The following is a 56,553-nucleotide window of genomic DNA, read 5'->3' as shown; positions in this document are numbered from 1 at the left end:
TGGCGACCAGGCTGGACAGTGCCACCACGATCAGCAGGCTGTATCCGTACTTGGCGCCGCCGGCGATGGCCGTGGCCCAGTTGCCGGGGTCCATGTAGCCCACGGCCACCAGCGCGCCGGCACCCAGGAAGGCAAGACGTGACCGACGTGCTGGCGGCGCGGCGGGCAGGGCGGCGGATTCGGTCGGCGGCGGCATGGTGTCGTCCATGAATGGCATAGGGTCGAGTGACCCTGATGCTGCATTCTATGACGTTGTTGAGAATTATTCCCAATTGGCTTTGGCTAATAGGGGCATTGCCATTGCCAGGCGCTCGCCGCCGAGGACGGGGGAAACTACCGGCTCCAGCCCCCGCCGCTGGCGCGTCCCGCCAGCTTGACGGGCCCGCAGCAGGCGCAGGATGCGCCGTGGCTGGCGCTGCCGCTATCGTTGGTGCCGCCACCCAGACCAGGTGCGGCGACAAGTGCACGCGAGGCCGGGCTGCCGCAGCCGGGACAGACGGCCGGCTCATCGCGGCGCGCGATGGGTCGCAGTTCGGAAAAATCTCCGCAGGTTGTGCATCGATAGTCGTAGGTCGGCATTGCCGCTCCAGGGACAGGGCCAGGTTGGCGACCAGCTTAGCTCAATCCATCGCGGCGTGGGCAAGGTTGTCGTCATCGGAATGCTTCTTGCCGGGCCGGATCAGTGCGATCAGCGGCACGACGACCAGCGTGGCAATGAACATCGCCTTGAAATCGTTGAGATAGGCAATCATGGCTGCCTGCTGGTTGATGGTCTGGTTCAGCAGCGCCAGATCCACGCGCGAACCATGCGCCAGCATCGATTGCAGCGCCGGGTTGTATGGACTGACGTGAGCGACGAGGTCGCTGTGCGCCACCTGCGTGTTGCGCGTCATCAGCGTCTGGATCAGTGAAATGCCGATGCTGCTGCCGATATTGCGCATCAGGCTGTAGGTGGCCGTGCCATCGGCCCGCAGGTGTGGGGCCAGCGTCGAGAACGTCAGCGCGGACAGTGGCACGAAGACGAGCCCCAGGCCAAAGCCCTGGATCACACCGGGCCAGACGATATCGGACACCGACAGCACGATCGTATAGCCCATCATCTGCCAGAGCGCGAACGCCGAGATCAGGAAGCCGGACAGCAACAGCAGGCGAGCGTCCACGCGCCGCAGCAGGCGACCCGCCAGCATCATCGCCACCATCGTGCCAATGCCCGAGGGCGCCGTCACCAGCCCGGTGGTGGCCACGGGATAGCCCATCAGGTTTTGCAGCATGGGCGGCAGTAGCGCGCGCGTGGCATACATCACGGCCCCGATCACGAAGATGAAACACGCCCCGGTAACGAAGTTGCGGTCCTTGAGCAGCGTCGACCGGAAGAACGACCGTTCCCCGGCCGTAGCCGTATGCACGATGAAGTAGGCGAACGCGATCACGCACAGCAGCGCCTCGATACGGATTTCGAGCGAACTGAACCAGTCGAGCTGCTCGCCACGATCGAGCATTGCCTGCAGGGCGCCGATGGCCAGGCTCAGCGTGGCAAAGCCGAACGCGTCAAAGCGCATGCTGCGGGCGGGCGCCCGATTGGGCAACGTGGACAGGACGCCGAACAGCGCAAACGCGCCAATCGGCACGTTGATGAAGAATACCCAGCGCCAGTTGTAGCTGTCGGTCAGCCAGCCGCCCAGCGTGGGGCCGAGGATCGGCCCCACCATCACGCCCATGCCCCAGACGGCCATCGCCTGGCCCTGGCGCGAGGGCGGATTGATATCGAGCAGGATCGATTGCGAGAGCGGCACCAGCGCGGCGCCGAAGATCCCTTGCAGCAAACGCGCCGCCACGATCTGCGTCAGCGAATCGGCCATGCCGCACAGTGCGGATGCCACCGTGAAGCCACCGATCGAAATCGCCAGCAGTTTCTTCACGCCGAGCTGGTCGGACAGCCAGCCGGTCAACGGCGTGGCAATCGCCGCCGCCACGATGTAGGAGGTCAGTACCCAGGTGATCTCGTCCTGCGAGGCCGACAGCGTGCCCTGCATATGGGGCAACGCCACATTGGCGATGGTGCTGTCGAGCGTCTGGATCAGGGTGGCCAGCATGATCGACAACGTGATCATCGGCCGATTGATCGGCGGACCGGTGTGCGCGGCAGGCGCGGGAACCACGGAGGACATGGGGGCTGGTTCGTGAAATTAATAAGCGTGCTTATTATAGTGTCACGGCAATTCCCATGAATCAGGGTTTTTGTCAGGAAAAGGAACCCTGCAACTCCCTATAATCGCGCGCATGGAAAAGAATCTCGAAAAGCGCTTCGGCTTTCTTGTGGCGGACGTGGGCCGGTTGTCCGGCAAGCGGTTCGACGACCTGTCGCGCTCCACCCTCGACCTCACGCGCGCCCAGTACCGCGCGATGGCCTACCTGTCGTTTCACGGTGAAATGAACCAGGCCGCGCTGGCGGACCTGATGGAAGTGGCGCCAATCTCGGCCGGCCGGCTGCTCGACCGCATGGAAGAGGGCGGCTGGATCGTACGGCGTCCCAACCCCGACGACCGCCGCGAACGCATGGTGCGCATGACGGATAAAGCCGACCAGGCGCTGGACGCCGCGCAGCACGTAGGCGACGTGGTGACGGCGCAAGCCCTCGGCGGCTTCAGCGAGGCCGAAATCGAGCAGTTCCTGGAATTCCTCCAGCGCGCTCGGGGCAATCTCTCCCGCCCGCAGCAAGGCTGAAACGGCAATGTCGGCAGCGCTGTCATATCGCGCCCATGCGCCGCTGATCGATTCGTTGCTGCAGGAGATCGGGCTGTCAGGTTCGTCGCTGAGCGGACTCGTGCCCGGTGCGGCGCAGGCCGCATCGCATGGTGAGAATGGAGCGAATGGCGCTCATGGCGCCAACGGTGCGGACGGTGTCGCGGCATTGCCGTCGGCCGCTTCGCGCGGCGAGCGGCGCGACGCCTGATCCAGGCAACTCCGGCCGGGCTGGTCCGTGCCGGCCGGAAATGCGACTTCCACGGTCAGGCCACCGCCGCGGGTCTCGTTGAGAGCGACGGTGGCGCCATGAATCCGCGCAATTTCGCGGACGATGGACAGGCCCAGCCCGCTGCCGTCTCGGCTGGTGCTGGCCGCGCCGCGATAGAAGCGCTTGAACACCGATTCGCGCTCGAACGGCGCCACGCCGGGGCCGTTGTCTTCGACGAGCAGACGATGCCCGTCCACACGCACCGTTACCATACTGCCGGCGCCCGCGTAGCGAATGGCATTGTCGATCAGGTTGCCCAGCAGTTCCTGCAACAGTTCGGGCTGCCCGTCGATTTCGTGCGCATCGTCGCCTTCGTCACCTTCGTAGCCGAGGTCGACGTCATGCTGCCGCGCCAGCGGTGCCCAGTCGAGCGCCACCTGCTGCGCAAACTGACCCAGGCATATTGGCTTGAGCGTGGGCGCGTAGCCGCTATCAGGCTCCAGCCGCGACAGTGACAGCAGTTGCGCCACTTCCTTCGCCGCCTGCCTGACCGAGCCATTCAGGCGCTCGACGTGCACGCGCACGCTGGCCAGATCCGTTTCACGCAGCGCCAGTTCCGATTCCGCCTGGATGATGGCGAGCGGCGTCTTCAACTGATGCGCGGCATCGGCAAAGAAGCGCTTGCGACCCTGCACCATGCGATGCAGGCGCGCCACGTACTGGTTAACCGCGGATACCAGCGGCCGTGTTTCCAGGGGCAGCGAGGTATCGCCGATCGGATCGAGATCGTCGGGGCCGCGCGTTGCCACGGCATCCGATAGCCGATGCAGAGGCTGCAAGCCACGGCGCACACCAAACCATACGATCACCAGTGCCAGGCTGACCAGCATCAGTTCCTGCAGCAGCGAGCCGACGAGGATCTCGTTGGCCAGATGCTCGCGGGGTTCGGTGGACTCGGCCACCAGCACCCACACCAGTTGCGTGCGCGCGGATCGTACATCGTGCAAGGGCAGCGCCATTGCGGCCATCCGCACCGGCGTGCCGCGAAAGTCCGCATCGTAGAACTGGGTGCGATAGAGCGAGCGCACCGGGCCGGGCGGCATCGGCAAGTCGTCGTAGCCCGTGATGGTGGCGCCGTGATCGTCACGAATCCGGTAATAAACGCGCGAGCCGGCTTCCGCGTCGAAGACTTCCAGGGCCAGGTAGGGGACTTCGACTTCCACGCGGCCATCGCGCAGCTTGATGCCCTCGCGCATGGCTTTCAGCGAGGCGGCCAGCGTGCGGTCGAATGCCTGATGGGCGGCAGACATGGCGCGGCGGTCGGTCAGCCACATGTCCAGCGCCAGCAGCAGCACCAGTGGCAACAGCAGCCAGAGCGTCAGTTGCAGCCGTAGGCTGCCTGCCTTCATGACCCCGTGCCCGCTTCGGCGGTGCCGCGCGCCTCCAGCAGGTAGCCCAGGCCGCGCAGCGTGACGATGCTGACGCCGGTGCCTTCCAGCTTCTTGCGCAAGCGGTAGACGTAGATCTCGATGGCGTCGGCGTTGACCGACTCGTCGATGCCGAAAATCTTCTCGGACAAGGCGGACTTGTTCACCGCCCGGCCATCGCGCAGCAGCAGGATCTCCAGCACGGCCCGCTCGCGTCCGGTGAGCTGCAGCAGCTCACCGTTCAGCGTAAAGGCCCGGCTCACACTGTCGTAGTGCAACGGGCCGCAGGCCAGCCCGGTGCGGTCGTGGCCATGACTGCGCCGTATCAGTGCCCGCGCGCGTGCTTCCAGCTCGGTCAGCGCAAACGGTTTGGCCAGGTAGTCGTCGGCGCCCAGGTCCAGCCCGCGCACGCGGTCTTCCACCGAGCCGTGGGCGGTCAGGATGAGCACCGGCAGGGGATTGCGACGCGCGCGCAGGCGGCGCAGCACTTCCAGGCCGTCAAGGCGCGGCATGCCAATGTCGAGGATGGCCAGTGCGTAATCTTGCGTCGTCAACAAGTGATCCGCGCTGGCCCCGTCATGCATGCAGTCGACTGTGAAGCCGCTCTGGCTCAGCGATTCCACGAGGGAGTTGGCCAGTTTCAGGTTGTCTTCGGCAAGCAGGATACGCATGGGGATACAGCGGGCAGGGGTCTACAAGAGTCGCGCTGGAGTGATACCTGTAACCGTCCCGCATGCCTAGATGGGGAAACTCCCAATCGTGGTGCATTTTCCACGGCCAAAATCGCAAGGTCTTCGAAAGCGAACTGAAAGTGAGCCCCCCATACCATCCGCTCCATTCACGAAGTACTAGAAAAAAGGAGACTGAGGATGAAACGGAAGGCAGTGGCCCTGGCCGCGTTGGGTTGCGTGGTATCGGGCGGCGCAGCGGCGCAATCGAGCGTGACGCTGTACGGTCTGGTGGACTCGGGCATCGAATACGTGAATCACGCCGCCGCCAACGGCAGCTCGACCGTCAAACTGGTTTCGGGTGGCAAGAACACCTCCCGCTGGGGTCTGCGCGGTTCGGAAGACCTCGGTGGTGGCCTGAAGGCCATCTTCACGCTGGAATCGGGCATCGCCATCGACACCGGCAAGCTCGACACCGACAACACGCTGTTCGATCGCCGCGCGTGGGTGGGTCTGCAGGACAAGACGCTGGGTAGCGTCCGTCTGGGCCGCGACTTCACCACGACCTATGACTTCATGTTGCCGTTCGACCCGATGGGTTACGCGCCGAACTATTCGTGGGCCACGTCGTCGACGGCCACGGGCGGCCGCAAGGACGGCATGTTCTCGCGCTCGGCCAACATCGTGCGCTATGACGGCCAGTTCGGGCCGGTGAAGGTGGGCGGCACGATGTCGTTCGGAGAAGTGCCGGGCAGCTTCAAGAGTTCCTCGAAGTACGATCTGGGCCTGGGCTACAACGCCGGCAATTTCGCCGCCGCCGTGACCTGGGACCGCCAGATGGGCGCGGGCACCAGCACCACGCCGGCAGACAGCACGGACTACATCCAGGGCATTCACGCTGGCGCCAGCTATGACTTTGGCCCGCTGTCGGTGTACGCCGGGTATCGCAACTACCGCAAGACGTTCACCACGACGGCTGCCAAGCAGTTGAGCGATATGTACTGGGTGGGCGCGGCGTACGACTTCACGCCGGCATTCACGCTGTACGGCGCGGTCTACAAGCAGAACATCAAGGGCGACACGAACGGAGATCCGATCTTGATCTCGATGCGTGCCCAATACAATCTTTCCAAACGCACCTCAGCGTACCTGTCCGCAGCGTACGCCAAGGCGCGCAATGGTCAGAACGTGAGTGTCTCGCGTGATTTCGTTGGCTATGCCAACAATCAGGTCGGTGTGACGGCGGGCCTGCAGCACCGCTTCTGATCGTTGTTTCAAGGCTGCCGTGGTGGGTGGCCTTCCGGCGGCGCGAGGGGCTCGCGCCGCCGGTTTTTCGTTTGATGTCTCCCGTCAGCCTGACGCCGCTCCGGAATCAATTGGCACCGCTCACACGCCATACGCGGTTGCCCACGTCGTCGGCCACCAGCAGGCCACCGCGCTTGTCGACCGCCACGCCAACCGGACGCCCTTACGCGTTGCCTTCGGCGTCGAGAAATCCGCTGAGCACGACGGGCGGTGCACCGGCCGGAGGCTGTCCGACTAGGACAGCAGGCCATGCCGCTCGTGCCATTCCCGCAGCGATTCCTCGGGCCAGGTGCCAACGCGGAGGTGGCCCTTGCCGCGTGGCACATCGACCCACGGCGGGGCGTAGTCCATGCCGGCTTCCACAACGTCGGGCGGCTTGGGTAGCAGGGTATCGATGGCGCCGGCATAGGGATGGACGAGGTCGGGCCAGCGCGGGTCCCACATCCAGAGTGGACTGCCGCACAGCTTGCAGAAATGGCGGTATCCCTTCGAACGCACCGGCCGCTTGCCCGGCTCGCGCATCACCGCATGAAAGTGGGCGACGTTCTTCTGGCCGCTCACGCGCAGCGTGTGGGCGTCGCCGCCGAGATTGATGCCATAGCCGCCGCTGCCGCCGGTTTTACGGCAGATCGAGCAATGGCATCGCATGTACGGGTAAGGTGAATCGGATTCGAGGCTGAACTGCACGGCACCGCATTGGCACGAACCTTCGAGATGCATGGCCACTCCCTCGCGTCGCATGTTCGATGCGGTTCAGTGTGGGCGACACAAGCACGGCAGGCAAGCGCCGCAAACCGCAAATATCGCCAAAAACTGTGGTGTTGTCAGACGCTGTCTGTCAGCGCCCGCGAGTTTTTGTAAGGAGATATGTGAATGCGGCACGTGGGGCACCATGTGACTTCTAAACTGGTGACGCGGTGGGAAACAACGTACCCGTCGTTTTCGAAGACAACCACCTGAGAGGTCTCAAATGTCCAAGCAACGAACCATTCGCACCATTCGTACCACTTCGCTGATTGGGGCCCTGGCGGCCGGCATGATCTCTGTCACCGCCTTTGCACAGACCACGACCGCACCGGCCGATACTTCGACCGCGGTGCCGCCGGGTTCGGTCCAGATTCAGCCGCCGAAGGACCCGCTCGTGGAACGCCGCGAGGCACGCAAGGCCGCCAACGATCAGTACAAGGCCGAGAAGAAGGCCGCCAAGAGCGACTACAAGCAGGACATGAATGCCGCCAAGACGGAGCGCAAGGACGCCAAGAAGTCTGCCGACGAGGCCGCCAAGGCCGAGTTGCAAAGCGGTACGACGAAACAGTAAGGCTTGATGCCTGCGATGTCCGCCGCCCCTCGCTCATGCATGGGCGAGGGGCGCGCCTGAAAGAGGGCGCTCAACTCAACGCTCAACTCAAACCAGCCGCGCCCCCGGCCACGCCCCCGACATCACGATATTGCGCACGGACTGCCTGACCGTCTGCATGATGTCCCATAGTTCGGGCACCACCGGCCGATTGCGCGCCGTGGTCATCGCCACCTGGCGCGTCACGACAGGATCGATCAGCCGCGCCGAATGTAGCCGGCCCTGGGCCACGCGATCGGCCACGGCGGCAAACGGCAACAGCGTTGCGCCGCAGCCATCCTCCACGAGCCGCATCGCCACCGTATTCGAAGCATCGCATTCCATTGCCATGTTCAGCGTGGTGCCGACGCGCGCCGCCAGGGACTCGGCCAGCACGCGCAGGCCATGCGACGTGCTGGGCAGGATCAACGGCACTTCACCCAGGCGCCGCGCCTGGAACGTGGGGCCAAGATGGCTCCACGACGTGGGCGCCACCAGCGTCAGGTCTTCTTCCAGCAGCACGTCCACCTTGAGCGCGCCTTGCTGCTCCGGCAGGTAGAGCAGGGCCACGTCGATGTCGCCGGCCGCCAGCCACGCCAGCACCGGATTCGCCAACCCTTCCACAAAGCGCAGCTTCGTCGCCGGAAAACGCTGCTTCAGTGCCGTGCCGATGGCCGCGAACGCGGTATTAGCAATGGTCGGCTGCGCGGCGATCACGAGTTGTGAAGGTCCTTGCGCCGTCGAGGCCCGTACCGCGGCGCGCGCTTCGGTCAGTGTGGCCGCCACCTGCCGGGCGTAGCCCAGCAAGGTGTTGCCCGCTTCAGTCAGCACCACGCCACGGCCGCTGCGATGAAACAGCCGCGTGTCGAGCGCCGCCTCAAGCCGGGCAATCTGGCGGCTTACCGTCGACTGGTCCGCACCCAGCTCAAGCGCGGCACGCGAGATGCTCTGCGTGTTGGCCACGCAGACAAAGCACGCCAGGTCTTCAGAGTTCAGCGCGGACGTCATGGCCGATGTCAGGCCGGCTTCGGCGTGTCGCCGATTGCAAATGACGACATGTGCTCGATCGCCTTGACCAGGCCGGAGTGATCCCAGCCCGCGCCGCCTTGCGCCACGCAGACGTTGAACAACTGCTGCGTCGAAGCCGTATTGGGCAGGCCCAGTCCCAGATGCTTGGCCGTGGACAGGGCCAGGCTCAGGTCTTTCTGGTGCAGTTCGATGCGGAAGCCGGGGTTGAATGTCCGCTTGATCATGCGTTCGCCGTGCACTTCCAGGATCTTCGAGCTGGCAAAGCCGCCCATCAGCGCCTGGCGCACGCGCGCCGGATCGGCGCCGGCCTTGGCGGCCAGCACCAGCGCCTCGCTGACGGCCTCGATGGTCAGGGCCACGATCACCTGGTTGGCCACCTTGGCTACCTGGCCGTCGCCGGCGTTGCCGACCAGCGTGATGTTCTTGCCCATCAACTGCAGCAGCGGCAGCACCTTGTCGAAGACGTCCTGCTTGCCGCCGGCCATGATCGACAGCGTGGCTGCCTTGGCGCCGACTTCGCCGCCCGACACCGGGGCATCGACATATTCGCAGCCGAGTTTTTCGATTTTCGCGGCGAACTCGCGCGTCTCGATTGGCGAGATCGAGCTCATGTCCACCACGATCTTGCCCTTGCTCAAACCCTCGGCAACACCGTTTTCGCCAAACAGCACGCGCGCCACGTCGGGCGTGTCGGGCAGCATCAGAAAGACGATGTCTGCCTGCCGTGCCACTTCGGTGGCGCTGGCGCACGCCTGTACGCCCTTGTCCTGCAGGTCCTTGGGCACGCCGCTGCGCGTGTGCGCATAGACGGTATGGCCGCCTGCCTGAAGGTGTTCCGACATGGGCTTGCCCATGACGCCGAGTCCGATAAATCCGAGCTTGCTCATGTTTCTATCCGGTTGAAATGGTTTCAGGACGCAAAGCGTTCGCGCAGCGCGCGCGCCGCATCGCGCAACAAGACGTGGTCAAGGCCGACGGCCACGAAATGCGCACCCATGTCCAGGTAGCGGCGGGCGTCGGCTTCCACCGGTGTCAGCGTGCCGATGGCCTTGCCGGCTTTGTTGGCCGCGTCGTAGATCCGCTGCACGGCCGCTTGCACGTCGGGATGGTTCGGGTTGCCCAGGTGGCCGTAGGCGGCGGCCAGGTCGTTCGGGCCGATAAAGATGCCGTCGACGCCCGGCTCCGCGCAGATCTCGTCGATGGCTTCCACGCCCTTGCGGCTTTCCACCTGCACCAGCACGCAGATATTGTCGTTGATGGTCTTGAAGAAGTCGGGCAGGGTGCCATAGCGGTTCTGCCGCTGCACGCCCGAGACGCCGCGAATGCCATCGGGCGGGTAGCGCGTCGCACGTACCGCGCGGCGGGCTTCCTCGGCCGATTCCACGAACGGAATCAGGAAGTTGTAGAAGCCGATATCGAGCAGCCGCTTGATCATCACCGGGTCGTTCCACGGCGGCCGCACCACGGGCGCGCTGACACTGTCTTTCAGCGCCATCAGTTGCGGCGCAAAGGTCAGCACGTCATTGGGCGAATGCTCGCCATCGAGCAGCAGCCAGTCGAAGCCGGCCAGGCCAACGATCTCGCTGGTCACGGGCTGGCCCAGCGAACTCCACAGGCCGATCAGGCGTTTGCGCGCGAGCACGTCCGCACGGAATTTGTTGGGCAGCGGTTGGATCTGCGGCAGGTGAGGGGTGTTGGTCATCCTGTAACTCCTGTTCAATCGGCCGCCAGCGCGGAGAGCGGGCCGGGCGATTTGCCGCGCGCCTGCAGCACGCGCGCGGCCGCATCGTCAAGCTGGGCCAGCGTGCTGCTGTCCACGGGAATGTATTCGGCACGCGCGCGGCGCCATGCGCGCTCGGGATCTCCGGGCAAGCGGATCGAATCGGTGCCGGGCTGCAGGCGCGACGCCTTCATCCATTCGACAAACGCCTCGACCTCATGGCCAAACGTGGTGCTGCTGCCAAGCCGCGCGGGATCGAAGATGATGGCCAGCATGTTGTTCCACACCGCATGCTCGTGCGTGAGCGTTTCAGGGCGGATCGTATGACCGCCCGTCACGGCGGCGCCCAGCAGTTCGCACATGACGGCGAGCACGTAGCCCTTGTGCTCGCCGAACGTGCGCAGCGCGCCCTGCGGCGCGCCTGGATGCGGGAACATGACAGCGGGATCGTCGGTGGGATTCCCGTGCGGGTCCATCAGGCATCCCGGCGGCACCGGCACGCCCTTGTTGTGGGCCACGCGCACCTTGCCCAGCGCAATGGCGCTGGTGGCAAAGTCCAGAACCAGCGGCGGCTGCCCGGCCACCGGCACGCCGATCGTGAACGGATTGGTGCCGAAGCGCGGATCGTAGCCGCCATGCGGTGCCACGATCGGCTTGGATAGCACGTTGACGAAGTGGATCGAGATCATGCCGGCGGACGTGGCCTGTTCGGCCCAGTGCCCCACGCGGCCAAGATGGTGCGACCTGCGCAACCCCAGCACGCACACGCCATGCTCTCTGGCGCGCTCGATCCCAAGACTCATGGCCTGCTCGGTCACTGCCTGGCCCATGCCGCGATTGCCATCCAGGCTCAGGATGCCGCCCGACTCATGGACCACGCTCACCTGCTGGTTCAGTTGCAGCTGATCGGCCTGCCACGACAACACGTACTTCGGAATCATGCCCACGCCGTGCGAGTCGTGACCGGACAGGTTGGCACCCACCAGGTGATCGGCGGTCAGCGTCGCCTCGCGGGCATCGGAGCCGGCCGCCAGCCACAGGTCCACAACCCATCGATGCAGGCCGGCGGTCGGAATACGGTGATCACTCATGCTTACTCCAGGTGAATGTTGGCGACCTTGATCAGGTTTGCCCATTTGGCGACTTCGCTTTTCTGGAAACTGCCCAGCTCGGCAGGGCCGGCGCCCGACGGCTCCACGCCCATCGAAGCGAGCTTGGCGCGCACGTCGGGCTGGCGGATGATCTTGCCGATCTCGGTCGACAGTTTGTCGACGACGGGCTTGGGCGTGCCTGCCGGCGCAAAGATGGCTTGCCAGGACACGATCTCGTAACCCTTGAGGCCCGATTCATCCATTGTCGGCACATCGGGCAATTCCCCGGCGCGCTTGCTGCCAGTGGTGGCCAGTGCGCGGAACTTGCCGGATTGAATCATCGGGATGGCGGCCAGGCTGTTCTCGAAGACCAGGTCCACCTGGTTGCCCAGCAGCGCCTGCACGGCCTGGCTGCTGCCCTTGTACGGCACGTGGGTCATGCGCAGGCCGGCCATGTTGGCGAACAGTTCGGCGGCCAGATGCTGCGACGTGCCGTTACCGGATGACCCGAAATTGACCGCGCCCGGCTTGGCCTTGGCAGCGGCGATCACGTCCTGCACGCTTTTCCACGGGCTGCTGCTGTTGACCACCAGCACGTTCGGCAGCGTGCCGATCAGCGTGATCGGCTGGAAGTTCTTGACCGGGTCATACGGCATCTTCGGATACAGGCTCACGTTGATGGCGTGCGAGCTGATCGTGCCGCCCAGGATCGTGTAGCCATCGGGCGTGGCCTTGGACACGTAGTCCGAGCCGATATTGCCGCCCGCGCCGGCGCGGTTTTCCACGACGACGGATTGCCCCAGTGCCACTGACAGTTTCTGGCCGATCAGGCGACCCAGCAAATCGGTCGTGCCGCCGGCGGCAAACGGCACCACATAAGTGATCGGCTTGCTCGGATAGTGGTCGGCCGTCTGTGCACCGGCCTGCGAGGCGACGGCCATGCATCCGGTACAAAGCACGGCCAGCACCGGCCGCATGAGTCGATTGGGGAAAATCATGCTGTGTCTCCTGATTGCGCGAACGTTTGGTTGCGGCATTCCAGCGTCGTTTATGGTTCCGCCTGGCGGGACGGGAAGAACCCGTGGGCGGACCGGGGCGTTTCGTGCTGCGCCCCGCCAGCAAATTTACATGGACACTTACCCGGCCGACTTGCAGAATTTGCATAACAGAAATGCACGATAGGCCGCGCAGCGCCGCGCGTCAAACGGAACAATCGCAGACATTCGCCTGACCGGACATCGCCATGACTTCCACTCCTGCTCAAACGGCCCGCACTGGCGGCCGCGTTCTCGTTGACCAGCTTCGTATCCACGGTACCGAGCGCATCTTCTGCGTGCCGGGCGAGAGTTTTCTCGATGTTCTGGATGCCCTGCACGACCAGCCCGCCATCGATCTGGTGGTCTGCAAGCACGAGGGTGCGGCGGCCAATATGGCCGAGGCCGACGGCAAGCTGACCGGCCGCCCGGGCATCTGCTTCGTGACGCGCGGACCGGGCGCCACGCATGGCAGCATCGGCGTGCATATCGCCCAGCAGGACTCGACGCCGATGATCCTGTTCGTCGGCCAGATCGCGCGTGAGCACAAGGGCAGGGAAGCGTTCCAGGAGGTGGACTACGCAGCGGTGTTCGGGTCGATGGCCAAGTGGGCGGCGGAAATCGACGATCCCGCGCGGATTCCCGAGATGGTGGCGCGGGCCTTTCAGGTGGCCACGTCGGGCCGGCCCGGCCCGGTGGTACTGGCGTTGCCCGAAGACGTGCTCGATGGCTTGGTCGATGTTGCCGATGCCACGCCATTCCGTCCGGTGAGCGCCGCGCCGCGCGCCGAGGATGTCCAGGCGTTGGCAGCGGCATTGCGGGCGGCGCAACGTCCGCTGGTCATTGCCGGCGGCGCGAACTGGTCGGACAAAGCCGCAGGGGACTTTGCCGCTTTCGTGAAGGCGTGGGATCTTCCCGTGGCCTGCGCGTTCCGGCGCCAGGACGTGATCGACAACCGCGATCCTCACTACATCGGCCACCTGAGCCTGGGCGTCAGCCCGAAGCTGGCCGAGCGGGTGAAGACGGCCGACCTCATCGTGGCGTTCGGCACGCGGCTTGGCGATATCGCCACCGATAGCTATACGCTGCTGGAAGTACCGCTGCCGAAGCAGAAGCTCGTGCATATCCACGCGGACAGCGCCGAGCTGGGCCGCGTCTACCAGGCCGCGTTGCCGATTCATGCCGGTGTGGAAGCGGGCGCCGCGATGCTGGCGTCCCTGGCCGCGCCCGCCGCGCTGCCGTGGAAGGACTGGACGGCCGGCGCGCGCGCCGATCACGAGGCATTTGTCACGCCGCCGAAGCCGCATGCGGAACTGACCGGCGTGGACATGGCTGCCGCCATGACGCACCTGAACCGGGTATTGCCCGAGGATGCAATGCTGTCGAACGGCGCCGGCAACTACACGGTGTGGCTGCACCGCTTCTATGCTTACAAGCGCCCGCGCACGGAACTCGCACCGACCTGCGGCGCGATGGGTTACGGGCTGCCGGCGGCCATCGCCGCCAAGCTGCGCCACCCGGAAAAGACCGTCGTGTGCTTTGCCGGCGATGGCTGCTTCCTGATGTATCCGCAAGAGATCGCCACGGCCGCCGCGCATGGCGCGAACCTGATCGTGATCGTCGTGAACAACCGCATGTACGGCACGATCCGTATGCACCAGGAGCGCCGTTATCCGGGCCGGCAGAGCGGCACGACCATCGTCAATCCAGACTTTGTGGAAATGGCCAGAGCGTGCGGCGCCTGGGCCGAGCGGGTGGAGCGGACTGAAGACTTCGCGGCGGCCTTCGAGCGGGCACAGCAGGCCGGCAAGCCGGCCGTGCTGGAACTGCTGACCGATCCGCTGCAAATCACGCCGGCCATGCGTGTCACCGAACTGCCGAAGTGATGTATCAGTGGCTGCGAGCGTGAGTTAGTCCGAATTATTGGATTTCAATAATTCGGACTAAAGACCAGCCATTTCCTAGAACAGCGAACCCTGCGGCCGGGCCTCGTGCCCGGCCGTTTGCCGTTGGCCGGACGGTTGGGCAAGGATCTGCCGGATCTGCGCCAGATAGCGCTCGCCTACGGCCCGATGGGTCTTGCGGGCTTCCTCGACAAAGCTGCGCCGCGATGGCGGGCGGATGTTGAGCAGGCGGCAAATCGTTGAAAGATAAGGCTTTTTGTCGTCCGTCGCGGCGCGGCGCGCGGCCGACATCAACGCCGCGTCACCAATGCGTCCGCGCAGCCAGACCAGGATCTGGCGGTCATATTCATTCTGTACACGGATCAGGTGTTCCATTTTCCAGGGCTCCGAAGGTTCCGATACTGTTCATTCATACAGTACCTGTAAATATATACAGTGAATCGGAAATTTCAAGGCCACGGATGGGACGTCGGTGCCACAATGGGAACCCGCTACAGAACCACGCCATGTCAGCTTCAGCCCACGACCCGACGCAGATTTTCGACCAGCTACGCCCACGTCTGCTGGGTATTGCGTATCGCATGCTCGGTTCGGTGGCCGAGGCCGAGGACGTGGTGCAGGACGCCTGGCTGCGCTGGCACGGCACCGATCGCGCCGTGATCGCCAATGCGGAGGCCTGGCTGGTGTCCGTGACCACGCGCCTGGCCATCGACCAGTTGCGCGCCGCCAAGCTGCAGCGCGAGCACTACGCCGGTATCTGGCTGCCCGAGCCGCTGCTTTCCGACAATCCCGATACACCGGAAGCCATCAGGGAGCGCGCCGACGATGTCTCGGTGGCCTTCCTGTTTCTGCTGGAGCGTCTGTCGCCCAAGGCGCGAGCGGCCTTTCTGCTGCGCGAGGTTTTCGATGCCGACTACGCGGAGGTGGCGGATGTCATCGGCAAGAGCGAAGCGGCCTGCCGCCAACTGGTCAGCCGCGCCAAAGCCCAGTTACGCGAGAGCCGTCCACGTAATCCGGTGCGCACCGACAATCACCTGTCCCTGATACGCCGCTTCGCGCAGGCGCTGGAGCAGGGCAGCTTCGATGCGATTCGCGGTCTGCTGGCTGACGAAGCGACGCTGATTGGCGACGGCGGCGGCAAGGTGCCGAGCTTTCCGAAGCCGCTGGTGGGCGGCGGACGTATCGCTCAGGTCTATTTCGCGGCGAAGCGGCGCGGCCAGACGGTGCAAGTGCGGATGGTGATGCTGAACGGGCAATGGTCGCTGCTGCGGTTTGTCGACGGCCAGCTCGAATCGGCGCAGACCTATGAGACCGATGGCGATCGCATCGTCAGCATTCAGGCGCAGCGTAATCCAGACAAGTTGCAGCGGATTCTGGCTGCCATTTCGCGGTCCTGATCATGCGTCTACCCAGCCTGATCGCGCTCCAGATGCTTGAGTGCGCAGCCCGCCTTGGCAGTTTCACGCGCGCGGCGGCCGAACTGAATGTCACGGAAAGCGCAATTTCCCGGCAGATCCAGTCGCTGGAAGAGCGGCTGGGCGTGCGTTTCTTCGAGCGCGTGAAGCAGCGCGTGGTGCTGACGGCCGATGGCGACCGTTACGTGCGCGAGATTCGATCCGAACTGAAGGCCATCGAGCGCGCCACCAAGGATCTGGCATCGCGTGCCGGCGGCATGGAGGTGCTGGAACTGGCCGTGGTGCCCACCTTCGCCACGCAATGGCTGATTCCACGCCTGGCCAGTTTCCGCGAAGAACAGCCGCGCATCGTCGTCAATATCCATGCGCGTCCGGAACCGTTCCACTTTGCCGATTCGCTGTTCGATGCGGCGATCTATTTCGGCGACCGGCCGTGGGATGGGCACCCATCCGCCACGCTGCTCGATGAAGGGCCGTCGATTGCGGTATGTAGCCCCCGGCTGCTATCGGACAAGCGGCTGCGCAAACGCGAAGACCTTCTGAAACTGCCGCTGCTGCACCTGGCCAGCCGGCCCGATGCATGGCCCGACTGGTTCGATACCGAAGACGAAAACCTCCGGCGCAAGGCAAGGCTCGGACCGCGCTACGACCTGTTCACGATGGTCACGCGCGCAGCCATCAGCGGCCTTGGCATCGCTGTCTTGCCAGAGATGATGGTGCGTTCGGAGATCGACACGGGGCAGCTTGTGGCACTGCCGTTTGCCGACGTGCAGAAAGCCCGCGAGCCGGGCGCGTATTTCGTTACCTGGCGGCAGGGCGGGGCTGACAAGGCGGCATTGTTCGCGGACTGGTTGCGGCGGCAATGCGAGGCATCAATTTGATGCGGAAAGCGCATTAAGTTGGCGATAAATATCGTTTGCCGTGGCGCGCGCGCCACCCCAGACTTGGCGACTTCCTTGTCCCACGCCCCCCAAAAGACGATGTCTGCTTTCACGTCCCCGAGCCGGATTCGTGCTCAGTTCTCGCGCGCGATGTCCGATATGTACCGCGCCGAAGTGCCGCAATACGGCACGCTCATGGAGCTTGTCTCCGATGTAAACAGCGAGGTCCTGGCCAGCATTGGTGCAGCGGCGGCGGGCGCGGCGGGGCAGGAATCGCGTATCGAAGTTGAGCGGCACGGCGCGATTCGCGTGGGCACGCCGGCCGAGCTGGCCACGATCCGCCGGCTGTTTGCCGTGATGGGCATGTTCCCGGTTGGCTACTACGATCTCTCCGTGGCCGGCGTGCCGGTGCACTCCACCGCGTTCCGTCCCAGGGACACCGCTGGACTGGCCGACAATCCATTCCGCGTGTTCACGTCGCTGCTGCGGCTGGACCTGATCCAGGACGCCGCATTGCGCGACGCCGCCGCCGCGGTGCTGGCCACGCGGTCGATCTTCACGCCGGGCTGCCTGGCCCTGATCGAGCGCGCCGAGCAGCAGGGCGGCCTGAACGACGAGGACGCCGCGCGGTTCGTGGCCGAAGCGCTGGAAACGTTCCGCTGGCATGGCAAGTCGACGGTCGACGCGGACCTGTACTGGAAGCTGCGCAAGACGCATCCGCTGATTGCCGACATCGTCTGCTTCCCCGGACCGCACATCAATCACCTGACGCCGCGCACGTTGGATATCGACGTGGTACAGGCGCTGATGCCAGAACGCGGGATTCAGCCGAAGGCCGTGGTGGAAGGCCCGCCCACGCGCCAGTGCCCGATTCTGCTGCGCCAGACCAGCTTCCTGGCGCTGAGCGAGCCGGTCAGCTTCCGCGACGGCGGCGAGGCCGGCACCCATACCGCCCGCTTTGGCGAGATCGAGCAGCGCGGCGTGGCGCTGACCGCGAAGGGCCGCAAGCTGTATGACGAACTGCTGAACGAAGTCCGCAAGGTCATCACGCCCGCGGGCAACGGCTCGAATGCCGACGCCTATCGCAAGACGCTGGACGATGTGTTCCGCGCGTTTCCGGACGATCACGAGTCGCTGCGCCGGCAGGGGCTGGCGTACTACCGCTACAAGGTGGGCAATGCGGCAGCCGACGGCGCCGACGTCGAAGCATTGATGGCTGCCGGCGCGCTGATGGCCGAGCCCATCACCTATGAAGATTTCCTGCCCGTCAGTGCCGCCGGCATCTTCCAGTCGAACCTGGGCGACGAGAATCGCGACGACCTGCAGGCTTCGCCCAATCGCGCCGCATTCGAGCAGGCGCTGGGCGCAACGGTCAGCGACGAATTGGCGCTCTACGCGGCCGAGCAGCAGGCATCGCTGGACGCGGCATTGAAGTCGCTGGGGCTATCCGCAGCCGCGTGAGGCACCGCTGACTGGCTCCCCTCTCCCATGCAATGGGAGAGGGGCTGGGGGAGAGCGCGTGGCGATTCAATTTGCGATATCGCAGCTTGAAGAGCTTGCCCTCTCCCCCGACCCCTCTCCCGCCATGCGGGAGAGGGGAGCAAACCGACTATGAGCAAGCGGCAGTCGAACCGACTGCGAGCAAGCGGTATCGAAGGCACGGCCCTACTCGCCGCCGCGTAAGGCACCGCTGACTGGCTCCCCTCTCCCATGCAATGGGAGAGGGGCTGGGGGAGAGGGCATGGCGATTCAATTTGCGATATCGCAGTTTGAAAAGCTTGCCCTCTCCCCCGACCCCTCTCCCGCAAGGCGGGAGAGGGGAGCAAACCAACGGTGAGCCAGTCAGCGAAAAATAGAAGCAACCTGCCCACCACCAAAAGAAAGAGGCCCGCCAGGTCTGTACCTTTGCGGGCCCATAAAAAGACGAAGGGAAAGTCTTCGCCGTGGAGTCAGGAAGCTCTACTAGATCAGCCGGGGATCAGAAGCGGTGACGCACGCCGATGATCGCGCCGAATTGGCTCTGGCCAGCGCGGACCTGTTCGCTGGTGGCGGTCAGCGTGGTGGCGCTGCCATTCAGCGACGGACCAAAGCCCGACAGGCCCATCGCCGAACCGTTGCGGTTCTGCGCGTAGGCAGTGATCGCATAGAGATCCGTGCGCTTGGACAGCGCGTAGGTGCCCGACAGCACGAAGCTGTACGGGTCGCCATTGCTGTTGCGCACGTCGGTGTAATAGGCCGCGCCGGTCACCGCGATGGCAGGCGTCACCTGGTACGTGGCGCCGACCCAGTACAGGTTCGTGCGCAGCGAGCTGCTGGCGAAATCGCCGTAGTACCAGCGGTAGCCGGCAAACGCACGGCCGCGGCCGAAGTTGTAGCTGGCGCCGATGGTGGCGCGGCGCTCGCGATTGTCGTCAGTGGCAACGGTGCTGCCACGCACCTCGTCATAGACCACGCGGGCCGACACCGGACCAGCATCGTAACCACCGGAGACCGACCAGTTGCGGCCGGCCTTGTAGTCGCCGGGCACTTCACCGCCAGCGCTGCTGTCGTAGCCCGTGCTGTAGAACAGGCCGTAGTAGAACGCGCCGGTCTGGCCCGTGAACTTTAGCGAGTTGTCGGCGCGTCCCGACATCCACTTGTCGTGCATCAGCACCGAATAGCGCGTGGCGATGGCCATCGGGTCATAGGCCAGCGAAAAGTCGTACAGCACGGTCTGATGACGGCCCAGCGACAGCGTGCCGTACTGGTTCTGCAAACCGACAAAAGCCTGGCGGCCAAACAGACGGCCACCCTGGTTCAGACTGCCGGTGTCGAGGTCGAAACCGCTTTCCAGCGTGAAGACCGCCTTCAGTCCACCTCCCAGGTCTTCCGCGCCACGCAGGCCCCAGCGCGACGTCGACAGATTGCCCGCCGACATGCGCACGACGTTGTTGCTGCCGCCAGTGGCGGTGTTCGGCGCGTGGGTCAGGAACTCGACGCCGGCATCGACCACGCCATACAGCGTGATACTCGATTGGGCTTGCGCCACAGCGGGCAGGGCAGGTAAAACGGCCAGCGCGGCCAGGCAGGTGAGATGGGTCTTCATGCTTCGTTATCCTTGTAGTGAGACGCGCGCACGCACGCCTCCATAAGGGCTCAGGCGCGATGCGGCGCCTGAAATGTAACGACTGGTGACGAAGCAAAGAAGCCCGATTCGGCTGACAGTTTGTCTTGAGGTGTGGACAATCGACGGGCTGTGCGGGAGAGGGCCCGGAGGTTCAAATTGCGAGTGGTCGTCGATCGACGTTTCTTGCCCTCCCGCTTGTCATCGCCTTGCGGGAGGGCCGAGAAATACTAGCGGGATGCGACCTCCATCAGCCCATCCACCACCACCGCACCGTCCACGCCGAGCATGACGGGATTCAGGTCGACCGAGCGGATTTCACCGCGCGCCTGATGCACGAGGTCGCCGATCTTTTTGGCGACATCGCACAACGCGGCCACATCCAGCGCTGCATCGCCGCGCACTCCATCCAGCAATGGCGCCATGCGCAGCCCATGTACGGCGCGTTCGATGGCGGCGGGGCTGGCCGGTGCCAGCAGCACCGCCGTATCGCGCACCACTTCCACATACTTGCCGCCATCGCCCACCAGCAGCACGGCGCCAAAGACCGGGTCCCAGTGGGCGCCGACCATGCATTCGCGCTGGCCGCGCGTCATCCGCGCGACGATCACGCCTTCGCAGGGGGCACGCATGGCGGCAAGCGTTTGCGTCTGGCGCGTGAAGGCTTCGACAACGGCTTCGCGCGTATTGCAGTTGAGCGCGACCAGACCATGTTCGCTCTTGTGAGGCACGGCGGGCGAACTGGCCTTGACGGCCACCGGTGCCCCGATGCGCTGCCACGCCGCCACCGCTTCGTCGGGGGTCTGGCACAGGTAGTGTTCGACGACCGGTAATCCGGCCTCCGCCAATCGCGCCAGGCTGGCCGCCTCGCTCAATGTGTGTGACGAGGATGTGCTCGCGCTGCGCGCAACCGGTGGCATGGCCGGTTCGCTGGCCACGTCGCGCAGCAACTGCTGGTGCGCGGTCAGTTGATGGAAGGCGGCCAGGGCGTCTGCCGCGTGAAAGAACGTCGGCACGTTGGCTTTGCGGAATTCACCGGCGACCGACTCCTGCCAGGCCGCCACGGCAATGGGCTTGCCGGCCTGGCCGGCGAACTGCGCCGCATCGCGGGCAAAGCGCGGCACGTCGTAGCCCATGCCGGCGACGGGGATGTCGAGCAGGACCAGGTCGGCCGACGAATCGGCGCCAACCACGGGCAGCACGTCGCCAAACAGGCCGCTGTTGGTCAGCAGCGCCGCCGTGACGTCTACCGGATTGGCGGTCGCCGCGAAGCCCGGCAGACGCTCGGCCAACGCTGCCTGGGTGGTGGTGGATAGCGGAGCCATCGAAATTCCCAGCGCATCGGCCGTATCGGTGGCCATCACGCAGCTTGCGCCCGAGTTGCTGACGACCACGAGCCGTCGGCCCGACGGCTGCCAGTTGCGCAGGTAGAGCGGGGCGCAGCGGGCCAGCGCATGGGCATCGTCCACGCGCCAGATGCCGTGCCGGGCCAGGAAGGCGTCGACCGCTCGGTCCTCGTTGGCCATCGCGCCCGTGTGCGACGCAGCGGCGCGCGCTCCGGCCTGCGAGCGGCCCGATTTCACGGCTACCACCGGTATGCCGCGCGAACGCGCGACGGCGGCGGCCTCGGCCAGAATATCGGGGTCCGACAACGTCTCCAGATAGAGCAGCAACAGGCGGACGTCGGGGTCCTGCGCCACGGCAAGCGCCAGTTCGCTGACCGTGACGTCGGCCTGGTTGCCCGTGGCATGCACGTGCCGCACGCCGATGCCTTGTTGGCGCAACAGCCCATAGACCAGTGCCGCCGTGCCGCCGCTCTGGCTGACCACGGCCACGGGTCCGTCCTGGGGTTCTATCTCGATAAACATCGTCGAGAAGCTGGCGATCGCACCATTGCCGAAGTTGGCCAGCCCCTGGCTGTTGGGGCCGACAATGCGCAGGTTGGCATCGCGCGCAATGCGCACCATTTCGTCCTGCTGGCGCTTGCCCGCTTCGCCTGCCTCGCCAAAGCCCGATGCAATCACGATGGCGGCGCCCACGCCCAGGCGTGCGCAGTCGGCCACGGCCTGCACGGCGGCGTCGCCGCCCACCACGATCACGGCCAGCTCGGGCGTTTCCGGCAACGCATCGAGCGACGGGTAGGAACGCAGGCCCTGCAGCGTTTCGCGCTGCGGATTGACGGGATAGATCGTGCCGGCGTAGCCCATCTTCTGCATGTAGTAGATGGGCCGTCCACCGATCTTGTGGATGTTGTCGGAGGCGCCGACGATGGCGACGGAACGGGGCGAGAGCAGGGCGGAGAGCGTTGAGGACATTGTTCTGGGGGCTGGGAGGAGATTGAGACTCAGGTGCTGGCGTTGCGCGAGCCGTGGGAAAAGCGCAGCAACGGCTGGCCGTCGAACTGGAACACTTCGGCGCGCACGCGATCACCGATGCCGACGCCTGGCTCGGCATGGCCCATCACGCGCGGGCCTTCGTCGAGTGTGGCGAGCACCAGCGTGTAGGGCACCAGCGCCTGAAAGGCTTCGGTGGGCGCGCGGAATATCTCGGTCACGGCGTACACCGTGGCGTGGCCGCTGCTCGCGCGCCAGGCCAGTTGATGACTGCCGCAGGCCCGGCAGGCGTGGCGTTGTAGTGGCTGCCATGCGCCGCAGGATTCGCAGACCTGGTAGCGCACCTCGCCGGCGGCGAGGCCACTGGTATAGGGCGGATGGGATTGGCCGGATGGGTGTGGCGATTCGCTCATGCGGTCTCCAGAATCAGGCTTACGTGCGACGACAGCACACCGCCATCGGCATGAAACAGGGCGCGCCGGCGCGGCGCAATCTGCCGGGCGCCCGCGCGGCCGGCGAGTTGCCGCGCGGCTTCGGCGAGATGCATCAGCCCACCCGCCACACCGGAATGGCCAAACGCCAGCAGCCCGCCATGCGTGTTGAGCGGTAGCGCGCCATCGGTTTCGAAGTCGCCGGCGAGCAATCGCGCCACGGCCTGACCACGCGGCGCGACGCCGATTTCCTCCAGCAGCATCATCAGCGTGATCGTGAACGAGTCGTAGATGGCGAGGTAGTCGACATCGGCCAGCGCGCAGCCCGCTTCGGCAAATGCGCGGCTGGCGGCATCGGCGGCACCGCTCCGCATCACGTCGTCGAGCGCGCCGATATGCTGGTGACGGTGCGCCTGTCCCGCGCCCGCAATACGTACCGGAATACCGCTACCGGGCTGCGCCGACACCACGATCGCCACCGCGCCATCGGAAATGGGACAGCAGTCGGAAAGCCGCAGCGGCGATGCAATCGGGCGTGCCTGGCGTGCCGCATCCACGGTCAGCGGATCACGCAGATGCGCGTCGGGATGCCCGGCGGCGTGCCGTCGCATCAGCGCCGCGAAATCGGACAATGCGTCGGCGCCCAGGCCCACTTCATACAGGTAGCGCGACGCCAGCAGCGCATAGTAGGCCGGTACCGACGCACCGTTCGGCACTTCGATCTCGGGTTCGCCCACCTGGGCCAGCGTCTGCATCGACTGGTCGCGGCTCTGGCCGCTGAGCCGGTTTTCGCCGGCTACGACCAGTACGTTGCGGCAGCGGCCCGCGCGCACGAGGTCGTGCGCGAGCATGGCCATCAGCCCGCCGGTGGCGCCGCCACCCGCCATGCCGTGGGCATAGGCCGGTTGCAGCGACGCGAACTCGCAGAACCGGTCGGCCAGCATCAGGTGCGGCAGTGTGGTGGCGTAGCCGCACAGCACGCCGTCGATGTCGCCACGGGGCATCCGGGCGTCATCGAGCGCGGCGTCGGCCGCCTGGGCCATCAGCGTCAGCGGCGTGCTGCCGGGCAGGCGTCCGAACCGGGTATTGCCGATCCCGCGTATGTAGGTGGTCCCCGTCATTTCTTCAGCAGCGGGCACTGCGATTTCGCGGGTGGCATGAACGCCTGGTCACCGGGCACCGTCGCCAGCAGCTTGTAGTAGTCCCACGGATACTTCGATTCCTCGGGCTTCTTGACCTCGAACAGGTACATGTCGTGGATCATGCGGCCATCCTCGCGGATGCGGCCGTTCTTGGCGAAGAAGTCGTTGATCGGCAGCGTCTTCATCTGCTTCATCACCGCGGCGGTCTCGTCGGTGCCGGCCGCCTGCACGGACTTCAGATAATGCGTGACCGACGAGTAGACGCCGGCCTGGCTCATGTTCGGCATCTTCTTGACCTTGTCGAAGTACTTGCGGGACCACGCGCGCGTGGCGTCGTTCATGTCCCAGTAAAACGCCTCGGTCAGCACCAGCCCCTGGGCCGTTTTCAAGCCGATGGCGTGGATATCGTTGATGTAGAGCAGCAGGCCGGCCATCTTCTGCGTGCCGTTCTTCGTCAGGCCAAACTCTGACGCGGCCTTGATGGCGTTGACGGTGTCGCCGCCCGCATTGGCCAGGCCCACCACCTGGGCCTTGCTGGCCTGTGCCTGCAGCAGGTACGACGCAAAGTCGCTCGTATTGATCGGATGCCGTGCGGCGCCCAGCACCTGGCCACCGGCCTCGGTGACTACCGCGGTGGCCGATTGCTGCAACGTGTGGCCGAATGCGTAGTCGGCGGTCAGGAAGAACCACGTCTTGCCGCCGCGCTGGACCATCGCGCGGGCCGTGGTGTTGGCCAGCGCGTAGGTGTCATAGGCATAGTGGACCGATACGGGCGTGCAGAGGTCATTCGTGATGCGCTCGCTGCCTGGGCCAGAGAACACGACGACCTTGTTCTTCTGCTTGGCAACGTCCAGCACGGCCAGCGCCGGGGCCGATGCGGCCACGTCCAGGATGGCATCGACCTTGTCGGTATCGAACCATTCGCGGGCTTTGTTGGCGGCGATGTCGGCCTTGTTCTGGTGGTCTACCACCACCAGTTCGATCTTTTTGCCAAGCACCTTGCCACCAAAGTCGTCGATCGCCATCTGGGCGGCGGTGGCGCTGCCCCGGCCTGTCACGTCGGCGTAGAGTCCGCTCATGTCGAGCAGCATGCCGACCTTGACCACGTCGTCCGAGATGCCGGCCTTGGGTTGGGCGTGGGCCGTGAGGGAAGCGGCGGCCAGTGCGGCGGACGCGACAAGTTTCAATGCATGGTTCATTGGGTCTCCTCCGTTTTGTTATGTCTCTGGTTTGGCGCGCCTCTCCCGCGACGCGGGGCGGGGCGCCAACATGCAGGGGGTGTTACACCGTCGCAATCGGCGTGGTCGGCGAGCCAACCGCGCCGGGCAGCCGCAGCGGCGGTGCCGTCAGCATGAATCGCGTGCGCTGGTTGGCGCGCAACCAGTCCGCCAGTTCGCGCAGATACCAAAGCTCGCCCAGCGGCAATCCAAGCTTGAACAGGCAGTGGTGGTGCAGCGGCAGCAGCGGATGCGTTTTCGCATCGTCGGGCGGGGGCAGGGCCGGATAGCGTTCGACAGCGTAGTTGTCGGCGATCAGCGCGGAGATGCCGGCGTCGGTAATCCAGTTGAGCAGCCGGTCGTCGCGGCCGTTCAGCGCGCAGCAACTGTGGTGCAGCACGTTCTCGTCGGGATTACGCTGCATCGACAGCACCACCTCGGCAAAACCGGTGCGTAGCAGCAGCATGTCGCCGGCTTCCACTTCCACGCGGTGCGCCTGCATGGCGCGCATCAGGTCGTCGTAACCGACATTGCGGAAGTCCATGCCGAATACGTCGGCCAGATCCACCAGCACACCGCGCCCCTGCATGCCTTTCACGGCGAAGTTCTCGATGCCAAGCGCGTCGGCATGGCTGCCGTGGCCGTGCCCGCAGTCGTGGGCCTCGAAATGGTCGTCTTCGGCGTAATCCACCGGGCCGACGATATCGGCATTGGCCCGGTAGCCGTTGTAATAGACGCGCTCGGGCCGTCCGTCGCCATCGGCATCGAACAGCGCTCCCACGTGGGCGAGCGAATCCCACTGGGTGGAGTATTGCAGGCAGAGCAGCACCTGATCGTCGCTGATCACATCGGTGGCGGCCGGATTGACCTTGGCCAGCGGAAAATTCAGGTAGGGGATGTCGTCGCGGAAGGTCGGACGCAGTTGCGGAGGATGGCGGCGCGGATTGAGTTTGTTGCCGCCGGGATAGTCCAGCGGCATCGACAGGCAGAAGCTGATGCCGGCCTGAATCTCGCGCGCGCCCTTGACGACCTGTTCAGGCCCGATCAGGTTGACGCGGCCGAGTTGATCGTCGGGGCCGAAATCCCCCCAGTTGGAGCCTTCCGGACGTTGCTTCCAGCGCATGCTTCATGCCTCCTGTTGTCGGTGTATCGGGGTGGGATGGCGCCACGTGGCGGCGATGGCCTCGGCTTCGCGCCGCAGCGCGCGGGCCAGCGCCGCTTCGCGGTCGACGATGCGTTCATTGAGCGCGGCAATGCTGATGGCACCGAGCGGATAGCCGTCGGGGCCGGGCAGGGCGATGCCGATGCCGCCCATGCGTTCCACCACGACATCGAGCAGCACGGCGTAGCCGCGTGCGCGCGTGGTTTCCACGTGGCGCCGCAGCATGTCCGCATCGATGCGGGGATAGCGTTTGAGCGAAGGGGCGATGCAATCGAGCACCGTGTCGATCTCGTTGTCGGGCAGCGCGGCCAGCAGCGCCAGGCTGCCGGCGCCCACGCCCAGCGGACGGCGGCTGCCGATATCGAGATAGTTGGCGCGGATCGGGAAGGTGCCGAGACGAAGCTCCAGGCAGACCGATTCCCAGCCGCTGGGCACCGACAGGATGGCCGTGTCCTCGAACGCATTGGCCAGCCGGATCAGCGCGGGCCGCACCAGCGGACGCATATCGAGCCGCCTTTGCGACGCGGCCTGCAGCGTCAGCCATTCGCGCCCTGGCGCAAACGCCTTGGTGGTGGGGTCACGCTCGACCATGCCTTCCGCGACCAGTGTTTCCAGCAACCGTAGCGCCGATGCCTTATCCACTCGGGCCGCGGTGGCCAGATCGGTCAGCCGGGCATTGCGGGTATCCGACAGCGCGCGCAGCAGCCGGCAAGCCTTCTGGAGCGAAGTGCTCGGTACGGTCACGGATGCGTCTCCTCCGGGTCTGGTTTTATGGAATGAAACCCTGGTGCATACGGCAACCGTTGGTTTATAGGAGATAGACGCCACACCGTCATTCTGCGGTGCATCAAAGTTTCGCCGAGTGAAACTACTGGAATGACCCGAATCGGGCGTCTGCCAGCCCCTGCACGCGGCCGAAAGCGGACGCGCCCGATGTGTCGCAATCGCTACGATGGGGTTGAGCCGCGCGCTATGGCACCGAGGCCGATGCCACGCAGGCCGCTGATTCCGGCGCCGATTATTCGCCCAGGAACTCGGCCAGCACCTCCAGGCCGTCGACGTGATCGGCCACGACCTTGGCGATGACAGCCAGCGGAATTGCCAGCAGCATTCCCCAGGTGCCCCACAGCCAGGTGAACAGCAGCAGCGACACAAACACGGCTACCGCGTTCATGCGTGCCATGCGGCCGGTCATCCAGGTGGTCATGCCATTGCCGATCAGCGTGGCAATCACAAGCGAACCGCCCGCCGCCGCGCCCGCCACGGCGAGCGTGCCGTACTGCATGAAGCCAGCCACGCCCAGGCAAACCGCAACCACCAGCGAGCCAAAGTAGGGCACCAGATGCAGCACGCTGGCCACGAGCGCCCACGTGCCCGCGTTATCGATCGACAGGTACTTCAGCAGGATGTAGATGCAGAAGCCCAGCGACGTGTTGGTGGCCAGCAGCATCAGCATGTAGCGCTGAATCTGCCGGTTGATCTCGTCGAGCATATGGACGCTGATTTTCTTCTGGCTGATGGTCTTGCCGGCCATCTTCACGAACTTGCGCTTGAACATGTCCCCCGCAAGCAACAGGAACCAGGTCAGGAACAGCACCACGACGGTCTGGGCGAGCAGTGCGAACGCACTGACCCAGCCGGCCCAGATCATGTTGCTGAAGCCGTCGGTGCCGCGGTCTACCACTACCGGCGCGCCCTTGGGCATCGGCGGCTGTCCCGTGCCGCCCAGGATGGTGGCGGCCCGCCGCACCTTTTGCAGCACCGAATCGTCACCGCTCATCAGCGCCCCCACGGACCGGGATCTCCGGCAACCGGTCGACAATCGATGACACCTGTCCCTGCAACAGATAAGCGCAGCACATGGCCAGCCCAAGCAGGCCCAGCAGCACCAGCGTGGCGCCCACCGCGCGTGGAATGCGCTGACGCTGGAGCAGCGCCACCAGCGGATCGAGCAGATAGGCAATGACGATGGCCAGCACCACCGGCACGACGAACGCGCGGGCGACATGCAGCGTGTACAGGAATGCCAGCGTCGCGAGCACGACCAGCGCAAGGCTGGCGCTCCGCAGCGACCCCGTCCACGCGGGAGGTGTGTAATCCGCCACGGTAACGGGCGCGGCGATGGCGGCAGCGGGTTCCGGTGTATCGGTCGTCAGCGCGACAGGTTCCGGTGGTGGCGTGGACCGCGTGGGGGATGAAGACGGAACGGTCGACATGGCTCGCTTGGCTCTTGTGGGGTGTCTTCCCTGAGCATAGTGGCGGCCAGGCGGGTGGACTGTCGGTGTGCAACGGGTCCGCCTGTAGGACGGATGTACGTGACGGGCGCGGTACTGGTGGCACAAAACAAAAGGTGGCGCAAAACAAAACGCCGGTCTCGTGGACCGGCGTTTCGGGTAAAGCAATGATTCTGGTGCGTGGGATAAGTCGCGTCAGCGAGGCGTATCGTCACGCCGGCCTGAAGAGGTATCCAGGAATTGCTGCTGCTTGAGCAGGGGGTCGTTCTTGATCATCCAGCGAACACCGAAAGCCAGTGCAACGATGCAGGCCAGCATATACGCAACGATCGCAGTGAGAGTCAGCATGTTTCTTCACAGGAGTAGGTTGCGACCGCAGTGCCACGTTGATTCCGGAACGATGCAGGACAGCGTGGCGGGCCGGATGGGAACGGATTGTATGTGACACCAGACGTGATTCCGACCCGATTTCGCCTGAAATTTTCTGTATGCCGATCTAAGCGCAATTAATATCGGCAGAAGATGCGATGTTTAGTTGGATGAACATGCTATGTCCATACATCTGAAAGATTTCGACCGCTCAAACAAGCCTGCAATCAAGCCTGCAATCGACGCGATCAGAAGAAGCAACCCATGCCGTATTGCTCGGCACGCAGCGCATTGACGGTGTCACGATAGCGGTCCGCGTAGCTCCAGTACTCGGTGTGGTGCATCGCGCGTTCGGCGGCGCGGACCTGGAACTCCAGCGCGCGACACTGGTTCCAGAACGCATTCTGGGCGCGCCAGTCCATTTCGTCTTCACGCGCGTCCCAGTTCTGGATCTGCGTGGCCATCTGCGCGCGGTTCTTCAGATAGGCCTGTTCGTCGTTGAGGACCTTGGCGGACTTGGTGACAGTGGTCACGCTGCCCCGCATCGAATTCGTGACATTGGTATAGCCGGCGGGGCAGGCGCCCGACGTATAGAGCGTGTCACGCTCGTTTTCGCACTTGGTGACGGCCTGCGCCGCGCCCGAAGCGGCCATCGACGCAGCCAGCGTCACCAGCAGTGGGGCAAGGAATCTGGACATGGCAGCGCTCGCGACGTGGTCTCGATGCGATCACTGTAGGCAGCGCGCGGCAGCCCAGCCAAGCTCATCAAGGTATCCAGATATTTCACAACCTTTCGACGAGCTTACGGAGTGTCCGGCTTTAAACGTGAACTCGTCCTACGACCGGGCGCTTGCCTGGTGCGCTGCCTGACCGGAGCGATTGCTGCGTTGGCAGACAACAGCATGTCGTAAAGCTGCTGCGCCGCGGGCGAAAGGGACCGCCCGCGCTTGCGGATCAGCCCGACGGTGCGTTCGACCACAGGGTCCACGAGCGGCACGCTGGTCAGCGTGGGATGCTTTCCCGGCGGCATCGCGAGCCGGGGCACGGCGGCGATGCCCATGCCGGCTTCCACCAGGCCCACCAGCGTGGTCACGTGGCGCACTTCGCAATACCACTGCGGGCGCGTCGGCACATTGCCGAGCGCCAGGTCCAACAACATGCGGTTTCCGCTGGCCTTGCCCACGGTCATGTAGTCGTACTGGCCCAGCTCGGCCCAGGTCACCTTGCGCTTGCGTGCCAGCGGGTGGTCCGGCGCGCAGGCCACCACGAACGGTTCCTTCAGGACGGGTTCGAAATCCACGTCCGGTTCCTGCGTGCCGATGTAGTTGAGTCCGAAGTCGGCTTCGTTGCGCACCACCAGGTTCAAGACATCGTTGGCGCCTTCGTCGATCAGCCGTACCACGATGCGCGGATACAGCGCGTGGTACTGCCGCAGAACCGCCGGCAGGAAGTAACGCACCGCCGATGGCACGCAGGCCACGGTCACCTCGCCAGTTACGCGCGTGGCGACGTCGCGGATTCCCATCAGCGACTCCTCCAGCCCGTTGAGCAGTTCGCGCGCCTTGCGCGAAAACTCCCGCCCCACGGCGGTCATCTCCACCGAACGGGTTGTGCGGTCAAACAGACGGACACCGAGCGCATCTTCGAGTTTCTCGATACGCCGCGACAGCGCCGGCTGCGACAGATGCAATTCGCCAGCCGCCGCCCGGAAGCTGCTCAGTTCCGCCACGGCCACGAAGGCGCGCAGGTCCGCCAGATTGAAATTCATGCAAGCCTTGCATCAATAATGAGGAAATTTGCAATTCACAGTCTAGCACCGGGAGGCGATGATGCGTGGCATCCACGAGCAAGACGCCACCAATGAGAGGCGCACCTGGAGGAGACATGAACCCGAAACGTCGTACCCTGATCAAGGCCAGCGCGATGCTGCTGGCCGTGCCTGGCCTGACTGAAGCGCAGGACACTTTTCCGAGCAAGCCGATCCGCTATGTGGTGCCGGTGTCCGCCGGCGGTGGGTCGGACCTCGTTGGCCGCACCGTGGCCGAGCGCTGGGCGAAGGTGCTGGGCCAGTCGATCGTGGTCGAGAACCAGGCCGGTGGCGGTGGCGTCATTGCCTGCCAGATGACCAGCAAGGCCTCGCCCGATGGCTACACGCTGATGCAGGGCTATGTGGCCACGCATGGCACCAACCCGGCCACGCGGCGCGTGCCGTATGACCCCGTCAAGGACTTCACGCCCATCGGCATGATCGGCGGCACGCCCAACGTGCTGGTGATCAACGCCAACGTGCCCGCCACCAGCCTGGCCGCCTTTATCGCCTACGCAAAGAAGCAGCCGGTGGCGTATGGATCGGCCGGACCGGGATCGCTCACGCACCTGACGATGGAACTGTTCGCCCAGCAGGCTGGCGTGAAGCTGACGCACGCGGCCTATCGCGGGATTGCTCCGGCCTTTACCGATCTGATCGGCGGTCAGACGCAGGCGATGTTCCCCGGCCTGGCTGCAGCCTTGCCCAACATCCGCTCGGGTCGCGTCAAGCCGCTGGCCGTAACCGGCAGCAAGCGGCATCCGCTGCTGCCCGACGTGCCGACGCTGGAAGAGGCCGGCATGAAGGGCTTCGATGCAATGCAGTGGTATGGCGTGGTCGGCCCGGCCGGCATTCCGCCCGATGTGGTGACGCGGCTCAACAGTGCGCTGACCACCGTGCTCAAGACCCCCGATTTCAAGGAAAAGCTCGCGGCCGAGGCGCTGGACCCGCAACCGATGACACCGGACCAGTTCCGCCAGTACATCGCCAGCGAGGTCAAACGCTGGAGCGAACTCGCCAAGGCACGCGGCATCCATCTCGATACCTGATTTACACCCGTATTCCCGCACAAGGAGTTTTGATTCATGGCCCGTAATACCCACGTCGCTGCCGACCACAACGCCCCGCCGGTCACGCGCATCCTCGGCAAATTTGTCGCCACGCATCCGTCGAAAGGCTGGAGCGATGCAGTGGACCACGAAGCCCATCGCACCTTCATGAACTGGCTGGGTTGTGCGGTCGGTGCCGCGCAACACGCCTCGGCGGACGCCGCGCTGGCCGCGGTGGCCGAACTGCAGCCGGCGGCGCAGGCTACCGTGCTGGGCAGCCGCACGAAGGTGGACATGGCCAGCGCGGCGCTGGTCAACGGCATCACTTCGCACACGTTTGACTTCGACGACACGCATCTGAAGACCATCATCCATCCGGCGGGTCCGGTCGCTTCGGCCGCACTGGCGCTGGCCGAACACACGGGTGCCAGCGGTCGCGCGGTCATCGATGCACTGGTCCTCGGTATCGATGTGGCGTGCCGCGTCGGCAATGCGATGTATCCCGACCACTACGATCGTGGCTGGCATATCACCGGTTCCACGGGCATGCTCGGCGCCGCCGCAGCCTGCTCGCGGCTGCTTGGCCTGGACGAAGAGCGCACGACGATGGCGCTGGGCATTGCGGCCTCGCAACCGGTGGGCCTGCGCGAGCAATTCGGCACGATGACCAAGCCTTTCCATCCGGGTGGCGCGGCGCGTGCTGGCCTGATGTCGGCGCTGCTGGCGAAGCACGGCTACACGTCCAGCGGCCGCGCGCTGGAAGCACCGCGCGGCTTCATGCAGGTGATCTCAAGCAAGGCGGACTGGAACGAAATCACCGACGAGCTTGGCCAACGCTTCGAGATTTCTTTCAATACCTACAAGCCGTTTGCATGCGGCATCGTGATTCATCCGAGCATCGACGCCTGCGTGCAACTGCGCGAGCAGGGTGTAAAGCCCGAGGATGTCGAGCAGATCGAACTGCGCGTGCATCCGCTGGTGCTGGAACTGACTGGAAAGAAAGAGCCGTCTGACGGACTGCTGGCGAAGTTCAGCGTCTATCACGGTTGCGCGGCGGGGCTGATCTTCGGCCGGGCAGGGGAGGAGGAATTCTCCGACCATATCGTCACGCGCGACGACGTGGTGGCGCTGCGCCGCAAGGTCGTGGCTACCGCCGATGCCAGCGTCGACGAGGCGGCCGCTTTCGTCAAGGCAACGCTCAAGGACGGGCGCAAGGTGGACGTGCACGTCGAGCATGCCATCGGGTCGCTGCAGCGTCCGATGACCGATCAGAATCTCGATGCCAAATTCCACGCGCTGGCTGATCCGGTGCTGGGATCTGGGCAGGTTGCGGATCTGATTGCGGCGTGCTGGAAGTTGGGTGGCGCAGCCGATGTGAAGGCACTGGTGAGCCTGGCGCAGCCGCGTTGATGTGTGGGGTCGGGGCAGTTTGACGCGCCCGGCCCTCTCCCCCGGCCCCTCTCCCGCTATGCGGGAGAGGGGAGCACACCACGGGCATATCTATTGCCGCTGGTTTTCTCGCCTCTACCGCATGCCGGTGAGTCCATATCACCGCCGGTTTTCTCCTCTCCGCCGCGTGCCTGCGGGTTCTATCACCGCTGGTTTTCTCCCCTCTCCCGCGTGCGGGAGAGGGGCCGGGGGAGAGGGCCAGCGTCTCAATCCCCCCAGCAGCCTTCAATCCCCCCAGCAGCCTTCAGCCCCTACAGCAGCGCCCAGACCCCGTCCGCTTCGCTGACCACCCCATCGGCCTCCAGCTTCCGCAGATGCGCCATCAAGGACCGCAGCGCTATCGGATGCTTGCTCTCGGGCACGTCGTCATAGACGCTGGCTACCAGCGTGCCGACATCCGTCGGTGCCAAAGCCCGCAGCGCGTTCAGCACCTTGGCCTCGCGTTGCATGCGATGGCGGATCAGCAGCCGGATCGCGTCATGCGGTCGCGGCATCAGAAAGCCGTGGCCCGGCGCGATCCATTCGATATCCTCGTCCAGCAGCGCATGCAGTGACGCCAGATAGGCGCGCATGTCGCCATCGGGCGGGTTGATGACCACCGTCGAGCCCTGCATCACGTGGTCACCCGTAAACAGCGTCTTTTCCTCTTCCAGCAGAAAGCAGAGGTGGTTCGACGCATGCCCCGGCGTATGCACCACGCGCAACGTGGTCTGCGCGCCGAGCACGATGCGGCCGCCATGTTCGGGCATATGGTCCGGGCGGAAGGTCTGGTCCTGCCGGTCTTTCACCTCCGTCGTGCGCCCCCATACCGGCGCCGATGTGGCCTGGCGCACGCGGACCGTGCCCGGCGAATGGTCAAGGTGCGTATGCGTGACCAGAATCCACTTCACGGGTCCCGGTGCGGCCGCCATGACCGCGTCGAAATGCGCGGCGTCTTCCGGGCCAGGATCGATCACGGCCCAGCAATTGTCGGCACCGGCGACGAAATAGGTGTTGGTGCCCGGCCCGGTCATCACGTTGCCGTTGTTGGCCGTGACGCGCCAGATCCGTTCGGATAGCTTCACGGCCAGCCCAGGCTCCAGTGCATAGCGCGCATGACCGGCGCCGTCGGGGTCGATGCGGGCGATCTCCGCGTAGCAGGGTTCCTCGGGCATGACCGGACGCTGGCCCTTGGGACCGTGCGCCAGGCGCGGCATCACCAGCGCGATGCTGCGCTGCTGCCTGGCAAAATCGAAGCACTCCTGTGCCGTCCTGAAATGGGCGATCGACTGCAGAATCTTGCGCGTGGCGTTGACCAGCGTGAGATTGTTGGCCGGATCGATGACATCGGCCGGACGCATCCATCGATGCTCCAAGGCTTCCACGCCATCATGGATCGCAGTCTGGCCAGCCGGCAGCAGCGCCATGAAAAAGCGCGTGTCGAAGCGCTTCGGCAGACCCGGCGGCGTCAGCCAGTAGGCGCAATAGGCCAGCTTGTCGACGGCGAGTCTCAGGCCGAGCATTTCGCAGACGTGCGCCAGCCCCTTGCCGCCATAAGCGGCGGCTTCACGCAGTTGCTGGCGGACACCGGCGTCCAGCTCGTCGAGCCGCGCGACCTGGCCGTCGGCGTCGTAGGCATACAGCAGGCCGGCTTCCTCGAAGGCTTCGCGGATCGCGCACAGGTAATAGTCCAGCCCGTTCGCGTCTACCTGGAGCCGCGCGCTGGCCGCGGGGTCATCCAGCCCGGCACACAGCGGATGCAGCGCGGCGTCCTGTGGATCGAGCACGCCGCCCGGAAAGACATAGGCGCCGGCGCTACGGTCGTCGTCGCGCTGGGGGCGGCGCATCATCAGGATTTCCATCCCCTGGGCGCCATCGCGCAGCACCAGCATGCTGGCGGCAAAGCGCATGGCCTTGGAACGGGTTGGATCGGTGGAAGCGGGAGCGGGAGTGGGAGCGGCGGAGGACATGGAACGCAGAGGAAGTCTCTTCGGATTCTCTTATCGGCAGATCCGGCCCATTCTAGCGGTTTGCAGCGCTGCCGCGATGCAGCAATAACCCTGCCTTTACCCGCTTCATTGCGGAAACAGGGCCATCTGGCCGGTCAGCAGCGTCTCGAAATCGTCGTCCAGGAACGGCAGGATCGCATCGGCAATCGGCTGTAGCTGGCGCGTGACGTAGTGGTCATAGTCGATCGGCGCGGCGCGTGTTTCCAGCGGTTCCGGGCCCGCCACCGTCATCAGGTAGCTGATCCAGCCGCCGTTCTGGTATTGCTTCGGGCGGCCATGCCGTTCGTTGTAGTCGTCGGCGATGCGCGCGGCGCGCACGTGCGGCGGCACGTTGCGCTGATACTCGTCGAGCTGGCGGCGCAGGCGCTTGCGGTAGACGAGTTGCGCGTCCAGCTCTCCGGCCAGCGTTCGCCGCACCGTATCGCGCACGTAGTCCTGGTACGGTTCGCGGTTGAAGATTTTCTCGTAAAGCGTCTGCTGGAACTGCTGCGCCAGCGGCGACCAGTCCGTGCGCACGGTTTCCAGCCCCTTGAAGACCATCTCCGCCTTGCCGTCCTGCCGCGCCACCTGGCCCGCATACCGCTTCTTGCTACCGAGGTCGGTGCCACGGATCGTCGGCATCAGAAAGCGGCGGAAGTGCGTTTCGAACTGAAGCTCCAGTGCGCTTTCCAGACCGTAGGTCTGCCAAAGGTGGTCGCGCCACCAGTCGTTGACATAGGCCACCAGGCTGCGGCCGATCTCGGCCGCGTCGTCCTCGGTCCGTGCGCGGCGCAGCCAGACGAATGTGGAATCGGTGTCGCCGTAGATCACCTCGTAGCCGCGCGCTTCGATCAGCTGGCGCGTCTGCCGCATGATCTCGTGCCCACGCATCGTGATCGACGATGCCAGGCGGGGATCGAAAAACCGGCAGCCGCTGGACCCGAGCACGCCGTAGAACGCATTCATGATGATCTTGAGCGCCTGCGACAAGGGCTTGTTCTTGTCGCGCTTGGCGGCTTCACGGCCTTGCCAGACGCGCGACACGATGGCGGGCAGGCAGTGCCTGGTGCGAGAAAACCGCGCGCCCCGGAAGCCGGGCACCGAATCGGCGTCGTCGGGATGTGCCAGACCCTCGACCAGCCCGATTGGATCGATCAGGAAGGTGCGGATGATCGACGGGTACAGGCTTTTGTAGTCGAGCACGAGCACCGATTCATAGAGTCCGGGGCGCGAATCCATGACAAAACCGCCTGGGCTGGCCTCGGGTGCCTTCTCGCCGAGGTTAGGCGCCACGTATCCCTGGCGATGCATCAGCGGCATGTACAGATGCGTGAACGCCGCCACCGATCCACCGCTGCGATCGGCCGGCAGGCCCGTCACGGTGGCGCGTTCCAGCAGGAAGTGCAGCAACTCCGTCTTCTCGAAGATGCGCGTCACCAGTTCGCAGTCGCGCAGGTTATAGCGCGCCAGCGCGGGCTTGTCCTCGGCGAACATCCGGTCGATCTCGTCCATGCGGTCGTACGGATTGTCGATCGACTTGCCTTCGCCCAGCAGCGTCTGCGCCACGGCTTCGAGACTGAACGACGGAAAGCTCCACGTGGCCGAGCGCAGCGCCTCGATGCCATCGATCACCAGCCGGCCGGCGGCACCCGCAAAGTAGTGCTGCTGCTGGTTGTGTTCGCGCCATTCCATCTCGGCGCCGCCACGCCCCAGGCGCAGCGGCATCTGAAACTGCCGGGCATGCTCGCGCAGCACGCGCAGGTCGAACCGCACGAGGTTCCAGCCAATGATGGCATCGGGGTCGTGGCGGGCGAGCCAGTCGTTGAGCCGCTCGATCAACTGCTGGCGCGTGGCGCAGTATTCGAGCGCGAAGTCGATATCGGGCGGCGTTTGCTGCGGCGCCGCGCCAAGCATATAGACCTGCCGCTGGCCGCAGCCTTCCAGCGCAATCGAATAGAGGTCGCCGAACGCATTGGTCTCGATGTCTAGCGATGCCAGCCGAAGGGCGGGGCGGTAATCGGCCGCGGGCTTCATCTGGGCGTTGCGCAGCACCCCATCGGCGCCGGCATCGCCATCGAACCAGACCGGCGCGGTGATGAAGCGCTCCATCAGGTAGCGCTCCGGCGGCCGGACGTCGGCCTCATAGACATCGACACCGGCTTCGCGCAGCGACTTGTCGATCTTGATCAGTTGCCGATGCTGCTGGCAGTACAGGCCCAGCACCGGACGATGCTGAAAGTCCTGCAACTGCAGCGGGCGCAGCACCACGTCGCGTTCGCCCTGCAGCAATGCCTCCGCCGCGCCGCGCTGCAGCTCGGGGATGAACGCGGTGGACGGCTGATAGGGCAGACGCAGGCGGCGCGGGCCATCGTCGGTCGCCAGCCAGAATTCGACTTCCGTGCCGGCGGGGGTGTCGCGCCAATGTCGGGTCAGGATGAAACCCTGCTGAAGTGCCACGCTGCAAGCCTTGGGGGATAAGTTTCTGGCGTGGATTTTAGCGGAGAGCGGCGGCTCAGGCTGGCGTCTTGAGCATCGCCCCCTGGAACACCACCGGGCCGCTCGGCCCGTCGGGATTGGGCGATCCGCCGGGCGGTTCGACGCTGACGGCCAGCGCGGACACATTGGCCGGCAGCGCATCCAGCGGCAGGCGTGCTTCGCGCGCATGGCCGATCACGCCAAGCGACTTCGGCTTGCCACCATCCGGCAGCGCCCACAGTTGCAGGGCCTGCTGCGCGCTGAGCGGCAGATCGTCGACGCGGCGCACCACCAGCGCACGCCCCCTGGCATCCCAGCTCACCAGCATGGCCGGCTGCGCTTGCTGCGACTGCAGCACGGCCACCACCACGCCCTGGGACGGGGGCGCCGATTCCCAGCGGCCCAGCGTGCCCACCAGCGCCACCACGGCAGTGACCGCGAAGGCGGCTGTCGTCATGCGCCAGAAGGCGGGCATCTGCCACCATCCGGCCCAGCCGGCTGGCTTGGGGCGCGGTGCGGCCGCCGGAGCCGCCGGCCGGGCGTCCTCCATTTTCCAGCCCAGACGGCTTTCGATGCCGCACCAGACCGCTTCCACCGGCACGGCCGGCGCGTGAAGTTCCGCCACGCCCGCCAGCCTGCGTTGCCAATGGGCGATGGCGGCGTGCACCGCTGGCTCCTGCCGCGCCAGTTGCTCCATGCGGCGGCGCGCGCCGCCTCGCAGCACGCCCAACGCATATTGCGCCGCCATGCGATCGAGCAGGTCCGGATTGCGGGCAAGGTTCATGGTGCGGACTCCAGACAGGCGCGCAGACGCTCAAGTCCACGGCGAATCCAGGATTTGATGGTGCCCAGTGGCGCGTGCATCCGTTCGGACAGCTCGGAATGGCTCAGGTCCTGCAGGTAGGCCAGCACGATGGCCTGGCGCTGGCCTTGGTCCAGCCGCTGGAGGCAACGGTTCAGCGCCCGGGCCTGCTGGCTGGCCTGCGCCAGCTCGGCGGGGCCGGCCGCTTCATCGGCAAGATCGGCTTCCGGCGCATCGTCGAGCGGCGTCGCCGTGGCCAGGCGCGCGGCGGCCGTGCGGCGCAGCGCATCGAGGGCGCGGTTGCGGACGATGGTGGTCATCCACGTCATCGGCGCGGCCAACTGCGGCCGATAGTCGGCCGCATGATGCCAGATGCTGACAAAACTCTCCTGCACCACGTCCTCCGCCAGGTCTCGCTTACCAGTGATACGCAGCGCGAGGCCAAACAGTTTCGATGCCGACTGGTCGTAGATCGCCCGCAGCGCCAGACGGTCGCCAATGGCCACACGCGCGAGCAGCGCTTCGAGCGGGTCTGGGTCGTCGGGCAGCGGTGAGGGCAGGGCCACGTGCGGCTCCGGGCGGAGGGGTGATCCGATTATAGGCACGCGGGGTGCATCCACACGCCCGATGCGTGCGTATAAGCCGGTAACGCGGCTCGTCGGGCCGCGTGGATCCATCGTCCCATCAAAGGAGGACTCTCATGGAAACGAAACCTGACGTGTCGGTGCCGCGTCATGATCTGTCCGGCAGCCTGTCTGACACGGATGCCCGGGTGGCGCCAAATCTGATGCGCCGTGGCTGGCTGATGGCCCCCGGCGCGTTTGCGCTGGGCACGCTGGCGGCGGTGGCGCTGGGTGAGGCCATGCCCGCCTGGGGGCAGACAAAATCCGGCAGCACGCATGACGACATCGATATCCTGAACACCGCGCTGGGGCTGGAATACCAGGCAATCGCGGCCTATCAGGTGGGCGCCGAAAGCGGCCTGCTGCAGAAGCCCGTGCTCGACACCGCGGTGAAATTCCAGACCCATCACAAGGCGCATGCGCAGGTGCTGGCCGGCACCGTGGAAAAGCTCGGTGGCAAGCCCGTGAAGGCGCGGGCAACCAAGGAATACAGCTTTCCGGCCGAGCAACTGAAATCCCAGGCCGATGTGCTGCGCTTTGCCGCCGGGCTGGAAAAGGGCGCCACCGCCGCGTATCTGGGCGTGCTGCCGAGTTTTTACAACCGCGAGCTGAGCAAGGCGGCCGGCAGCATCCTCGGTGACGAGGCGATGCACTGGGCCGTGCTATTGCAGGCGCTTGGCGAAGATCCGGTGCCGGGGGCGTTCGTAGGGTAGGCGGACGGGTGTTGTCTCCCCCTGGCCCGCGTCGCGGGAGAAGGGAGACAACCCACCTTGCACGCGGGCCCTACTCACTTGTTATGACCCGGCTCCCGCTACCGACGCTGCCGGACCTGGCGCCGATGGCGTCGCGGTGACGTCCGGCGCCCCTCGCAGCGCGGCGGGGATTGCCGGTTCGGGGGCACTCCGCTGCGGCTGTGGCTGCGGTGCGGGAGCGGCTTGTGCGACAGGGGCTGGCGCGGCTTGCGCGGCGAGGGTCGGAGCGGCCTGCGCGACAGGGGCGGGCTTCGGCGGTTGCGTTTTAGTCTGGGCGACCGGCGTGGCTGGTGCCGGTGCCGGAGCTGCCGCCGCTTGCGGTGCCGCACCACGCGCTGGCGCAGCCTTGCTCGCCACCGGTGCCTGGTCGGTGACGGTCTGTTGCGACCATCCGCCGCCAAGCGCCTTGTACAACTGCGCCCGGCTGGTCAGCCGCGCAAGCTGGATCGTGACCAGCTTCTTCTGGGCCTCGTACTGCTGGCGCTGCGCGTCGAAGACCGGGAAGTAGTCATCCACGCCGTTCTTGAAGCGCATTTCGGCCAGTCGCCGGGTCTCGGCAACTTCCTTCTGCAGCGACTGTTGCGCGGCGGTTTGCCGATCATAGGTGCCGCGCGCGGCCAGCCCGTCGGACACCTCGCGGAATGCGCCCTGGATGGTGCGCTCGTACTGGGCAACGTTGATTTCCTTGCGCACCTTTGACGCGTCGAGGTTTGCCTGGTTGGCGCCGGCATTGAAGATCGGCAGCGTAACCTGTGGCGCGAACGCCCAGGCGGCGCCGCCGGTGAACAGCCCCGCCAGCGTGGTGCTGGCCAGGCCGATGCCGGCCGTCAGCGAAACACGCGGGAAGAACGCCGCACGCGCCGCGCCGATATTGGCGTTGGCGGCTTTGAGCCGATGCTCGGCCGCCATGATGTCCGGCCGCTGTTCAAGCAGGGCCGACGGCAGCCCCGCCGGCAGCTCGGCAACGAACGAGTTGCCATCGAACGGTTGCGCGGGCGGCAGATCGGCCGGCAATGGGCCACCGATCAGCAGTGACAGCGCGTTTTCATCCTGCGCCACCTGGCGCGTGAACTGCTCGACGTCCACGCGCGCCGTTTCCACCTGCGTCTGCGTGCGATGCTGGTCGATCGCGGCCATGCCGCCGGCCTGCTTGCTCTTGCGCACCATCTCGGAGGCGTCTTCCTGCACCTTGAGCGTGTCCTGCGACAGCTTCAGCAGTTGCTGATCGGCCTGCCACGTCAGGTAGGCGCTGGCGATTTCGCCGATCAGGCTGATCTGCGCGCTGCGTCGCACTTCCTCGATGGCCAGATATTGTTCCAGCGACTCATGCTTGAGGCTGCGGATGCGGCCGAACACATCGAGTTCGAACGAACTGAAGCCAACGCCGGCGCCCCACGCATTGATGACGGCGTCCTGCCCGGGCGCCCGCAGGTCTCCGGTCACGCGCGTGCTGCTGAATCCGACGTTGGCATCGACGGCTGGGAATTGCGCGGCGCGCCGGATGCGGTAGTACGCGCGGGCCTCGTCGATCGACAGCGTTGCCACGCGCAGGTCGCGGTTGTTGGCCAGCCCAAGCTCGATCAGCCGCCGCAGGCGCGGATCGGTGAAGAAGTCTTGCCAGCCGAGGTTGGCCGCCGACGTCTGGGCCTGCGCGGGATTCTGGCCGCCCTGCGTGGTCTGGTACGCAGCGCCGGTTGGCCACGCATTGCCCACGGGCGAATCTGGCCGCTCGTACTTTGGCTCCAGCGTGCACGCGGCCAGCGCCAATGGCACCAGCAGGGCCAAGCTCCATCGCGGGACCGGCGGATTTTTCGGGGAGAGGCGCATTGTTGTCGTCTTCATAGCGTGAATCAACCGGTAAAGGCGCGCCGCAGCAGCTGCACGATGGCCGTGCCGGGCAAGCCGCGATGCGCGATGTTGTGCGGTGGCTCGCTGAACAGCAGCCGGATCAGGCGGTGCCGCACCGCCATATCGGGTAGCAGGGCGATCCCGATCAGTTGTCCCTCGGTGCGGGCCACGCGGCACGGAATCCAGCCCAGCGGCGCGAGCCAGAACGCACCCACGGCGCCAGCCTCCACGCGGGTGCCACTGTGCGATTCGAGCGCGACGCCGTTGCAGGACAGGTCGCGTGTCACGCCGTCCACTTCGCGCGAGATGCCATCGGGGCCATAGAACTGAAGGCGGCCCGCCGCGCGGAACGGAAAGCGTTCTTCCTTGCGTGGGCGCGGCAATTCGAAGCAGACCAGCAGCGAGGCCAGGTACAGGACCATCGAAATCACGGTCCACACGACGTTGAACACGGTGCCCGGTGCGTTGCCATCGGCGGCCACGGCGCGCGCCAGACCCATCGCCGACAGGAAGAACAGGGCGCCATACAGCGCCGCAAACTTGCCGTGCACCGTCAGCCTGGATCGGTCCAGGCCCTTGTTGGTGACCTTGAACGGCCGCCCGAACGGCTTGAACATGGCACTTGCCAGCGTTGCGGTCACCGCCATCGCGGCCACGATCTGCGTGACCTCCGTAAAGATCGGCATGGCGCGCGAGTCCGTAATCCAGATGCTGTACGCCCAGTACAACAGCAGCGCCGGAACGCCATAGGCCAGGAACTGCATCGGATCGCCATAGAGGGTCGGTACGTTGAAGAACCAGTAGAGCAGCGGACCGGCCAGCAGCATCAGCGTGAATGGCCGGCTGAGCCAGTGCAGCAGACCGTGCACGTAGTGCAGGCGCTGACGCAGCGTGTAGCCGCGGCCGCGCATCGGGCCATCGGCGGTCAACGCCACCTGGATCGTGCCCAGCCCCCAGCGGCTGCGCTGGCTGATGTATTCGGGCAGCCCTTCGGCGGACAGGCCCACGCTGAGCCGCTCATTGAGCCAGCGCGTGACGTAGCCGAACGGCATCAGCTTGTAGGTCAGGTGGATGTCTTCCGTCACCGTGCCAGTCGGAAAGCCGCCGATATGGGCCAGCGCCTCGCGCCGCACCACGAACGACGTGCCGATGCAGAACGCGGTGTCCCATGCGTCCTTGGCTGGCTGCATCACATCGAAGAATGCGCGCTGCTCGTCCACCCAGCATTCGGTGGAGCGCAGGTTGTACTGGATGGGGTCGGCGTTGTAGTAGAACTGGGGCGTCTGCACCACGCCGACGCGCGGGTCGTCGAACAGGCCGACGATGCGCAGCAGGATATTGCGGTTCGGTGCGAAGTCGGCATCGAGCACCATGATGTAGGGGGCGCCGCCATCGATCAGCGCGCTGTGCTGCAGGCCGTTGTTCAGGTTGCCAGCCTTGGCATGGGTGTTGTCGGGCCGGGTCACGTAGTTGACGCCGACCTTCTTGCAGAAATCCTTGAGCCAGTCGCGCCGCGTATCGTCGAGCACCCAGACGCGAAAGTTCAGATAGTCGAGCGCCTTGGCCGCGACGATGGTTTTTTCCAGTACGTCCAGCCCTTCGTTATAGGTGGCTATGAAAATGTCCACGCCCGGTGCGTCGCGGTCTCCGCGCAACCGTTGCTCGCCGGCATCGGCCTCGGCGCTGTGGTCGGTCTTGCGCGTCAGCGTGACGATGGAAATCAGCGTGTAGAGAATCGTCAGCGTTTCGAAACCGAGAAAGGCATGCGCCCAGATGCTCGGGAATTCCATGCGCCAATCGGGCAGCGTCTGCGTGACGCGCCAGACGTAGTACACGATCAGCAGAACTGCCGCCGCCAGGCCAAACAGCCAGCGGTCCGCCGCGCGGTGCCGGTTGCCGCGCAGGCAGAGCACGGCAATCAGCAATGCGCCAGCATTGATCTGGACCAGCATGCTGCCATCTAGAAAGTCGGCGAACATCGTTACTCCTTGGGTGTATTGCCACCAGGCTGAAATGGATTCCATCCCGTCGCGGCCAGCACTGCCCAGGCCGTGGCCCCCAGGTGCGGCAGATGGAAATAGAAGAAGTCGTTGGTCTTCGAGTCAGGCCCGATCTGCAGACCGGTGCCGACGCGCGTCTCGGGTGTGGCGAACAGCATCCCCGACGGCGCGCGCTGCGATACCAGCAGCGGCCAGAGTGGTGCGGCCTCGCTATCCCGGCCGCTGGCGCGGAGCACCAGCGCGGCCTGGCCGGTGCCTTCGGTCCAGATGCCATCCGGATTCGCGTTGAATCCATAACCGCCCTTGACGCCGTGCTTGGCGCGCGCCCAGGTGAGAGCGCGTTGCCAGTTGCCGGCCGCATCGGGAATCGCAATCAGCGGCCACAGCGATGCATCGAGCGCAGACGGGCCATCGTTCAACGTCCGGCCGTCGTCGCGCGTGCCAATCGCAAACCGTCCTTCGCCTGGCTGCCACATCGTTTCGACGAACTTGCGCGAGCGCTCGGCGCCGGTGCGCCAGCGCGGATCACTGTCGTAGCGCGACAGCCAGCGGAACACCGCGTACGTATCGACGTTGTGCTCCGTTGACTTCCAGCCCTGGCGCTGCGGCGACGGCTCATGGCCGAAGAATCCGCCAATGAACGCGGCCGGTGCGTCGCTGTTGTACGTGACCTTGTCGACCCAGCCCATCATGGTCCGCGCCGTATCGAGGTAGCGCGGGGTGCGCGTGGCCTCGTACGTCGCCAGCAATAGCAGCGCGGCCCATGCCACGTTGCCGGTGGCCGTGCCAACCTGATACCGGTCTTCGAACCAGCGGTTGGCCTTGGTGTCCCACCAGCCCGGCATCGGCACGGGGCCGTCGGGCACCGCGCCGGCACGATAGGCATTGCGGATCCGGCCATCGTAATAATGGCGGTCGCGCGTCACGCCGGCCACCACGCCATCGGCGATGCGTCGGGCAGCGTCCTTCTGGCCGCACGCGATCAGCGCGATGCCGGCCAGCGCGTTGTCGTAGACGAACGCCGACTCCTTGAGCGGGCCGGGCAGCGGATCGCCACCGGGGGCTGCTTCATAGCTGGCCAACATGACAGGCCCGTTGCCGGGGATGGCCGCCACGCGCTGGGTCAGCGTCTGGCAGCCGGCGTCGCGCATCTGGTCGCGCGAGGCATCGCCCGAAGCGGGGGCCGCGGCCAGCCCCAGGGGCGTGGCCAGCAGCGTTGTCATCAGACCTTCGATCAGCCGCTTGCGCGCGGCCGGGGATCGCTTTCCTGCGGTAGTACGCTGCACGGTAGTCTCCTTCCTGCGGGCGTTGGGTGAATGACCAAGTGATCGGCTCCGATCAGATCAGCCGGCGAAACCACGGGCGGTCCAGACTGACCTTGGCCCAGTGGCCGAGCGCGCAACGGTCCGTCTTGCCTGCGCCGGGCAGGTCAGGCAGCGGCTTGTTCAGCTTCGCGATCAGGTACAGCTCGTTTTTCTCGATGGGAGGGAAGGGCACGAAGTAGCGGGCCTGATCGCCATCGGGTGCGCGCGGCAGGATTTCCGCGACCTTGCCTGGCTGCGGCGTGCCCACGCCATCGACCAGTACCGTGACGGGGGCGCCGGGCAGCAGGTCTTTGCTGAGGCTGCGCGGGAATACCGCCACCACGGCGGGCTGCGCGCAGTTCGTGGCGCGCATCAGCGTGGCACCGGCCGACACGCGCGTGCCCGGCGGCGCCAGCACGTCTTCGACGATGCCGCCCGCATAGGCCTTGATATCGAGATTGGACACGCGGTCCAGGCGTTGCTGCTCGGTGTCGACCAACTTGTCGACTTCGGTGCCGTAATCCTGGAGCTGCTTGATTTCCGCCTGCAACTGCGTGATCTCGGCCTTCAGTTCGTCCGACCGCTGGGACAGCGCGCCAACGGCGCTGTCATTGCTGGAGGCGTAGACCTTGTTCCGGGTGGCGGCACTGCTGCTGCGCGCGCTGTTTAGCTCGGCCTCGACGGCGTCTCGCTGGCCCGCCAGCACGGTGAGCTGGTTGCGCGATGCATCGGTGAAGGCCTGGCTGACGGCGCCGGCCTGCTGCATCGCCTCGTTACGATTCACTACACCTTGTTGCGCGTCGATCTGCTGCTGCGCCACATTCAGGCGTGCTTCGATGCCACGGACCCGTGAATCGTTCTGCTGCTGCGCCGCCGACGTGTAGCGCTTGACGTCGCCACTGGTGGCGGTCAGCCGGGCCTGGTTGACTTCGAGCTTCGACTTCGCGGCTTCGAGCCGTTTTTCGTTATCGAGCTTCTTGCCGGTCAGTTCCAGCAACAGCGCGCGATCCATGTTCGGATTCTGCAGCGTCATCAACGATTCCCCGGCCTTGAACGTGGTGCCCTCCGGCACGAGCTGCTTTGTCACGATGCCTTCGACGGGCGTGGTAATCAGGCTGACAGGGCTGTTGATGACGGCACGCTCCGAAGATCGCACGAAGACGTACGGGAACATCACGGAAAGAATGATCCAGATGACGAAGCCCACCATGCCGTAGCTGGCCAGCCGGGGAATGGCCTGCCATACGGGCCGCAGACTGAGCGAACTGCTGCGGGGCGCCAGCGTGTCGCGTGGCGGGGGCTGCTGTGGCCGTTGCGTGGTTGGCGGTAGCCGCGTTGGCACTTTCGGCTTCTGGTCGGAATTGTTGTCCATGCGAGCTCCCGGATAAAAGGTGGCTAGCCACGATCGCCAACGTCGATCGCGGTGATGTTTTCGCAGACAAGCACTGTCCCTCCGAACGAGCGGCATCCGCTCGTTCGGGTATCGAGTGCTCTCGTCCCCCAACAATTTTTATGCGCCGTTTGTCCCGGGCCGTTGCTACGCCGCCGGAACAGGCGAGTGGACCGTGTAGACCGATCCATTGAACTGCTTGCATGCCGATGAACGGCAATGCTCGCAGACACTACAAGGCGCGACGCGCCACATGGAAGCTCACAGCACAGCATCGCCGCATTGATGCAATGCAACGCTGGAGCGATTCAAAGTTAGTCAGTTTGCGATTTGCTTGCTGTAAGAATGTGTAAGGACTGTATATCGGTCCACTTACATCTCCGCCTCGGCGGCTTGCGTAGCAACGAGTTGTTGCAAGCCGCTGATTCAATCGGCGCGCGAGCTAACGTTCTCTTAACCCGTTGCGCAACGACGGATGTAGATGTTGCACGGATCGCGGTCGACGTGGACAAATTTGCATGGTGTTGCTGCAAAAGGTGCGAGCGCATCGGGGGCAGCAGGATCGTCGCAGTGCAGCGTAGGACCGCTCCCGCTGAGTATGTTTCAGCGTGTGACTGTCGCAATTGCTTGCGACTTCGTGGCTCGGTGTTCTATCAGCGGGCGCAATCGGGTGAGGGTGGCGGGAAGGCAAAACGGCAACTTTTGCCGCGAGGAGCGCGTGGCTGTGAGTTTTGCGGCAGAGGGTTTCCGGGTGGGTGGAGTGTATTGCGATAAGAAAACTTATCGCGATAGTGTTGGTGCGGAGCGCGTCTTATTAGGTGGATCTAAAGCGGAAGGTGCATCCGCTCCGCCGGGCGGCGCTGCCTCAATCGCGGCTGGTGGCGGTGAAGATCTCCCGGTGTGAAGCTCTCGTAGTACACACCTGATGCCGATACTAGTATGAACAAGGCAAGTTGGATTTCACCGGGGGCGAGCGATGACCTTGCAACAACTGCAGGTTTTCCTGAACGTAGTGGCACAAGGCAGCATTCATGGCGCGGCGCGCGCGCTTGGCGTAACGCAGCCGGCAATCACCGCGAGCATTCGTGAACTGGAAAAAACGCTGGGCGTGCCGCTACTGCTTCGATCAGTAAGGGGCGTGAAGCTGACGCCTTACGGGGCGGCGTTTTATCGTCGCGCAAAAGCCATTACGGCTGATATGAAGCGTGCTGAGGACGAACTGTTGGAAATGCGGGGGGAGCAGGCAGGGAGCGTCGTGGTGGGTCTGTCTGAACTGGCGGAGCATTCCATGATGCAGAAGGCATTCCGTGGGTTTCGGAGTGAGGGGCGCAGTGCATTGCTGTCCTTCTACCAGAGTAGCTTTTCCTCCGCGGTGGGCAGGCTGTTCGAGAATGCCCTGGACTTTGCGATTGTCACGGGGCAGAGAAATACGCAGTTCCCGGATTTCGTGGTGGCAAAGCGGCTGTTTTCGATGCCAGTGGTGCTGGTCGCGAGATCTTCGCACCCCAAGATTCACGCGCGGCGTGTCGATGCACTGACCGATGCGGAATGGTTGCTGCCATGTGAGGCGGGTGATGACACGGACCGGGCGTTCACGCAGTACTTCGAGGCCATTGGGCTACAAACTCCCAGAATCTCTCGTTGCCTGACGGTTTCAGCGGCGACTCTCTTGCTGCAGGAGGTAGATCTGATTGCTCCTGTTCAGTACCCGACGTTCAAACTGAAGATGGAGAGTCACGGTCTTGAGATGATTCCGATCGAGTTGGAAGCGGTCATCATGTCGGCCTATCTGCTGACACGCCGTGACCATCGTTTGTCGGATGACGCCGAGGCACTCCTCGCAATATTCGAAGAGATTGCCGGGGAAGTGCCGTTCGTTGAGCGCGACGATTAAGCCTGGCTGGCACTTCATCGTGGCCCTTGCGCGTTGACTTGGTAATCGCGTCGGGTCTCTTTAAATTCGATGCACGGGACGCCATTCAACGCCAGGTCAAGGGGCGACCTTGCGACGCGGGCGCATCGTCCACAACCGATTGCTGGGCGGCCAGTGGAATTCAAGCACCAAGAACAAGCCCGTAGCTGGACATGATTGCCGACAACTTCTCGCGATTTGGCGGCCCGCCTGCATTCACCACTTCCTGTACATCGAGAAAGTACTGCGCACCCAGGTCAGGCGTCAGTATGACAAGTGCTTTGGCGGTGGTCTGGTGCGGGTTGCTGAATGCATGGATTGAACCCTTGGGGGTATGCATCCATTCGCCGGGCGCCAGATCCCTGGCAACGCCGTCAACGGAATAGCGGATGAGCCCTTCCAAGGCGTAAATGCATTCTTCATTGTGGGTGTGACTATGCGGTGGAGGCACATTTGCTCCCGGCGCAATCGTCAACTCGAAAACGCCCAGGGTCTTCGTGGCGGCTCCGTCTATCAGATAGCGCACTGTCAGGCCACCAATTGCGATTGGCTTGAGAGTGGATGCGTCGGCAGTCATCGCGAATACTCCAAACAGGAAAGCCGCCAGCGGAGGCGACGGGAAACGCGGGTTGGGGTGGGGCAGTAACTTCCGAGGTGCGTGCGACTACTGCATGTGGGCCAGCACGAGCAACACGACCGTGACGGTGACGGCGCCGCCAATGCGTGTGGCGATCTGCGCAAACGGCATCAACGGCATGCGGTTCGCGGCGGTCAGGATGGCCACGTCGCCGGTGCCACCCTGGCCGCTGTGGCAAGCGGTCACGATGGCCGTGTCGATCGGATACATTTTCAGCCAGACGCCCACCAGCGCACCAGTGGCCATCAGCGTTGCCACGGTCGCCACGATGGTGATGATCGTAGGCAGGTTGAAGGCGGCGATCAGCTTGTCCCACGGTGTCAGCGATACGCCGATGGCGAACAGCAGCGGATACGTGACAGCCGTCGAGAAAAACTTGTAGACCACGAAGGCGCCTCCCTGCAGGGGCGGCGACACCGCCTGCGTCAGCTTGAGCAGCACGGCGATGAACAGCATGGCCACTGGCGCGGGCAGGCCGAACAGGCGGTGACACATGATGCCGACCACATAGAGCGTCAGCGCCGTGACGCCGGCCGCGGCGATGTGGTCTACGTCGACGTGTCCCGTGATTTCCTTCTGGTTGACGTCCAGTTCGTCATGCTCGCCGGGCTGCAGACGGCCTTCGCCGGTGTAGGCCGGATAGCGCTTGCCGACGAAATTCAGCGTACCGGACAGGATGATCGCCGTCAGGCTGCCCAGCATCACCGGCGGCAGCACCGTGGCGAACAGCATGCCCTGGTCCTGGTGCAGGATCTCGCTGTAGCCGATGGACAGCGGAATCGCGCCCTCGCCAACGCCGCCCGCCATGATCGGCACGACGATATAGAAGAACGTGTGCGATGCGCCGAGCCCAAGCGCGGTGCCGACCAGCGTGCCGACAGCACCGCCAGCGACAGACCCCGCGGCCAGCGGCACGAAGATTTTCAGGAATCCCTTGATGAGAACGTGGCGATCCATGCCCAGGATGCTGCCGACGATGATGCAGGCGATAAACAGGTAAAGGAAATTCGTGGCCTTGGTGAAATCCATCGTCACCTTGACCACATGATCCGGCAGCAACTTGTAGTAGACCAGCGCGGACGGCACGAATGTGGCGAAGATTGCCGCCGCGCCAATGGCGCGAACCAGCGGGATACGCTTGCCGATTTCCGCCAGTGTGAAGCCGCAGAACGCGAACATCACGATGACCAGCGAAATCTCGTTCGAGAGGTTGTGAATCGACACCAGCACCACCAGCAGCGCACCCGCCAGGATGTAAACCGGCAGCGGAAAAATGCCGATGCGCATTTCCATCAGCCGCCACCACCCGTGCGGCCAGAAGCGTTCGTCAGGTGCTGCCTGCTTGGCTTGCGTGACTACCGGTTCGGCTTCCATAGCTGACGTCCTCCGGGGGCGATGAGGGGCCGCCGCGGCGTCGTCCAGCCGGTTCAGTGGCTGTTGGGGTGGCGAGCGTCCAGCGCGCTGTTCATCTTGGTAGTCAATGCGGGCAAAGTCAAACAGCGAGCGTGGGCGAGGGCGCTTGTCCTTGCCGCCGCAGCACGACATGCGTGGCCTTTTCGGAGGCCACGGAAGTCACGCATGCGTATCCCAGCGCCGGCAGGTCGAGCCCGTGGAACAGTGCCTCGCCACAGCCAAGCAGCACCGGCGAGATCGCAACGTGCAATTCATCGATCAAGCCCGCCGATAGAAACTGCCGGATGGTGCCGGCTCCGCCGCCGATGCGAACGTCCTTGCCACCAGCAGCGGCGCGCGCCAGATCCAGCGCTTGGCGAATGCCGCCGGTGACGAAATGGAACGTCGTGCCGCCTTCCATTTTCAAAGCGGGACGCGCGTGATGCGTCAGGACGAAGGCCGGCACGTGGTACGGCGGGTTGTCGCCCCACCAGCCTTTCCAGTGTTCGTCCGGCCATGCGCCACGAATCGGCCCGAACATGTTCCTGCCCAGAATCCAGGCGCCCACGTTATCAAAGCCACGCGCCGCGAAATCGTCGTCGATCCCGGTCGTCCCGCCGTCTTTGCCGAACAAGGTCTTTTGGAACGTGCGTGTTGGCACCAGCCACTGATGCAAGTTGGTGCCACCAATGCCGAGCGGATTGTCGATGTCCTGATCCGGGCCCGCGCCATATCCGTCCAGCGAGATCGTGAAGCATTCAACGCGAACGCGTGTCATGGTTTGTCTCCGTTTGCATACGTCCAACCGCTGGCCAGCGCAAAGCAGGGCGGAAAACGGCCCTATTGCGCGAGGAAATCGACAATCGCGCTCACGGTGACCTGCGGCTTTTCTTCCATCAACCAATGACCGGCACCGGGAACCACCAGTTCCTGGACGTTGACCGCCGCGTTTCGCATGACAATCGCCTCATTCTGGCCAAACGATTTCTCGCCGCCAATTGCCAGCACGGGCATCGTCAGCTTGGTGGCCAGCGATTTCTGGTTGTCTTCGGCGTCCTGGCGAATGGCAAGGAATTGCGCGAAAGCGGAATGCATGGCGCCTGGCCGCGCATAAATGCGAGCGTAGTGAGCGCGCGTGGCCTCGTCGATTTTCGACGGATCGCCCGCGAACTCATTCCAGAATCGATCCAGATAGATCCGCTCCCGGCCTTTGACCAGCCGCTCGGCATCGGGTCCGCCAAAATCGAAATGCCAGAGCGCGGGCATGCGAACAATCTGCTCCCAGGGCGGCACGCCAGGCACCGGGGCGTCCATGACCACGAGCTTCCGGGTCTTGTCCGGATAACGCGTTGCATAGGCAAATGCGACCATCGTTCCGATATCGTGGCCCACCACGTCAGCCTGGTCGATATGCAATTGCGTCAGCACCGACCGGATATCGCCGGCCTGCGTACGTTTGTCGTAGCCGCCAGGCGGATGGGACGACAAGCCCATGCCACGCAGATCGGGCACGACCACCGTATGGTTCCGCGACAACTCGGCCGCCAGTGGCGCCCACATATCGCCGGTATCGCCAAATCCGTGCAGCAGGACCACGGCCGGCCCGCTGCCGCCAACTCGCACATGCAGTGTGGCACCTTCGGTCTTTATGTCCTGATTCCGAAAACCGGACGGGTACGGCTTTACCTGGGCCTGCAATGACTGGCAAACAGCAAACAAGGCAAGGGCGGCGAACAGTTGGCGCATGTGCTTTTTCTCATTCTTGTTGGGAGGATTACCGGTGAGGGCGCGTGAGGCCAGACGCAGGTACATCAAGCGTGGCGACATCGAAGTGTAGTGCACGCCGCGTAGGCCGCAAGTACACATCAGATGGGCCGGGATCTGTCTGCGCAAGTTAATCTTATTTCACACAGCAGTCGCTTTATGTGCTAAATGCACCGCATGAAAGTGCGGGCCTCTTATGCGGGCCTCTTATCCAGTAATGAGCGAGTGCCGCCTGTTCAGTCAGCCTTGTCGCGGCTAGTCGCCTGGATCTTGTCCCAAACCTGTCCGGGCTGAGGAATGTCGATGTCGAAGACGGTTTCAAGCATGTCCGCGAAATGGTCCGCGCTGGTGATACGGCGTTCGCTAATGTTGTTGGGCATCACCCTGCGCAAGCGATCGTTCTGCAGCGCGACATAGCCGTCCGCGGTATGACGCAGGACTGCCAGCGCGTTTGTAAACGGAGACCCGGGGTCGCGCATCAACCAGGCATGCATGGCGGTCATGGCAGCTTCGTCGCTGTGGTCGGCCCGGAAGTCGAAGCTGCGGGCGATGCCATGCGCATGATTGTTGAAGCGCAGCCAGCCGTCCGCAGTCGGCATGATCGAAAAATCGAAGCCGCGCTGGTGGATCGGGCCAATATCCAGCGGCACGGGTTCGACGATCGCGTCGGCCACGCCGACCTCGGCGAGATAGGGGCTGTCGAGATCGACGCGCAGGGTCAGGTGATTGCCGATGGCAACGTCGCCCAGAATCTCACGATTAACGCCGCCGCACAGCCGCGTTACCCGGAATCCGATGGCATCGAGCGCTGCGCCAAAGAGACCGTTCATCTCGTAGCACCAACCACCGCGCTTGCCATCCACCATTTTGGCGAAGGCAGACACCGGGGTGATTGACGACGGCCATCCCATGAAGGCGTCCAACGCCTCGAAGGTGAATGTCATGAGGTGAGCGCGATGAAGTCTGGAAAGCCCGTAAAGATCGAGAGAGACCGGCCGGTCGATCTTGATCCTTGCCAGATAGGCGTCCAACTGGCTGGCTGACAAGGTCATTCCGTTTTCGTTTGAAGGCACGAGTGTCATCCTTCAGACTCCTTTCGCTGGACCGTTGTTGAATGTCTCGATTCCGGTTCGCCGGCCTTCTGCGTGATCTCGGCCAAAGCAGCCTGTTGCCAGCTTCATTAGCCGGCCTATAACGCTGCGCTTAATCGGTTCGGCACGTATTGCCGCTACTTGACGTGCAGGATTACGAGTCCTTCCGAGATCGTCGGGGCACCTGCGCCATTGCCTGCAGCGTTCTGTGCGATCCAATCCTTTGCCTTTTGGCTGCTCTCTTCGATCCCGGTCTTGTCATGGCAAACAGTAACCGAGAAGCCAAATTCACCATCCTCGCTTCGGGCCAGTGTGTAGCTGACAAAGCCTTGGACCGACCGCATCAACGATTCAATCTCAGGAGTGCGCCTCTCCAGTAAATCGAAGAGTTCCTTGGCACCGGCTCCTGAATAAGCCCTTATTACTGTGTGCATGATGTGTCACTCATTTTGATGCCCCGGAGTCGACGCCAATACGGTGCTGGATGGAACGCTTAGTCGGGAGTCAATGCTGCAGAAAGAATGTTCCCCGCCCGATTCATATTCGCAACCATATGTCGTAAGGCCACCTTACACAGGGGTGGAATTGTGTTCGTCCCCCATCAGGAACAGCTTTGGCGGCGAATGGAAAAAATGCCAGTGATCTGTGGCGAATTTCCGTTTTTCGCCCAGTGGGCGAGGGAAATGAGGGCTATAAGTGACTTACTGATTTCTACGATTCACGACGTTCCGGATGGCAGGGCGCATTGCGCGCGGCGGATATTCGCAGCTATCCGTGCCAACCAGCCCCGTCGCTGACCCCTGACGCCTTATTCGGCGGCCAGCGGCCCGCCGCGCGCCGCCACGAGCATGTCGTAGAGCAGCCGCGCCGCAGGCGGCAGCGGCCGGCCGCGTCGCGCGATCAACCCGAGTGTGCGCGTGATGCGCGGCGACTCCAGCGGAATCGCGGCCAGGCCGCGCTCGCCGTCGGGCGGCAGCGCCATACGAGGTACCACGCCGATACCTAGCCCTGCCTGCACCAGGCTCACCAGTGCCGGCACATGATGTACCTCGCAGTACCAGCGCGGCCGCGTGGCAACGCGCGCCAGCGCCTGGTCGATCAGGAAGCGGTTGCCGCTGCCCTGTGCAAGCGTGATGTAGTCGTGCTGGCCGAGGTCTTCCCAAGTCACGTGCTTGCGCGCCGCGAGCGGATGGCCAATCTGGCATGCCACGACGAACGGTTCCTCGATGAGCGGCAGGAATTCGATATCGGCCTCCTGGGTGCCGATGTAGGTCAGGCCGAAGTCGGCATCCCCGCGTGTCACGGCCAGCAGCACATCGGCCGACGATTCGTCCATCACGCGCAGCCGGATGCCCGGATAGCGCGCGTGATAGGCGTCGACCACCGCGGGCAGGAAATAGCCAACCGCCGATGGCACGCACGCGAGCGTGACCTCGCCCGAAAGCCGCTCGGCCACGTCGCGGATGCCGAGCATCGCGCCTTCTAGTTCATTCAGCACGTTGCGCGCCTTGTGCACGAAGGCCCGGCCCACGGTGGTCAGTTCGACCTTGCGCGTGGTGCGCGTGAACAGTTCAACGCCCAGCGCCTCTTCAAGCTTGTCCACGCGCCGCGACAGCGCGGACTGGGACAGGAACAGCGCTTCGGACGCCGCGCGAAAGCTGCCAAGGTCGGCCACGGCCAGAAACGCCCGCAGATCGGCAAGATCGAAATTCATGTGTCAGACGCAAGAATTCATCGGATATTTGCACTTTACAGCGAAACGGGCGGCGCAGATCATTGCGCATCGAAAAAACGCGCGTCACGGAGACAGGGCAATCGTGCCCAAGGTTGACCGCGCCTTGTCCCGAAAGAGGATCGACATGTTCCGAGATTCCGATGGCCGTCCGGCGATGAGCCGGAGCCGCAAGCTGCTGCTGGCATTGACGTCCTGCGCAGGTCTTGTCGCCGGTGTAGCGACGCCGGCGGTGGCGCAGACCTGGACCCCAACCCGGCCAATCCGCCTGATCGTCCCGTACGGCCCGGGCGGCAGTTCCGACGTGATCGCGCGCGTGTTGGCCGCTGAAATGTCCAAGGGACTCGGCCAGCAGATTGTCGTCGACAACAAAGGGGGCGGGCAGGGCGTGATCGCCATGCAGGATGCCGCGCGTGCGGAGCCGGACGGCTACACGATGGTGCTGGGCCATGTCGGCACGCTCGCGGTCAATCCGGCCATGATGAACAAGTTGCCGTATGACCCGGAAAAGGACTTCGTACCCGTAACGCTGCTGGCCAAGGTGCCGATGGTGTTCGCGGTGGGGCCGAGTGTGCGTGCCGCCAACCTGACGGCGTTCCTCGCCCAGGCCAAGGCCAAACCGGGTGCGATGACCTATGGCTCCGCGGGGAACGGCAGCGCCGGCAACCTCGCGTTCGAAATGCTCAAGGTCACCGCGCACGTCGATCTCGTCCACGTCCCTTACAAGGGCACCGGCGCGCAGATGACGGACCTGCTGGCGGGCAACATCGATGCCGCCTCGGCCGGTCTGCCGGGCTTCCTGTCCCATGTGAAGGCAGGCAAGCTGCGCATCCTCGCGGTGGGCTCCGCCCAGCGGCTCCCGGCAATTCCCGATGTGCCCACCGTGGCGGAGCAGGGCTATGCGGGCTTTGAAAGCTCGCAGTGGTTCGGCTTCATGGTGCCGGCGCGCACGCCCGCCAACGTGGTGGCACGCCTGCATGCCGAAGCCGTGAAGGCGCTCGCGGCACCCGCCGTGCGCCAGCGGCTGGAGGAAGACTCAAGCACGCCCGTAGGCGATGGCTCGCAGGCGTTTGCGCGCTTCATCCATAGCGAACAGCAGCGCTGGGGCGCCGTCGTGCGCAGCGCGCATCTGAAAGCCAACTGATTTCCTGTCACTTCTACCCGATCCACTCATGCAAGCAAATCGCGTCATCCTGTCTGAAGCAGAACTTCGTCAACTTGGCAGCCGCGCCTTCCAGGCGCTCGGTCTGCCCGCCGCCGATGCGGAAGAAGTGGTCAACGTCCTGGTCATCGCGGACCTGTTCGGGCTTAGCACGCACGGCCTTTCGCGCATCGAGTCTTACGGCGATCGCCTGCAGGTGGGCGGCATTGCGGCCAAGGCCAACATCACCGCCGAGCGCGTGGCGCCGGCACTGGTCAAGATCGACGGTGCCAACGCGGTAGGCCCGCTCGCCGGCATGCGCGGCCTGCGCGCGGCGATGGAGGTGGCGAGCGAATGCGGCATTGGCATGGCACTGGTGCGCGGCAGCAACCACTTTGGCCCGATCTCGCCGTACAGCCTGATCGCCGCCGAGAACGGCTTCGCCAGCATGATCGGCAGCAACGCGACCACCACCATCGCTCCCTGGGGCGGCAGCGATGCGCGCCTGGGCAACAGCCCGCTCGGCTTTGGCGTGCCCGGCCATGATGGACGCCATTTCCTGCTCGACATGGCCATGAGCGTGGTGGCGCGCGCCAAGATCCGCAATGCGCTGAAGGCCGGCGAGTCGATCCCCAACACCTGGGCCACCGATGCGCAGGGGCGC

At 64.7% G+C, this 56,553-nt stretch carries 52 protein-coding genes and 1 pseudogene (2 of these 53 running past the window's edge); 13 read left to right on the top strand and 40 right to left on the bottom strand.

What is annotated here, in order from left to right; genetic code table 11:
- From AC3FLX_RS23170 to AC3FLX_RS23160, 3 genes are all read right to left on the bottom strand, one after another.
- Positions 1-196, bottom strand: partial view of an Nramp family divalent metal transporter gene (locus AC3FLX_RS23170; RefSeq protein WP_488699669.1) — the start only. Its footprint begins 1,100 nt before the window's first position; the window shows 196 of its 1,296 coding nt (coding positions 1-196); its start codon is at positions 194-196; its stop codon lies beyond the left edge, outside the window.
- A 137-nt stretch (positions 197-333) separates the two neighbouring features.
- Positions 334-579: an FmdB family zinc ribbon protein gene (locus tag AC3FLX_RS23165; protein WP_488699668.1), complete on the bottom strand. Its 246-nt coding sequence runs from the start codon at positions 577-579 to the stop codon at positions 334-336.
- 41 nt (positions 580-620) lie between these two features.
- Positions 621-2,168, bottom strand: a complete 1,548-nt coding sequence (locus AC3FLX_RS23160; protein WP_488699667.1) for a DHA2 family efflux MFS transporter permease subunit — start codon at positions 2,166-2,168, stop codon at positions 621-623.
- 112 nt (positions 2,169-2,280) lie between these two features.
- On the opposite strand from AC3FLX_RS23160, the gene AC3FLX_RS23155 reads away from it, so the two are divergent.
- Positions 2,281-2,724, top strand: a complete 444-nt coding sequence (locus tag AC3FLX_RS23155) for a MarR family winged helix-turn-helix transcriptional regulator (protein WP_488699666.1) — start codon at positions 2,281-2,283, stop codon at positions 2,722-2,724.
- Positions 2,725-2,877: 153 nt separating this feature from the next.
- On the opposite strand, the gene AC3FLX_RS23150 is transcribed toward AC3FLX_RS23155, so the two are convergent.
- Both AC3FLX_RS23150 and AC3FLX_RS23145 read right to left on the bottom strand, forming a co-directional pair.
- Positions 2,878-4,362: a sensor histidine kinase gene (locus AC3FLX_RS23150; RefSeq protein WP_488699665.1), complete on the bottom strand. Its 1,485-nt coding sequence runs from the start codon at positions 4,360-4,362 to the stop codon at positions 2,878-2,880.
- Positions 4,359-5,051, bottom strand: a complete 693-nt coding sequence (locus AC3FLX_RS23145) for a response regulator (protein ID WP_488699664.1) — start codon at positions 5,049-5,051, stop codon at positions 4,359-4,361. The genes AC3FLX_RS23150 and AC3FLX_RS23145 overlap by 4 nt, the downstream gene beginning before the upstream one ends.
- 198 nt (positions 5,052-5,249) lie before the next feature.
- Here AC3FLX_RS23145 and AC3FLX_RS23140 point away from each other — a divergent pair, with 198 nt between their 5' ends.
- A complete protein-coding gene (locus AC3FLX_RS23140; RefSeq protein WP_488699663.1) occupies positions 5,250-6,314 on the top strand; it encodes a porin in 1,065 nt (354 codons plus the stop codon).
- A 106-nt stretch (positions 6,315-6,420) separates the two neighbouring features.
- On the opposite strand, the pseudogene AC3FLX_RS23135 reads toward AC3FLX_RS23140, so the two are convergent.
- Positions 6,421-6,576, bottom strand: a pseudogene (locus AC3FLX_RS23135) (sorbosone dehydrogenase family protein); the annotation flags it as partial.
- Between the two features lie 11 nt (positions 6,577-6,587).
- The gene (locus AC3FLX_RS23130) at positions 6,588-7,073 is read right to left on the bottom strand and encodes a GFA family protein (protein WP_488699662.1); all 486 of its coding nucleotides are present in this window, start codon (positions 7,071-7,073) and stop codon (positions 6,588-6,590) included.
- A 250-nt stretch (positions 7,074-7,323) separates the two neighbouring features.
- Between AC3FLX_RS23130 and AC3FLX_RS23125 the strand changes: the two genes are divergently transcribed.
- A complete protein-coding gene (locus AC3FLX_RS23125; RefSeq protein WP_488699661.1) occupies positions 7,324-7,671 on the top strand; it encodes a hypothetical protein in 348 nt (115 codons plus the stop codon).
- Between the two features lie 87 nt (positions 7,672-7,758).
- On the opposite strand, the gene AC3FLX_RS23120 is transcribed toward AC3FLX_RS23125, so the two are convergent.
- From AC3FLX_RS23120 to AC3FLX_RS23100, 5 genes are read right to left on the bottom strand one after another with little or no spacing between them, the layout of a single operon-like run.
- A complete protein-coding gene (locus AC3FLX_RS23120; protein WP_488699660.1) occupies positions 7,759-8,697 on the bottom strand; it encodes a LysR family transcriptional regulator in 939 nt (312 codons plus the stop codon).
- A gap of 8 nt (positions 8,698-8,705) precedes the next feature.
- Positions 8,706-9,605 (bottom strand): 2-hydroxy-3-oxopropionate reductase, encoded by a 900-nt coding sequence (locus AC3FLX_RS23115; RefSeq protein ID WP_488699659.1) that lies wholly within the window; start codon positions 9,603-9,605, stop codon positions 8,706-8,708.
- 23 nt (positions 9,606-9,628) lie between these two features.
- Positions 9,629-10,420, bottom strand: a complete 792-nt coding sequence (garL, locus tag AC3FLX_RS23110) for a 2-dehydro-3-deoxyglucarate aldolase (RefSeq protein WP_488699658.1) — start codon at positions 10,418-10,420, stop codon at positions 9,629-9,631.
- 14 nt (positions 10,421-10,434) lie between these two features.
- Entirely contained in the window at positions 10,435-11,529 is a 1,095-nt protein-coding gene (locus AC3FLX_RS23105; protein ID WP_488699657.1) for a malate/lactate/ureidoglycolate dehydrogenase, read from the bottom strand.
- A gap of 2 nt (positions 11,530-11,531) precedes the next feature.
- The gene (locus AC3FLX_RS23100) at positions 11,532-12,527 is read right to left on the bottom strand and encodes a Bug family tripartite tricarboxylate transporter substrate binding protein (protein ID WP_488699656.1); all 996 of its coding nucleotides are present in this window, start codon (positions 12,525-12,527) and stop codon (positions 11,532-11,534) included.
- A gap of 245 nt (positions 12,528-12,772) precedes the next feature.
- Between AC3FLX_RS23100 and AC3FLX_RS23095 the strand changes: the two genes are divergently transcribed.
- On the top strand, positions 12,773-14,449 hold the full coding sequence (locus AC3FLX_RS23095; protein ID WP_488699655.1) for a thiamine pyrophosphate-binding protein: 1,677 nt from the start codon (positions 12,773-12,775) through the stop codon (positions 14,447-14,449).
- Positions 14,450-14,524: 75 nt separating this feature from the next.
- On the opposite strand, the gene AC3FLX_RS23090 is transcribed toward AC3FLX_RS23095, so the two are convergent.
- Entirely contained in the window at positions 14,525-14,842 is a 318-nt protein-coding gene (locus AC3FLX_RS23090) for a CppA family protein (protein WP_488699654.1), read from the bottom strand.
- A gap of 131 nt (positions 14,843-14,973) precedes the next feature.
- Between AC3FLX_RS23090 and AC3FLX_RS23085 the strand changes: the two genes are divergently transcribed.
- The 3 genes from AC3FLX_RS23085 to hglS all read left to right on the top strand — a co-directional run bounded on the left by AC3FLX_RS23085 (position 14,974) and on the right by hglS (position 18,224).
- A complete protein-coding gene (locus AC3FLX_RS23085) occupies positions 14,974-15,864 on the top strand; it encodes an RNA polymerase sigma-70 factor (RefSeq protein WP_488699653.1) in 891 nt (296 codons plus the stop codon).
- A 2-nt stretch (positions 15,865-15,866) separates the two neighbouring features.
- The gene (locus tag AC3FLX_RS23080; protein WP_488699652.1) at positions 15,867-16,763 is read left to right on the top strand and encodes a LysR substrate-binding domain-containing protein; all 897 of its coding nucleotides are present in this window, start codon (positions 15,867-15,869) and stop codon (positions 16,761-16,763) included.
- A gap of 99 nt (positions 16,764-16,862) precedes the next feature.
- On the top strand, positions 16,863-18,224 hold the full coding sequence (gene hglS, locus AC3FLX_RS23075) for a 2-oxoadipate dioxygenase/decarboxylase HglS (protein ID WP_488699651.1): 1,362 nt from the start codon (positions 16,863-16,865) through the stop codon (positions 18,222-18,224).
- A gap of 517 nt (positions 18,225-18,741) precedes the next feature.
- Here hglS and AC3FLX_RS23070 read toward each other — a convergent pair.
- From AC3FLX_RS23070 to AC3FLX_RS23015, 12 genes are all read right to left on the bottom strand, one after another.
- Entirely contained in the window at positions 18,742-19,848 is a 1,107-nt protein-coding gene (locus tag AC3FLX_RS23070; RefSeq protein WP_488699650.1) for a porin, read from the bottom strand.
- A gap of 248 nt (positions 19,849-20,096) precedes the next feature.
- Positions 20,097-22,181 carry an acetate--CoA ligase family protein gene (locus tag AC3FLX_RS23065; RefSeq protein ID WP_488699649.1) on the bottom strand — a complete coding sequence of 695 codons (2,085 nt, stop codon included), beginning with the start codon at positions 22,179-22,181 and terminating at the stop codon, positions 20,097-20,099.
- Between the two features lie 29 nt (positions 22,182-22,210).
- Complete coding sequence (locus AC3FLX_RS23060; protein ID WP_488699648.1) at positions 22,211-22,612, bottom strand: Zn-ribbon domain-containing OB-fold protein; 402 nt, start codon at positions 22,610-22,612, stop codon at positions 22,211-22,213.
- Entirely contained in the window at positions 22,609-23,751 is a 1,143-nt protein-coding gene (locus AC3FLX_RS23055; protein ID WP_488699647.1) for a thiolase family protein, read from the bottom strand. The genes AC3FLX_RS23060 and AC3FLX_RS23055 overlap by 4 nt, the downstream gene beginning before the upstream one ends.
- Positions 23,748-24,971, bottom strand: coding sequence for an ABC transporter substrate-binding protein (locus AC3FLX_RS23050; RefSeq protein WP_488699646.1), 1,224 nt, complete (start codon positions 24,969-24,971; stop codon positions 23,748-23,750). The genes AC3FLX_RS23055 and AC3FLX_RS23050 overlap by 4 nt, the downstream gene beginning before the upstream one ends.
- Before the next feature lie 82 nt (positions 24,972-25,053).
- Positions 25,054-26,112 (bottom strand): cyclase family protein, encoded by a 1,059-nt coding sequence (locus AC3FLX_RS23045; RefSeq protein ID WP_488699645.1) that lies wholly within the window; start codon positions 26,110-26,112, stop codon positions 25,054-25,056.
- A 3-nt stretch (positions 26,113-26,115) separates the two neighbouring features.
- On the bottom strand, positions 26,116-26,895 hold the full coding sequence (locus tag AC3FLX_RS23040) for an IclR family transcriptional regulator (protein WP_488699644.1): 780 nt from the start codon (positions 26,893-26,895) through the stop codon (positions 26,116-26,118).
- 274 nt (positions 26,896-27,169) lie between these two features.
- Positions 27,170-27,931 (bottom strand): AI-2E family transporter, encoded by a 762-nt coding sequence (locus AC3FLX_RS23035; protein ID WP_488699643.1) that lies wholly within the window; start codon positions 27,929-27,931, stop codon positions 27,170-27,172.
- Entirely contained in the window at positions 27,921-28,367 is a 447-nt protein-coding gene (locus AC3FLX_RS23030; protein ID WP_488699642.1) for an AI-2E family transporter, read from the bottom strand. The genes AC3FLX_RS23035 and AC3FLX_RS23030 overlap by 11 nt, the downstream gene beginning before the upstream one ends.
- 213 nt (positions 28,368-28,580) lie before the next feature.
- Positions 28,581-28,733 (bottom strand): hypothetical protein, encoded by a 153-nt coding sequence (locus AC3FLX_RS23025; protein WP_488699641.1) that lies wholly within the window; start codon positions 28,731-28,733, stop codon positions 28,581-28,583.
- Between the two features lie 269 nt (positions 28,734-29,002).
- On the bottom strand, positions 29,003-29,452 hold the full coding sequence (locus AC3FLX_RS23020; protein WP_488699640.1) for a hypothetical protein: 450 nt from the start codon (positions 29,450-29,452) through the stop codon (positions 29,003-29,005).
- 104 nt (positions 29,453-29,556) lie between these two features.
- Positions 29,557-30,522: a LysR family transcriptional regulator gene (locus AC3FLX_RS23015; protein ID WP_488699639.1), complete on the bottom strand. Its 966-nt coding sequence runs from the start codon at positions 30,520-30,522 to the stop codon at positions 29,557-29,559.
- 116 nt (positions 30,523-30,638) lie between these two features.
- Between AC3FLX_RS23015 and AC3FLX_RS23010 the strand changes: the two genes are divergently transcribed.
- Together AC3FLX_RS23010 and AC3FLX_RS23005 are read left to right on the top strand one after the other, a co-directional pair.
- The gene (locus AC3FLX_RS23010; RefSeq protein ID WP_488699638.1) at positions 30,639-31,610 is read left to right on the top strand and encodes a Bug family tripartite tricarboxylate transporter substrate binding protein; all 972 of its coding nucleotides are present in this window, start codon (positions 30,639-30,641) and stop codon (positions 31,608-31,610) included.
- A gap of 36 nt (positions 31,611-31,646) precedes the next feature.
- Complete coding sequence (locus tag AC3FLX_RS23005) at positions 31,647-33,020, top strand: MmgE/PrpD family protein (protein ID WP_488699637.1); 1,374 nt, start codon at positions 31,647-31,649, stop codon at positions 33,018-33,020.
- 290 nt (positions 33,021-33,310) lie between these two features.
- Here the strand turns inward: AC3FLX_RS23005 and AC3FLX_RS23000 are convergent, their stop codons facing one another.
- The 4 genes from AC3FLX_RS23000 to AC3FLX_RS22985 form a co-directional block, all read right to left on the bottom strand.
- Positions 33,311-35,008 carry an MBL fold metallo-hydrolase gene (locus AC3FLX_RS23000; RefSeq protein ID WP_488699636.1) on the bottom strand — a complete coding sequence of 566 codons (1,698 nt, stop codon included), beginning with the start codon at positions 35,006-35,008 and terminating at the stop codon, positions 33,311-33,313.
- 105 nt (positions 35,009-35,113) lie between these two features.
- Positions 35,114-37,483: a DNA polymerase II gene (locus AC3FLX_RS22995; protein ID WP_488699635.1), complete on the bottom strand. Its 2,370-nt coding sequence runs from the start codon at positions 37,481-37,483 to the stop codon at positions 35,114-35,116.
- A gap of 55 nt (positions 37,484-37,538) precedes the next feature.
- Positions 37,539-38,285 carry an anti-sigma factor gene (locus tag AC3FLX_RS22990; RefSeq protein WP_488699634.1) on the bottom strand — a complete coding sequence of 249 codons (747 nt, stop codon included), beginning with the start codon at positions 38,283-38,285 and terminating at the stop codon, positions 37,539-37,541.
- On the bottom strand, positions 38,282-38,869 hold the full coding sequence (locus AC3FLX_RS22985) for an RNA polymerase sigma factor (protein WP_488699633.1): 588 nt from the start codon (positions 38,867-38,869) through the stop codon (positions 38,282-38,284). Before AC3FLX_RS22985 ends, AC3FLX_RS22990 begins: the two co-directional genes overlap by 4 nt.
- A gap of 134 nt (positions 38,870-39,003) precedes the next feature.
- Between AC3FLX_RS22985 and AC3FLX_RS22980 the strand changes: the two genes are divergently transcribed.
- Positions 39,004-39,639 carry a ferritin-like domain-containing protein gene (locus tag AC3FLX_RS22980; protein ID WP_488699632.1) on the top strand — a complete coding sequence of 212 codons (636 nt, stop codon included), beginning with the start codon at positions 39,004-39,006 and terminating at the stop codon, positions 39,637-39,639.
- Positions 39,640-39,720: 81 nt separating this feature from the next.
- Here the strand turns inward: AC3FLX_RS22980 and AC3FLX_RS22975 are convergent, their stop codons facing one another.
- The 4 genes from AC3FLX_RS22975 to AC3FLX_RS22960 all read right to left on the bottom strand — a co-directional run bounded on the left by AC3FLX_RS22975 (position 39,721) and on the right by AC3FLX_RS22960 (position 46,202).
- Positions 39,721-41,505: an efflux transporter outer membrane subunit gene (locus AC3FLX_RS22975; RefSeq protein WP_488699734.1), complete on the bottom strand. Its 1,785-nt coding sequence runs from the start codon at positions 41,503-41,505 to the stop codon at positions 39,721-39,723.
- Positions 41,506-41,528: 23 nt separating this feature from the next.
- Complete coding sequence (locus AC3FLX_RS22970) at positions 41,529-43,505, bottom strand: glycosyltransferase (protein ID WP_488699631.1); 1,977 nt, start codon at positions 43,503-43,505, stop codon at positions 41,529-41,531.
- A 2-nt stretch (positions 43,506-43,507) separates the two neighbouring features.
- Positions 43,508-44,749 (bottom strand): hypothetical protein, encoded by a 1,242-nt coding sequence (locus AC3FLX_RS22965; protein ID WP_488699733.1) that lies wholly within the window; start codon positions 44,747-44,749, stop codon positions 43,508-43,510.
- A 115-nt stretch (positions 44,750-44,864) separates the two neighbouring features.
- The gene (locus AC3FLX_RS22960) at positions 44,865-46,202 is read right to left on the bottom strand and encodes an HlyD family secretion protein (protein WP_488699630.1); all 1,338 of its coding nucleotides are present in this window, start codon (positions 46,200-46,202) and stop codon (positions 44,865-44,867) included.
- Positions 46,203-47,196: 994 nt separating this feature from the next.
- Between AC3FLX_RS22960 and AC3FLX_RS22955 the strand changes: the two genes are divergently transcribed.
- On the top strand, positions 47,197-48,114 hold the full coding sequence (locus tag AC3FLX_RS22955; protein ID WP_488699629.1) for a LysR family transcriptional regulator: 918 nt from the start codon (positions 47,197-47,199) through the stop codon (positions 48,112-48,114).
- Positions 48,115-48,274: 160 nt separating this feature from the next.
- Here AC3FLX_RS22955 and AC3FLX_RS22950 read toward each other — a convergent pair whose 3' ends face one another.
- The 7 genes from AC3FLX_RS22950 to AC3FLX_RS22920 form a co-directional block, all read right to left on the bottom strand.
- Positions 48,275-48,709 carry a cupin domain-containing protein gene (locus AC3FLX_RS22950; RefSeq protein WP_488699628.1) on the bottom strand — a complete coding sequence of 145 codons (435 nt, stop codon included), beginning with the start codon at positions 48,707-48,709 and terminating at the stop codon, positions 48,275-48,277.
- 87 nt (positions 48,710-48,796) lie between these two features.
- Entirely contained in the window at positions 48,797-50,143 is a 1,347-nt protein-coding gene (locus AC3FLX_RS22945) for a 2-hydroxycarboxylate transporter family protein (protein WP_488699627.1), read from the bottom strand.
- A gap of 118 nt (positions 50,144-50,261) precedes the next feature.
- Entirely contained in the window at positions 50,262-50,939 is a 678-nt protein-coding gene (locus AC3FLX_RS22940; protein WP_488699626.1) for a dihydrofolate reductase family protein, read from the bottom strand.
- A gap of 62 nt (positions 50,940-51,001) precedes the next feature.
- Complete coding sequence (locus tag AC3FLX_RS22935) at positions 51,002-51,907, bottom strand: alpha/beta fold hydrolase (protein WP_488699625.1); 906 nt, start codon at positions 51,905-51,907, stop codon at positions 51,002-51,004.
- A gap of 254 nt (positions 51,908-52,161) precedes the next feature.
- Positions 52,162-53,007 (bottom strand): arylamine N-acetyltransferase family protein, encoded by an 846-nt coding sequence (locus AC3FLX_RS22930; protein ID WP_488699624.1) that lies wholly within the window; start codon positions 53,005-53,007, stop codon positions 52,162-52,164.
- Positions 53,008-53,153: 146 nt separating this feature from the next.
- Positions 53,154-53,450 (bottom strand): hypothetical protein, encoded by a 297-nt coding sequence (locus tag AC3FLX_RS22925; RefSeq protein ID WP_488699623.1) that lies wholly within the window; start codon positions 53,448-53,450, stop codon positions 53,154-53,156.
- A 374-nt stretch (positions 53,451-53,824) separates the two neighbouring features.
- Complete coding sequence (locus AC3FLX_RS22920) at positions 53,825-54,730, bottom strand: LysR family transcriptional regulator (protein ID WP_488699622.1); 906 nt, start codon at positions 54,728-54,730, stop codon at positions 53,825-53,827.
- Positions 54,731-54,875: 145 nt separating this feature from the next.
- Here AC3FLX_RS22920 and AC3FLX_RS22915 point away from each other — a divergent pair, with 145 nt between their 5' ends.
- A complete protein-coding gene (locus AC3FLX_RS22915; RefSeq protein ID WP_488699621.1) occupies positions 54,876-55,892 on the top strand; it encodes a Bug family tripartite tricarboxylate transporter substrate binding protein in 1,017 nt (338 codons plus the stop codon).
- Positions 55,893-55,920: 28 nt separating this feature from the next.
- On the top strand, positions 55,921-56,553 hold the 5' portion of the coding sequence (locus AC3FLX_RS22910) for an Ldh family oxidoreductase (RefSeq protein WP_488699620.1). 411 nt of this gene lie beyond the right edge of the window; 633 of the gene's 1,044 nt are visible here — the first part of the coding sequence; it begins with the start codon at positions 55,921-55,923; the stop codon falls past the right edge of the window.

This window comes from Cupriavidus sp. 291-E7, from assembly GCF_057798835.1.
Note: the sequence above shows the minus strand (reverse complement) of the source record. Positions and strands in the feature narration are given on the sequence as shown.

Coding starts and splice junctions, on each gene's coding strand:
- AC3FLX_RS23165 (WP_488699668.1), bottom strand. CDS start 579: ATGCCGACCTACGACTATCGATGCACAACCTGCGGAGATTTTTCCGAA.
- AC3FLX_RS23160 (WP_488699667.1), bottom strand. CDS start 2,168: ATGTCCTCCGTGGTTCCCGCGCCTGCCGCGCACACCGGTCCGCCGATC.
- AC3FLX_RS23155 (WP_488699666.1), top strand. CDS start 2,281: ATGGAAAAGAATCTCGAAAAGCGCTTCGGCTTTCTTGTGGCGGACGTG.
- AC3FLX_RS23150 (WP_488699665.1), bottom strand. CDS start 4,362: ATGAAGGCAGGCAGCCTACGGCTGCAACTGACGCTCTGGCTGCTGTTG.
- AC3FLX_RS23145 (WP_488699664.1), bottom strand. CDS start 5,051: ATGCGTATCCTGCTTGCCGAAGACAACCTGAAACTGGCCAACTCCCTC.
- AC3FLX_RS23140 (WP_488699663.1), top strand. CDS start 5,250: ATGAAACGGAAGGCAGTGGCCCTGGCCGCGTTGGGTTGCGTGGTATCG.
- AC3FLX_RS23130 (WP_488699662.1), bottom strand. CDS start 7,073: ATGCATCTCGAAGGTTCGTGCCAATGCGGTGCCGTGCAGTTCAGCCTC.
- AC3FLX_RS23125 (WP_488699661.1), top strand. CDS start 7,324: ATGTCCAAGCAACGAACCATTCGCACCATTCGTACCACTTCGCTGATT.
- AC3FLX_RS23120 (WP_488699660.1), bottom strand. CDS start 8,697: ATGACGTCCGCGCTGAACTCTGAAGACCTGGCGTGCTTTGTCTGCGTG.
- AC3FLX_RS23115 (WP_488699659.1), bottom strand. CDS start 9,605: ATGAGCAAGCTCGGATTTATCGGACTCGGCGTCATGGGCAAGCCCATG.
- garL (WP_488699658.1), bottom strand. CDS start 10,420: ATGACCAACACCCCTCACCTGCCGCAGATCCAACCGCTGCCCAACAAA.
- AC3FLX_RS23105 (WP_488699657.1), bottom strand. CDS start 11,529: ATGAGTGATCACCGTATTCCGACCGCCGGCCTGCATCGATGGGTTGTG.
- AC3FLX_RS23100 (WP_488699656.1), bottom strand. CDS start 12,527: ATGATTTTCCCCAATCGACTCATGCGGCCGGTGCTGGCCGTGCTTTGT.
- AC3FLX_RS23095 (WP_488699655.1), top strand. CDS start 12,773: ATGACTTCCACTCCTGCTCAAACGGCCCGCACTGGCGGCCGCGTTCTC.
- AC3FLX_RS23090 (WP_488699654.1), bottom strand. CDS start 14,842: ATGGAACACCTGATCCGTGTACAGAATGAATATGACCGCCAGATCCTG.
- AC3FLX_RS23085 (WP_488699653.1), top strand. CDS start 14,974: ATGTCAGCTTCAGCCCACGACCCGACGCAGATTTTCGACCAGCTACGC.
- AC3FLX_RS23080 (WP_488699652.1), top strand. CDS start 15,867: ATGCGTCTACCCAGCCTGATCGCGCTCCAGATGCTTGAGTGCGCAGCC.
- hglS (WP_488699651.1), top strand. CDS start 16,863: ATGTCTGCTTTCACGTCCCCGAGCCGGATTCGTGCTCAGTTCTCGCGC.
- AC3FLX_RS23070 (WP_488699650.1), bottom strand. CDS start 19,848: ATGAAGACCCATCTCACCTGCCTGGCCGCGCTGGCCGTTTTACCTGCC.
- AC3FLX_RS23065 (WP_488699649.1), bottom strand. CDS start 22,181: ATGTCCTCAACGCTCTCCGCCCTGCTCTCGCCCCGTTCCGTCGCCATC.
- AC3FLX_RS23060 (WP_488699648.1), bottom strand. CDS start 22,612: ATGAGCGAATCGCCACACCCATCCGGCCAATCCCATCCGCCCTATACC.
- AC3FLX_RS23055 (WP_488699647.1), bottom strand. CDS start 23,751: ATGACGGGGACCACCTACATACGCGGGATCGGCAATACCCGGTTCGGA.
- AC3FLX_RS23050 (WP_488699646.1), bottom strand. CDS start 24,971: ATGAACCATGCATTGAAACTTGTCGCGTCCGCCGCACTGGCCGCCGCT.
- AC3FLX_RS23045 (WP_488699645.1), bottom strand. CDS start 26,112: ATGCGCTGGAAGCAACGTCCGGAAGGCTCCAACTGGGGGGATTTCGGC.
- AC3FLX_RS23035 (WP_488699643.1), bottom strand. CDS start 27,931: ATGAGCGGTGACGATTCGGTGCTGCAAAAGGTGCGGCGGGCCGCCACC.
- AC3FLX_RS23030 (WP_488699642.1), bottom strand. CDS start 28,367: ATGTCGACCGTTCCGTCTTCATCCCCCACGCGGTCCACGCCACCACCG.
- AC3FLX_RS23025 (WP_488699641.1), bottom strand. CDS start 28,733: ATGCTGACTCTCACTGCGATCGTTGCGTATATGCTGGCCTGCATCGTT.
- AC3FLX_RS23020 (WP_488699640.1), bottom strand. CDS start 29,452: ATGTCCAGATTCCTTGCCCCACTGCTGGTGACGCTGGCTGCGTCGATG.
- AC3FLX_RS23015 (WP_488699639.1), bottom strand. CDS start 30,522: ATGAATTTCAATCTGGCGGACCTGCGCGCCTTCGTGGCCGTGGCGGAA.
- AC3FLX_RS23010 (WP_488699638.1), top strand. CDS start 30,639: ATGAACCCGAAACGTCGTACCCTGATCAAGGCCAGCGCGATGCTGCTG.
- AC3FLX_RS23005 (WP_488699637.1), top strand. CDS start 31,647: ATGGCCCGTAATACCCACGTCGCTGCCGACCACAACGCCCCGCCGGTC.
- AC3FLX_RS23000 (WP_488699636.1), bottom strand. CDS start 35,008: ATGTCCTCCGCCGCTCCCACTCCCGCTCCCGCTTCCACCGATCCAACC.
- AC3FLX_RS22990 (WP_488699634.1), bottom strand. CDS start 38,285: ATGAACCTTGCCCGCAATCCGGACCTGCTCGATCGCATGGCGGCGCAA.
- AC3FLX_RS22980 (WP_488699632.1), top strand. CDS start 39,004: ATGGAAACGAAACCTGACGTGTCGGTGCCGCGTCATGATCTGTCCGGC.
- AC3FLX_RS22975 (WP_488699734.1), bottom strand. CDS start 41,505: ATGCGCCTCTCCCCGAAAAATCCGCCGGTCCCGCGATGGAGCTTGGCC.
- AC3FLX_RS22970 (WP_488699631.1), bottom strand. CDS start 43,505: ATGTTCGCCGACTTTCTAGATGGCAGCATGCTGGTCCAGATCAATGCT.
- AC3FLX_RS22965 (WP_488699733.1), bottom strand. CDS start 44,749: ATGACAACGCTGCTGGCCACGCCCCTGGGGCTGGCCGCGGCCCCCGCT.
- AC3FLX_RS22960 (WP_488699630.1), bottom strand. CDS start 46,202: ATGGACAACAATTCCGACCAGAAGCCGAAAGTGCCAACGCGGCTACCG.
- AC3FLX_RS22955 (WP_488699629.1), top strand. CDS start 47,197: ATGACCTTGCAACAACTGCAGGTTTTCCTGAACGTAGTGGCACAAGGC.
- AC3FLX_RS22950 (WP_488699628.1), bottom strand. CDS start 48,709: ATGACTGCCGACGCATCCACTCTCAAGCCAATCGCAATTGGTGGCCTG.
- AC3FLX_RS22945 (WP_488699627.1), bottom strand. CDS start 50,143: ATGGAAGCCGAACCGGTAGTCACGCAAGCCAAGCAGGCAGCACCTGAC.
- AC3FLX_RS22940 (WP_488699626.1), bottom strand. CDS start 50,939: ATGACACGCGTTCGCGTTGAATGCTTCACGATCTCGCTGGACGGATAT.
- AC3FLX_RS22935 (WP_488699625.1), bottom strand. CDS start 51,907: ATGCGCCAACTGTTCGCCGCCCTTGCCTTGTTTGCTGTTTGCCAGTCA.
- AC3FLX_RS22930 (WP_488699624.1), bottom strand. CDS start 53,007: ATGACACTCGTGCCTTCAAACGAAAACGGAATGACCTTGTCAGCCAGC.
- AC3FLX_RS22925 (WP_488699623.1), bottom strand. CDS start 53,450: ATGCACACAGTAATAAGGGCTTATTCAGGAGCCGGTGCCAAGGAACTC.
- AC3FLX_RS22920 (WP_488699622.1), bottom strand. CDS start 54,730: ATGAATTTCGATCTTGCCGATCTGCGGGCGTTTCTGGCCGTGGCCGAC.
- AC3FLX_RS22915 (WP_488699621.1), top strand. CDS start 54,876: ATGTTCCGAGATTCCGATGGCCGTCCGGCGATGAGCCGGAGCCGCAAG.